Source organism: Paenibacillus sp. 01T431 (assembly GCF_056398625.1).
In genome coordinates, this window is sequence record NZ_JBFTPT010000011.1 from 1 (window position 1) to 57,671 (window position 57,671).

Genomic DNA, 57,671 nt, shown 5'->3' on the forward strand with positions numbered 1-57,671 from the left:
TATTAGGCACGCCGCCAGCGTTCGTCCTGAGCCAGGATCAAACTCTCCAAATTGGTGTTTGACTTGCTCATAACTTTTATCGCTATATTTGCTCATCCCGAAGGATTTGCAAGGCAGTTATTACTCGTTGTTCAGTTTTCAAAGAGCAATCTTTTCTTTCGTGTCAACCGCGTATTTCGTATCGGCGACTTTTATAATATATCACGTTTGCCTATCTCTTTGCAAGTACTTTTATTCGTTTTTCGACATTTTTTTTAAAATGTCGTTTTCGCGATTATGTATCCTGTAAAAGCGGCGAGTACTAATATATCATCTGATACTAATATAAGTCAAGCATGTTTTCTACTTTTTATTTTAAACAAAAGAAGCGCATGCCTGCCTCTATAAACATAGGGCATGACATGCGCTTCTACTATTATAAACGGTTGAATCATTAGCTTGTTTTCACGTTGTTCATATATCGAAGTTCAAGCGCACCTATATCTCCTGCTTCATTCATAACAGCAACCTCACGAATGTACTCCCGCTTTACAAGCTTCTGAAGAACAAGTGATAAATCACCATGCAAAATATTTAATGTGGAGTGTGATTGCAGCTCCGCAATACTCCAAGGCTCTTCGCGACTGCCAAGTATATTAAATAATAACGCGCAGCTTGTTTTCATTTTGCTCATAACGGAAAACTCGCAGCCAAGCATAACTAATTGTACTCGTTGCTCCAATGTTTCTGGGCTTACCGTTAGCTCCTCGTAGAGCTTATATATTCCTGGGTGAACTCGCTTCAGCTGTTTCCACACGGTTAGCTCAGGATGCCTTCCTTCTTCTATAAGAACGATATGAGCCCAATGATGCAAGGCTGTCAGCACATGACTGTATGCATCCAACAAATTACCATCCAATAGATCCTGCTTTGCTTGTAAATACGTTCTTAAGAAACCCGTAAATTCAGCAAACTGCTTTTGCTCCCGCATTGAAGCAGGAAACTGAAGCAGACGTTCACGAACACTGCTCAGATAGCCGTCGCGATCCACCAAGATCTCCCCCCGAACTAGCCATTCGATAATATTGCGGTTTTCGCCACCAGACAACCATTCACTCAATCCATTCGAATCAATCGTTCGAATCAATACCCGTTGATCCTCGATTTGGACATGCTCCGTATCATTCCGCTCAATCTCTTCATTCATTACAACAAGTACTAATGAATCTAATCCATCAGCTAAAGGATTATAAGGATATGGGTTTTCAATAACAGCCAAACCGATTAAATGAGGTTCATCTCGATAGCTGTCCGAGAAGTACGCTTTTATATGTTCCACTGGTTCCTCCATATAGCTAATCACATTTTATTACGCTATAATAATATTCTACAGTTTTATTCTTTTTCGACAGGTTGGAGGCACATTCCTGCTTACTAACTCAGAAACTGTTTCAAAATCATAAGTCATTGGTCATAGGAAGGGTATGAATACATGAATAAGTTCTTTTTCAAGTCAGCCAAAATCAATGAATTCCGTCTATGGGGACTCGTTTTCACCCTTGTTGGCATGGGAGTCATGATACTCGGAACAGCCGGCATTGTTTTTTGGGGACAAGCAGGCAAAATTATTGCTGCTATCTTCATGGTAATCGGCATGATCTCCTTGTTAATCAGCGTAGCCGTTTATTTCTGGGCTGGCATGATGTCAACAAGCGCCACAATGCTTCAGTGTCCAGAATGCTCGCGTCCAACCAAGATGCTTGGAAAAACAGATCGTTGTATGTATTGCAAAACGATACTTACGCTTGATCCTGCACAAGCAACAACTACTCCTTCTGAACAGCAAGTTTAACCTATAGTGAATATACGGTTGATTCTTTCTTAGGAAACAACCTTTATTCTACTAAGAAGGTAAAAAGCTAATAAAACCAACTTTTGATCGCAGCATTATAAAAATAAGAAACGCCTCCTCCATGTCTTCACATGTGAGGAGGCGTTTCTTATTTAACATTTATAAATGAATTATGGCCTAAGCTTAAGAAAATCGTCGATAGATTTCCAAATAGCTTCCGTTTGGAACGCACGCTGCCATGTTGCTACACCCGCTAAATCATATTTACGCGCAAGCGCTACTCGAGCTTTAATGGATACTTCATCCTCAATCCATATTCGCATCAAATTTCCGTCTTCCGTATATTCCACGTAATTCTGACCTGCTTTTGCATCAAACACTGGCTTAAGTTTCTTAGTCGTAATAATCTCATTAACCTTCTTCATGCCTACTGCCTTTGAGGAAACGTCTATTTTACCGTCTTCCCCTTTTTTTTCAGTCCATATCCGGGTATACAGAGGCATGCTTAAAATAATTTTACTTGCTGGTACTGCATCCTCCTGCATGATACGAACAAGAGAACTCTCTGTCCAAGGCAGCGATGCTACCGAACCCGATTTTGGACTCGCAGCCCAATGCTCATCGTAAGCCATGACCATCATATAATCTACAACATTGCCAAGCGCTGCACGATCAAGAAACAGCGACCACATCTCACTATTCGACTTGGGCGTTACATCCACGGAGACAACCAAGCCTTGCTCGTGTAAAAGCGGAGTCAGCTCCCGAACAAATTGTACAAAGTTAGCTTTATCCGACGTGTGTACATTTTCAAAATCTAAATTAATCCCTTGCAATCCATATACTTGAGCAAAGCCGATCAGCTGCTGTATCATCGAGAACCGAGTTTCCACTGACGCTAATGCCTTTGTCGTTCGATCAGGCTCGAAGCTATTGCTGAACAGCGCCCAAATCTGCATCCCTTGCTGATGTGCCCATTTTACATATGCGGGATCAGCCTTGCCTTTTATTGTTCCTTTGTCGTCGGCAAGTTCAAACCAGGTTGGACTTACGACATTTACTCCCTGCATCGGCGCTATTTTGGCAGTATCGATTTTCCGTTGATAAACAGCTTCCCATGTCATATTAATTTTATTGCCGAGCACCTTCCACGCAATAAATGGAGGTTCTGACGCCTGCTCGGGCATTTTCTCAATAGAAGTAAGCTTCACATCTTTTTTATTCATAAAACCGATGATGCCTTCGCTGTTTTGAACAAGCAGCCAACCTTCCTGCTCTTTCCAAATTCTTATTGACTGTGATTGAGGAACTTTTTGAACAAAAGGCGCTCGAATAGTCGCTTTGGTTCGAATAGCCGCCCCTTTCTCAGGTGTAGCCTCAGCGAGCTGAACCATGTCTCCTGCATTCAGCAGCGTTACTGTGCCTGTCTCTTTTACGAATTCTACTTTCAGCCCATATAACTCCTCCAAAGGTTCTGCAGGAATATAGACCGTATCATTAGACGTTTCTGCAGTAATCGTTAGATCATATGGTTTTTGGTTGATAGTCGCCGTTAAAGAATCCGTCTTGAGGTGAAGCACCTTATTGGCAGTTGTCAAAATGATTGAACCTGAATCAGGCTCATATCTTATAGGCTTGTCCGCTCCTAATACCTGCTCCAGCACCGAAAGCGGCAGCTTAACTTCATCATTTTCGATAATAGCTCCTTGCTCCGCTTCAACGCCTTGAATAAATATAGGATGCTCTGACTTATAATTTGGTTCTACCTTTTCATTGTTTGGAATAAAACGCATATATCCATACCAACAAAAGACAGCTATTACTCCTAACAAAAACAACAATATTATGCTCCGAACACCTCTGTTGCCTTTTCGGCGTGGCGCTCGGTTGTACATCGTTTCCAAGTCATCACTCTCCTGTAATGTTAACTTCAAAATACTATTCGACTATTAAAAAACGTGCAGATTAGCGTTGTATCGCTTCCCGGCACGTTCTTGTAGGCATAACGCCAATTATTTCGCTGATTTAGTATTGCAAGTCGAGCAAACACCGTAAATTTCCATCCGATGTCCTTCAACCACAAAACCTGTTACACGTGACGCTGCACGTTCTACCTCAAGCAGCGGTGGATAATTAAAATCGACGATTGAACCGCAATTTTTGCAAATGGCATGGTAATGATCGGATAAATCCGAATCAAACCGGCTTGAATCATCGCCATAAGTCAGCTCACGCACTAATCCAGCTTCTACAAATAAACGCAGATTGTTATATATGGTAGCTACGCTCATGCTCGGGTAAACTGGTGAGAGCGCTTTATAAATTTCATCTGCAGTCGGATGCGACATCGAGTCCATCAAGTAGCTTAATATGGCGTGACGTTGCGGGGTCATTCGGACGCCATTCATCTTCAGTTGCTCAAGTGCTAAGTTAACGCTGGCTCCCATTCCCCTCACGCCCTTCCTTAAAGTTATTAAAGCTATTGTACGTTCTTATTTAAGAGTTTGTCAATGAAAGCGCCTTTTTAGGATAGTCCAAATTGCTTAATTGCAATGCTGTTCGTAGCATTAATCTGAATCCTGAAAGTGCCGTCGCCAATAGTGCCTCTTATCGTTTTCTTACTTACTTCAAGCGGCAAATCGGACACAATATTACCGAAAGTTACCGATCCATACATCGTAAAATGAGCATTCGCCGGTATTGCAAGCTTTACCTCTCCGACGGAGCTATCGAGATCCCAATCTCCGCTAACTTCAGCACTGCTTAGTTCAATGTTCCCATTCAGCGTATCCGCTTTAACAGAACCGCCTGCACCGTCCATTTTGATTTTCCCGTTTTTTGTTTCTGCTTCAATGTTTCCATCAATCTGCTTGATCTCCAAACTGCCATTGAGTGTATTGGCATAAAGCTTACCTTCAATAGAATCTGCAGTAACCGTACCATTTTTTGTTTCAAGACTGGTATCACCGGTTATGCTTTTCACATTAATTCCGCCATTATTACCTTTGACGGAGATAGGACCTTTAATGTTGCTTACGGAAACAATTCCGCTATTGCTTCGGAGCTCAAGGCCGCCTGGCAGCGTCAAATTCATGACTTCAATTGAACCATTGCCTGATTCAACTTTCATCTTTAATACAGGCTTCTGTTCCTCAGCATTCTGAGGCGGTTGTTCAGATTGACCATTTAAACCTGCATCTGTATCCGTAGGCTTTTCAGTTGCGGACTGATCGTTCAAATCAACATCAGATGCTCCCGCATCAACTTCTTCGCCAATCGTATCAATACTTTCCGAACCCAAGGATAACGGTGTTTCTGTAGGCTGTTGATTAACCTCAACCTGATCAGACAAAGACATTGGTACGGTAATAATCATATTCATTCTCGGTTTTCTGCTGCCGTTAGCGCCATAGGTTTGACCCTTCGCCTCCAACGTTACTTCAGCGCCTGGATTAATTTTGACGGTTGATTGCTCTGCGATCGCATCAGCCTCCGTTTTGCCTGGCACATCAACCCATACAGCAGTCAAAAGCTCTATTTCCTGTACGTCACCCGATCGAATGGTTACTTGCCCATTGGGATTAACAACACGAATGAGAGAAATCGCTTCATCTAAAGGAACCTTAATGATGGTCTTCTCATAATGAAATCCTTTCTCTTCTCCAAATTCTGCTGCCCCGTTCAAATCAACATTAAATTGATCCAGCCAACGATAAGGAATATCCGCGTATTGGGTCACAACGTAAGCGGTCAACGAAATCGCAACAGCAATCATCGCGCCTCCAATATCAAATCGAAGCTTTTTTTCTATGTCTTTAAACTTTATGCTGTATAGAATGATTTCTAAACCTAACAATATAAAAATAACCGGCCACCATTGACCAAGCAATGAAATATCATTCCGTCCTTGAATTTGATCCCAGAGAAGCAATCCTCCCACGACCAATACCAGTGCCGCTGCTGTAAAGCGTCCCAGCTTAAACATAGTAACTCTTCCTTTCCTTGAACGTGACAGCAGCAATATTGAAGCGATTATAATAATCGGGCCAACACATAACTCCGCTAGTTCATTCATCCAGGGTAAAATCGCTTGTGGAGGCTTCACTAAAATAAGCATGACGCTTCCCGCCGCCAAAAGTAAAATACCATGTGTGCGATTCAGTGCAACGGGGTTGTTATTATCGACATCCGCGCTTTGCAAGGAATCAAACACGCTAATAAAATAAAAGATAGGAAGCATAATACCTAAATAAACGATCAACAGCAAATGTCTGCCGCCATCTGAATCGGCTAACCTTACAATCGCCGTCAAATCCAGCCAAAAGGCCGCAATTAACAGTAAGCCTTTCGGATGCTGTCCCGTATACATATGTCCTGCTCCTGGCATAGCAAATGCGAATAATACGGTGAGAAGTCTATTTTTTATTCGTTTTATTCTGAGCTGACCCAACGTACACCCTCCAAGTGCTTTATATTATCGAGGAGCACTAACAATGCTTCTGATTTAGGCAGTGTAATATACACCTGCAGCAAAATCTGCTCGCCTTCCTCTTCACCCTCGCATTCTTCCAGCAGCATTTTTCTCATGATGATTTTCCGATCAGTCAGTAGGCTATTTAATTCAAGCATAGCTTGAGATAAATTATTAGCTTTTATTTTGAGCAAGTGCTCTTTCTTTGCACTAATATACCTTTTTTCCAGCTTATTAAACGCCCATAATGTTACAAGAACCATGATCGTTGCGGTAGCTGATGCAAAATAAAAGCCTGCTCCGACTGCTAATCCAATTGCAGAAACGACCCATAGGGACGCCGCTGTCGTTAAACCCGTTATTGATTTTCCGGTAAATAAAATAGTACCTGCACCTAGAAATCCAATGCCTGTAATAACTGCGGCTGCAAGTCGCGCTGGGTCAACCCGTACGTTAGGCTCGTCGACAAATGCTGAGAAACCGTACATGGATAGCAGCATCAACAAGCAAGAACCTAAACAAACTAGAATATTCGTTCGAAGTCCAGCAGCATGATTCGACTGTTCTCGCTCGAAGCCAATAAGTCCGCCCAATAGCAAGGCAAGCAGCAGCCTTAATAAAATATGAAGTTCACTAATATACCAAGGATTATGAAGTGTACTTAGCAGCATAAACAATCCCGACCTTTCTATATTCGCTATTGTAACATAATTGTATGCAGCGTATGGAGCTTACAGGTCTTCTGTCCAGAGTGATGTTCAAAAAGAAAGACGCGGTTCATCATGTTGATGAACCGCGTCTTTTTGCGTGCAACTGCTCTTATTTCAAGCGCTCTACAAGCAGCTTATTCACGAGTGCAGGATTTGCTTTCCCTCTTGATTCCTTCATAACCTGACCAACAAGGAAACCAATTGCTTTATCTTTACCTGCTCTGTAATCTTCAACAGATTGCGGATTTGCTTCAACGATCTGGTTAACGATGGCTTGAATAGCGCCTTCGTCACTGATTTGAACGAGACCCTGTTCCTCTACAATCTGCTGTGGTAGCTTGCCTGAATCCAGCATCGCTTTAAATACCGTTTTGGCAATTTTACCGTTGATTGTGCCTTTCTCAAGCAAACCAATCATTTCACCTAGGCCTTGTCCAGTAATTTTCACATCGGTAATTTCTTGACCGTTGGCATTCAAATAACCAAGCAAATCACCCATGATCCAGTTCGATACGGATTTGGCATCCTTCGTGTAGGAAAGGCTCTCCTCGAAGAAATCAGCAAGCTTCTTAGATGAAGTAATAACTTCAGCATCATAGGAAGGTAAGCTGTAATCAGCCGTATATCTCGCTTTGCGCGCATCAGGCAATTCTGGAATTGTCGCACGAATGCTTTGCTTCCAATCTTCACTAATATGAAGCTGTACTAGATCCGGGTCCGGGAAGTAGCGATAATCATGTGCTTCTTCTTTGCCGCGCATAGAGAAGGACTTACCAAGTGCATCGTCAAAACGACGAGTCTCCTGAATGACCTCACCACCGCTGTCGAGAATTTCCGCTTGGCGGAACTGCTCATACTCAAGGCCGCGCTGAACGCCGCGGAAGGAGTTCATGTTCTTAAGCTCCGCACGTGTACCAAATTCCTTTTGTCCGTATGGACGAAGGCTTATATTTGCATCACAGCGCAAGCTGCCCTCTTCCATCTTCACATCAGAAACGTCGCAATACTGCATGATGGCTTTGATTTTCTCGAGGTATGCTTTAGCTTCCTCAGGTGTACGAATATCAGGCTCTGATACGATCTCAATTAGCGGCGTACCTACACGGTTGAAATCGACAAGTGATGCATAACCGCCATCGACGTGAGTCAATTTGCCTGCATCCTCTTCAAGGTGCAGCCTTGTGATCCCAATTCGTTTGGTTTCTCCGCCCACTTCAATATCAATCCAGCCATGTTCACCAATCGGTTGATCGAATTGCGAAATCTGATACGCTTTTGGCGAATCGGGGTAAAAATAGTTTTTACGGTCAAACTTGCTGATATCTGCAATTTGACAGTTCAAAGCCATTGCCGCTTTCATTGCATATTCAACGGCTTGGCGATTCAATACCGGCAAAACGCCGGGATGTCCAAGGCATACTGGACAGGTATGGGTATTCGGCGGCGCGCCGAAAGCCGTAGAGCAGCCGCAAAAGATTTTACTGTTCGTATGCAGCTCCACATGGACTTCCAGCCCGACAACCGTCTCGTATTTGTTCGGTTCAGACATTCGTATCGATCCCTTCGTAAACGTATATAGATCCGCTTATAGCTGCGGACGTTGTTTATGATGCTCTGTATGCTGCTCGAACGCATGAGCGGCGCGCAGCACCGTCGATTCGTCGAACGCTTTCCCGATAATTTGCAAGCCAATCGGCAAGCCATCTGCCGTTCCACAAGGAACGCTAATGGCAGGAACGCCAGCCAAGCTTACCGGTATCGTACAGATATCGTTTAAATACATCGTTAATGGATCTCCAACTTGCTCTCCGATTCGGAACGCAGGTGTCGGAGCCGTAGGTCCGATGATGAGATCATATTGGCTGAACACTTGGTCAAAGTCCTGCTTGATAAGTGTACGCACCTTCTGAGCTTTCAAATAATATGCGTCATAATAGCCAGAGCTTAGAGCATATGTTCCAAGCATAATCCGGCGTTTTACTTCAGCGCCAAATCCTTCGCTGCGGGATTTCTTATACAAATCAATGAGATTTGCAGGATCTTCCGCACGTACACCGTAACGTACGCCGTCGAAACGAGCTAGATTTGACGATGCTTCCGAGGAAGCAAGCAAATAGTAAGTAGCGATTGCATACTCCGTATGCGGAAGTGAAACCTCTTCCCAAGTCGCGCCCAGTGATTCGTATACTGCCAGCGCTTTAAGTACCGCTTCTTTCACACGCGGATCAATACCAGCTCCTAGGTATTCTTTAGGCACACCGATACGCAGACCTTTTACATCACCTGTAAGAGCTGCTGTGTAATCTGGAATATCCACATTCGCTGATGTAGAGTCGCTTGTGTCGTAACCAGCAATGGCTTGCAGCACAAATGCGGAATCTTCAACATTTTTGGTAAGCGGACCGATTTGGTCTAAAGAAGATGCAAAAGCAACAAGTCCAAAGCGTGATACTAGGCCATATGTTGGTTTGAGGCCAACGATACCGCAATAAGCAGCTGGCTGACGAATCGAGCCGCCAGTGTCGGAGCCAAGCGAGAAATAAACTTGTCCAGCAGCAACCGAAGCTGCCGATCCGCCGCTTGAGCCGCCTGGAACATAATCCGTATTCCATGGATTGCGAGTTGGATAGAAGCTGGAGTTCTCGTTGGAACCGCCCATCGCAAATTCATCCATGTTCAACTTGCCAATCGTTACCGACTGAGCTGCTTTCAGCTTGCGAACAACAGTGGCATCATAGATAGGATTGTAATTGCTTAAGAACTGACTCGCACAAGTGGTCAGTAGACCTTCAGTCACAATATTATCCTTAACACCCGCCGGCAATCCAAACAATAAACCTTGGTCGCCGCCTTCTTGCAATTGCTTGTCCAGCTCGGAAGCCTGCAAGCGTGCATTCTCTTCATTTAATGTAATAAAAGCCTTAATAGCAGGCTCAGTTTCCGCAATTCTCGCAAATGATGCGCTAACCAGCTCAGAAACAGACAGTTCCTTATTGTTAAGCTTGTTATGTACATCCTGCAGGCGCAAATCAAACAGTGCCAACAGTAGTTCCTCCCTTCAAATTAAACCCATTCGTATTATTCAAGCACCGCAGGTACTTTAAATTGTCCATCTTCTTCATCAGGCGCATTGAGCAAAACCTTCTCGATCGGCAGCGACGGGCGTTTCTCATCCGCGCGCGTTACATTCGTTATAGGGAGCACATGGCTGGTTGGCTCAACATTTTCCGTGTCCAAGCCTTCTAGCTTTTCCGCATATTTCAAAATCGCATTGAGCTGGTCCGTAAACTGATCCTTCTCCGAATCGGATAGCTCTAACCGCGCAAGTCTTGCTACATGGTCTACATCCTTAGGTGAAATGCTCATCAGGTATTCTTCCTTTCCTATTCCTGTAATCATTCTTCCTATTATATCTCACATACAGGGAGAACATCAATGTAAACGGCAAATCACTTCTTAATTTCCACATAAAAGGAACTGGATCTCCAACAGAAGAGTTGGGCGTAAAAGCAATCGTTTATCAAACAAACAAAAGCAGCCCACTCTCACAACTTAAGCTGTTGTGAGGCAGGCTGCTTTTTAGTTTTAGAGAATCAGGTTCTTACTGAAATGCTCTAGATGACCGTTAGCATTATTGCTCTTTAATCTCATGGTCGATGCTCGCAGTCTGAATATCTTCATACGCCCAGTGCTTCTGCGAAACGTCACTCCATTGTTGATCTGCTCCTGCTAGAGGAGATCTGCCCTGCTGTCTATTGAATATGACAACAGCTTCTGCTCTCGTAAGAACGCGGTTTGGCGCAAATGTACCATCCTTATATCCGTTGAAAATTCCTGCTGCAGTCCCCTGATCAATGGCTGTTTGTGCCCAGTGCCCATTAATGTCAGAGAAGCTTTTGCCGCCGGTTTCAATATGCTCCATCAATCGATTAATAATAACAGCCATTTCCGCACGAGTGATCGTCTGATTTGGTTTGAAGCTGCCATCTGGATAACCAACCATTAAACCCAATTCGGTAATAATTGCAATGTATTTTGCAGCCCAATGCTCAGCATCAACGCCCGTGCTGCTCACGGAAGATAATTCAGCTTCCTTGCCCAGTATGCGAACAAGTATCGCTGCCATTTCAGCACGTGTAATCCCTTTCTCTGGTTTAAAGCTTCCGTCCTGATGACCAATAATATAAGCTTTGACTTCTTTATGATCTGGAACTTCAACCGGATCAGGCTTATCGGGCTTTGGCGTCACGTTGCCGCCCGAGTTGTTGCCTGAATAACTGGATCTCGTTGGATCCAACGGATAATAATCATCCTTATCATTGACACCATCTCTGTCCGTGTCTGGATCTTTTGGATTCGTTCCAATTGCTTTTTCTTGCTCATCCGTCAAACCGTCGTTGTCGTCGTCTGGATCAGTCGAATCTGGAATGCCATCTCCATCTGTATCCAGCTCACCGTTTACTTTGCCCGGCTTAGAAGCATCCGTTGGGAATGGATCGTCCTTATCGTTGATTCCATCCTTGTCGGTGTCTGGATCTTTCGGATTTGTACCTAGTTTAGTTTCTTGCTCATCCGTCAATCCATCGTTATCATCGTCTGGATCAATGGAGTCTGGAATACCATCTCCGTCTGTATCCAGCTCACCGTTTACTGTACCCGGCTTAGCTGCATCCGTTGGGAATGGATCGTCTTTATCGTTGATTCCATCTTTGTCGGTGTCTGGATCTTTTGGATTCGTACCTATTCTCGCTTCTTGCTCATCCGTCAAACCGTCGTTGTCGTCGTCTGGATCAGTCGAGTCTGGAATGCCGTCTCCGTCTGTATCCAGCTCACCGTTTACTGTACCCGGCTTAGCTGCATCCGTTGGAAATGGATCGTCTTTATCGTTGATTCCATCTTTGTCGGTATCTGGATCTTTTGGATATGTACCTAGTTTAGTTTCTTGCTCATCCGTCAATCCGTCGTTGTCGTCGTCTGGATCAGTCGAATCTGGAATACCATCTCCGTCTGTATCCAGTTCCAAATCTGGCTCCGTGGTAAAGGTCCATACTAATTTATCAGAAATACCCGCATAGCTGTTTCCGTCTTTATCCTTCAAAGCTCCAGCTGCAATTAGGACGTAATATTCTGTATCTGGCTCCAAATATTCGACCTTAGGCCCATTGCCAGGTTGCGGGAGGATTGGAGGATTGATCGTTACCGTATTTCCCGATATCTCGACTCCCATTTCTCCGATACTCACTTTATGGACAACGCTATTGTCAGACTTCTTTCTAATTTCAAAGCTCTTGCCGTTTACTCCCTGAACATTTGTGCTAAACGTCAGTTTTAGAGCTGTACTCTGAGAAACACTATTTGACCCTCCGGCAGGTGAGTACGCTGTAACCTTCAGTTCGTTTTTTTCCGGAGCAGCGCCTGTAGTGAAGTTCCAAGTTGTCTTGTCTGCAATACCTGCGTATTGTGCACTGCTGGTCGTGCTTTTCAGTGCTCCCGCTTCTATTTGAACATAGTAAGCAGTATTGTATTCCAAATAATTCCCTGGAGCATCCGGTACCATTAGGTAAGGATTTATCTTTACTTTATTACCCGATACATTTACATCACTTATGCTGCTAATTTCAAAAGTATGAGCAATGCTGTCATCGGATTGCTTCTTGATAAAAATCTTTTTACCCGGAATCACTTGTACATTCTCGCTAAAAGTTAGCAACAAATCGGAGTTAGTGGCAACTGCTGAAGCATCATCAACAGGCGATAAAGACGTGACAGTTAGTGCCGAAACACTCTTTGCTGTCTTGAAGCTCCAGATCGTCTTTCCTGTAATGCCCTTATACGTATTGCCAGCTTTGTCCTTAAAGGCTCCATCATCAATTAGAACGTAATAGCTCGTATCATTGGCTAAATTAGCTGACAGTTTAATGGTCGCCTTAGTTCCTGCTAGTGTCAATTTTGTAGTATCGTTAGCCGCAATGGTTTCAACAACACTATCATCACTTGCTTTGCGGATGCTAATGTTTTTGCCCGCCATCGCTTCCACGATCTCACTGAAAGTCAGCTGCAAACTCGCATCTACCGCCACATCAAGAGCATTATTCGCTGGTGAATATCCAGTAGCTATAGGCGCCGTTGTGTCTGGTGCAGCTTCTGTTTTAAAAAACCATATCTTTCCTGGCTCGCCCATATACATTACGTTTTCGTTCATTAACTGAATGAATTGGAACATGCCATCAAAATCATTATTGTATATGTCCTGAAACGCACCTTTATCCATGAGAATATAATAATAGGTATTGTTTTTCATGTTTTTCGTTGGATTAATGGTAACTTTGTTCCCAGAAATCGTTATTTTGCTCGTATCTGTTGAAGATATTTCTTCTAGCAAAATTGGAGCCGTTGGATTTGTTCCATCCGGTGTGGCTCTGCCCGGTTCAAAAATCTTTATTTTCTTGCCTGTTCCAGCCTTCACATTTTCGTTGAACGTTAATGTCATGTCCGTACTGATGGAAACATCCACAGCTGCTTTCGCGGGTACAAATGTTGTAGCCACCGGGCCGAATGTATCTGCTGCCTTACCCGTTTTGAAATGCCATGATTCGGTAACTGTATCCTGTACTTGACCATCATGAATTTCGACATCAGCTGATAATCCAGCATAGCCGTTCCCTGCAATATCCGTAAAAGTAGATCGTTCAATCCTCACAAAATAATTCGTCTGATATTCCAGATCCGCTGCTGGATTAATCGTTGCTACATTATCCAAGACTGTTACCTTTGTCGAATCACCTGCATCAATTGTTTCTACTAACGTTGCATCGCTTATTAAGATCGGATAATCTGGTCCGTTAATCATTGATAATTCCCGAGGTTTCCAAATCGTTATCTTTTTACCCGCCAATGCCTTTACTTTCTCATCAAACGTTAATTTAAGATTAGTATCCACACCAACATTCTGTGCACCTTTAACAGGAGTTAGTGCTGTCGCAACAGGTACTTGGTTATCTGCTGGCTCGGATGGTTCAGATGGTTCAGCATCCAACGCAACAGCAACAGGAACCATAAAGGTTCCGACCATAAAAGGTCCCGCACTGAGCTCAATTGTTTTGTCGACCGTATTTGTCGTTGTATTAATAACACTCATATTGCTCGAGCCATAATTAATCGTGTACGCTTGAAGACCATCTTTGGAAAGGCCGATGACGTAAGGGTTAGCATCAACATTTATGGTAGCATCCACTTTAAGGGTTGCCGCATTGATTACTGACACAGAGTCATTATAGCCATGTGCTGCAAATATCTTACTGCCATCAGGACTAACTTCTGTTGCAGTTGTCTTGCTGCCAACCGGTATATCCGCTTCGTGAGTTTTTGAACTCGTATCAATTATGTTTACGAAATTAGTTACTAAGTTAGCCACATAAACCTTTGTGCCTGAGGGATTAACCGAGAGTCCGTAGAGTTCCCCCTCAATGGTAATTTCCTTCACAACTGTTTCGCTTATTATATCTATAATGGTAAGTTTTCCGGTTCTACTAGTAACATAAAGATCATTCCCAACCAATGCCATCGCTATAGGCGTAGCTACGGATATTCTTTTCTCCTCTACAAGTGAGGCTGTATTTATAACTGAAATCGAGCTTCCTGAGTCATTTGCCACATAAGCTTTACTTCCATCCTTATTAAAGGCAACGCCATGAGGCTGAACTCCAACTGGTATGGTCGCGATTACCTCATCCTTCGCCGGATCAATAACCGAGACCGTATTGCTTGCTCTGTTGGTTATGAACACCTGCTTCTGATTGGGGTTGATCGCAGCGCTGTTCGGTTGGTTTCCTACCGTGATTTTAGCCTTTTCTACAGTCAGATCCGATAGATTAACAACATCGACAGTACCATTGATAAAGCTTGTAATATACGCTTTTTTAAATACAGAAACTTCTCCAGCTCCAGCCGCATTTACCTTTCTCCCATCCTCCATAAACAATGACGAGCATAGGTTGACCATCAGCGCGAATAGAATCATACTGATTATCTTCTTGGACCTTACTAAACTAAGCATATTTTTGACCTCTCTCCCACCGTGTGATTGGCTATTACCATGTTTGGAAGAATCTTATCAAGTAGAACTCAACAAAATCTCACAATTCGTCACAACATGTCGAAAAAACAAAAAAAGAACAGAGGACACTCCTCTGCTCTAATGGTTTATAACTATATTTTTAATAAATCTAAAACGTAGATAACCTGCTCTTCATATCCAAAGACGGCTCTATTCCAAGCTCTTCGCGGCTGGCCCTCTCATATTTCGTATATAGTCGAAGCATCTTCTCTCTGTTCCCTTGTCTCTCATAAATATCGATCATAAGCTGATTCATCTCTTCATGGAGCGGATAAACTGCCAAATATTTGCCCAGGCGATGCTCCGCTTGATTCCAGTCATTCGATAATAAATCATCTTCGACTAGCTTTTTGGTCATCGTGGAGTATTGTTTAAAATAAGCTTCCTCCAGTGGTATTTTCCATAGATAGGTTTTCCCATCCAGCAGCGGCCCTTGATACAGCGCACATAAATACTCCATTTGCTCCCTATCCAGCTTCCCCTCGGCAAAAGAGACATTTGAGCGTTGGAACGCTAGCGCATCATACATTTGGTTTCCCGTTTCCATCATGTAGCCATCATTCATTTTGCGAATGCTCATGCCGAGTTCATTTTCTTTCAATATTTTTTTCATAAGATAAATTGTATTGTATAGATTGGAAGAGCTTCTCTCCTCCGGCATATCCGGCCACAACAAATCCATTACCTGCCATTTGCTAATATTGCGTCCCGAATGACACAGAAAATAGGCAAACAGTTCCTCAGCCCTGCGTGTCCGAAAATGTACAGGAACCCCTTCCGAATTGCGAACCTCGAACCCACCAAAACATTGGATCATAAATAAATCCTTTTGAGGGATGACCATTGTAGTTGCGCGCTGCCGATTAACTAAACGTTCTGTCACCCGTTCAATTGTTGAAGGTGTTACTGGCTTTAAAATATAATCAATCGCTTCTACTCCAAACGCGTCCAGAGCATAGTTCTTGTAAGCAGTTGTAAAAACAATTTCTGTCTGTATCGTTAACGCTCGTACTTTCCGTGCAAGCTCAAGCCCATTCATCTTAGGCATCTCCACATCTATGAAAGCTACGTCGGGCTTAATGTCTTCCATCTTCTCTAGTGCTTCAATAGGATTAGTGAAAGCTCCCACAATGGTGTAATTAGTATTCCGTCCTAAAATAACCTTCATCAATTCCAATATCGGCTTCTCATCTTCAATAATGACAGCCCGAAACATAATCTTCACCCCTTTAATCCTTCATCCAAAATATCGTCTAAGTGTTGCGTCATGATTATTCACCCTACGATACCATAAGGCAAATACATCGTTATCTTTGTTCCGCTCCCTTGCTCTGAATGAACGGTGAATGCAGCACCAGAAATGGCCTCTAGCCGCTTTCGAATATTAGCGATGGCAATGCCCCCATCCCGCTTCTCTCCGCTCGTTATTTGACTCAGCAGAATATCCGAAATTCCAACACCATCGTCCTCGACGGTTACTTGTATATAGCCATGTCCTTCATTAATCTTTAATGAAACAGTGCCCTCTCCCTCTTTATCAAACAACCCGTGACGGATCGCATTCTCAACAAAGGGCTGTATGCATAAAGAAGGAATCTCTACATCTTGAAGACCTTCATCTACATGAGAGATAAAAGTAAACCGCTCTCCAAACCTAGCCTTTTCGATCTCAACATAGGCATGAATCAATTCAAGCTCACGGTCTAGAGGAACGACTAAATTAGATCGATCCGTATCTAAAATGTAGCGTATATATTGACTTAGCATCGACAATAAATAGGCTGCTTTTTCTCCATCTGTATAACAGAAGGAAATAACGCTGCTTAACGCGTTGAACAAAAAATGAGGCTTAATTTGAGCCTGATGAAAGGCTAGCTCATTTTGAATGGCCTCCTGAATAGAGGTTTTCATTGCAATCAATGTTTGGATTCTAGCAAGCAGCGTCTCACCATCAAATGGCTTCGTTATATAATCATTAGCACCTGCCCTGAAACCTAACGCAATATCTGCAGGTGTGTCCTTAACAGTTGCGAAGAGAATGGGCAAATCTAGAATAGAATAGCGGTCTCGCAGTGTACGGCATAGCTCAATACCAGAAGTACCCGGCATCATGACATCTAAAATAACAAGGTCCACACGAGGATGCTCGTCCATCTTGAACATCGCTTCTTTAGCCGAAAATGCTGTAATCACATTGTATCGATGCTGCTTTAATATATGTAATAAGCTATATATATTGGAGGCCTCGTCATCCACTATTAAAATGGTACGATCATAATAGCCTATAACGTCGAGCGAGGCGTGATCAGCTGTCACTCGCTGCACCATTTCGTTTTCTGAGGATGCCGAAGCTTCCCGATAGCCTTGAATGTCTAAAGCCCTAGGCAGTGTAAAGAGCATACGAGTTCCTTCACCGATCTCGGACCAATCCACTCGAATTTCGCCGTCCATTCGCTCAACCAGCTTGCGGCTAATGTACAGACCAACTCCCATTCCCATATAACCATCCGTCGGAAGCGTTTCTTCCAGCTGCTCAAAATATTCGAAAACCTTCAAAAATTTATTGCTCGGAATCCCTTTTCCCGTATCCTCAACAGTGATAGCTACCCTATTGTCCAACAACCTCGAATTAACCCTTATCCAGCCGTTCTCTGTATGCCTAATTGCGTTATAAATCAGATTATAGAGTACCTGTCTAAGTCTGCTTTCATCTGCAACTACCCAAATATCCACTTCCACCTGATTGTCTAATCGCACCGACTTCCCAGCTAGCTCGAATTGCAGCACATCAAATACGATCTGAACGGCTACTCGCAAATCCACCACTGTCATATGCAGCCTTAATTCTCCATGCTTCAAGCGGCTTACATCAATTAAGTCATGAATTAACATAGACAGTTTAGTGGAAGTATCCTTGATCAACCAAAGATTTTGTTTTTGCTTTGGCTGCAAATTATGATCCTCATCCTCAAGCAAATGAGCTGTCATGTTCATAATACCGTGCAGAGGTGTTTTGATCTCATGAGAGGTACTCATCAAAAACTCATCCTTCCGTTGATTGGAAACGAGCAATTGACGGGAGAGTATTTCAGTTTTCTCATAGGCATTCGAAAATCTTACAGCGAGCAAAATATTTATAATGACAATAAATCCGATAATACCGAATGTTCCCACTAAATTAGTGTCTACGACATTCGTCGAGTAGAGACCATCGTATAGGAGAAAAACCATCAAAGAAACGCCGCTCCCAATGAACAGAAGCCATTCTTTCCCTTCAGACGAAGTACTCTCACTGCGTATGTAAAATACAGCCATTTTCAAAATGATATACGACACCAACAGCCCTAAATAATATAAAGTTAAACCTTTTACATTAATGTGAACGCTGTACGGCAGCAGCAAAACAGCAGCAATATAAAGGATGAATGGCGTTTGAAACAGCTTTAAGTTTCTCGGCGACAATAGCCTTGCATCAAATGAACAAAAAAATATAATAATGACCATAGCACTTAAAACTTGGCTCAAATCAAGCAGCTTATAAGTGATGTCGAATGGAATGCTCGGAAGCAGCTGTTGAAATATTTTCTCACCATTCAGTGAACGCTCTAAAGACAAGATTAGCAGGTACAATCCGCTAAGCAAGTAAGCTTTATTCCTCCGTCCAAGATAATAAAAGATAAGATGATACGCCCCGAACATACCCATAATCAAAACAAGTCCAATTCCTATGCCTAGCTGTCTGCCATTCATCTTGCTAATATCATAATCCAATCCGAACGAAATCGAATTAACGATCCCCCCGGTGACAAACACATAATTGGATACCTGAATGACAAGCTCAACTTCCCTCGTTTCGGTTTGAAAAAAAGCGCTAGAAGGCGTATTTCCAGGTATGTTCAATTTTTTGCTCGAGGATGGTTGTCCACTTTCGCTTTCCAATTTGCCATTAATAAATAACCGATGAGCCATTCGGATACTTCTTGTTTTCAGACCCATACCTTCCTTTTCATCTTGGAGAAGAATCTTTAGACGATATGTCCCAAAGCCTTTTCGAGCCATACCTCCTTTAGCGTTTTTCCCTGTCCAAGTAGCAGGTACAGATAAATAAGAAATTCCCGAATTGTTTTGGTGAAAATCGGCAGGCGTAAGCAGCTGTCCTTCGTAAAATTCCCATTCACCATCAAGAAAAACAGGGCCATCCTGCTCAAGGCTCCAATTAGATAAATCCAGCACTCCCCGCTTTGCTTGCGGCAAGTCTCGGTTAGATTGCGTTAATGCCTGCAGGCTGGCTGTCAATACAATTGTAATGAGTAGAAATACTGCTATTTTGATCAATCTTTTAACGCTCTCTCTGTGCAATGCAGCAGCCCCTTCCACGGTTCATAACATTTCGTCCATTTTATCACCACAAGCTCACATAAATCTCTATAATTCTAGGCACAAAAAAAAGACTGTTCCGCGGTCACCAAAGTGACTTACAGGACAGTCCAAAGCTCAAGCTATTCTTTTAAATCCAAGCCTTTAAATTAACCTGACGAATAAAGTCCGCTGGGCTAAGCGTCTCCGTAGCCGTACTCTCTGGCTCCGCTTCCGTTTCTTCTTCGCCGTTCATAATTCGTTTAAACAATTCTTCATTATGTGTAGCAAGAGCAAAATCAATTAAAGCCTCACGTTCAATGCGGTCAACCTCATCTTGAATGAGTACCTCTTCAAGTTCTACATCTTCATCAGGAATAAGGAAATTACGATTCGCAGAGGGTACTCTGAGCACGTAATCAAATACATTATCCGCATTGCGGTCGTAAGCTATAATATAACCATGTTCCCCGATGGGCAGGTTTTGTTCATATTGGTCAGCCACAATGACGACCTTTGTGCCTAGCTGTAGCATCGTCCTCAACTCCTGTTTCTTCGCCGCTGATTCTTTCACTACTATCCTACTAAAAAATGATAGCGGTGTCCAATCGAAGAGAGTTGATAGACGGAATAATTACATTATTCAACAGCTGAACTTCTGCGAAGAACCGTTGCTGATAAGCAAATAGACGCTGCAATACATATCATTGTGATCAAAATCGACCAACCGAATCGACTATTATTTTCTATACCTGATACCGCGGCTTGATAGGCAAAACCGCTTAATGCGCCTGGACTCCACCCCAGTGCCTTAGGAAACAGCCCCGTCAAAATGGATAAAATGACAGCTCCCCCCAATGCCGAGAACGCCGCAGCCGCCGGACTCCGAAGCAGCGAGCTGAAAAGGAGCGTAATCGTTGCTACAAAGGTGAGCCATAAACCGTAGATAAGCAAGCTGTTAAACACCTTATCCATTGGAGCATCGCCGATCAACAAGCCTGTATAGTACCAAGAAGCAAGATACCCCGCTATAAATGAACCCCAGGTAAGCATAACGATAGCTGTCCATTTGGAGCAGATGTAAGATAATACCGAAATCGGCTTTACAAGAATAAGTGATGCTGAGCCGTTGATACGCTCACCAGACACCGTCCCCATACAAACGAGCACGAGAACAAGAACCCCTAGTGTGCCAAATTGCTGCAGTGTTTGTGCAAGAACCTCAGTACCGAGCGGCGTAGGAATTTCGATAACCGTTCCCTCCGGCAAACTTCCTGCCTTCTCCAATATGACCGGCATGAAATAGGTTGATACCGGCTGCATAATACCGAGCAATATAAATACTAATGGCACCCATAGCAGCTTAAAGCTTCGCATAAGTTCGAGAAGCTCCTTTTGAACCATAACCATGTATCGAGTAAAGCTTGACGATCCAGCTGAAGGAACAGTAACTGTCTGTAAACGACTCATTTCTTTTGTACTCATGCAGTCACCACCCTCATAAATAAATCCTCCAATGATGAATGACCAATCTCCAATTTGCTTACCTTAACTTGTTCTCTCGTCAATTCTTCAAGCAAACTCCGTCTAGCTGCATCCACTTCGTTTACAGTAAATCGTGCAATTCCATTGTGCAATTGAACATCTTGAAAGAGACTAGTTTTGCCGCTATTCGTAAGGGCCGGCTGGATACGCTCTACATAAGAGGATAACCAGCGTTCTGAATTTGCATCACGTTCAATCTGAAGCTCAATGATCGGTTTGCGATGCTCATTGCGAATCTTCTCAATCGCTCCTTGCAGCGCAACTTTCCCATTCCGAATAATAATGACATCATCACACAGTTCCTCGGCATCATGCAGAACATGCGTCGAGAAAAGCACCGTCGTCTCCCGCTTCAGCTCACGCAGCAATTCAAGCACCTCTCTGCGTCCAATCGGATCAAGCGCTGAAACGGGCTCATCCATAACAAGCAGCTTAGGCTGATGGACAAGCGCTTGAGCCAGACCTAAGCGCTGCTTCATGCCTCCGGAATAGGAGCCTATTCTCCGCTTCGCAGCAGAGGAAATCCCGACACGCTCCAGCAACTCTTTGGCTCGTTTTTTGGCCTCTGCAGCGCTGAGACCGCATAATTTACCTGCATATATCACATATTCCATTCCAGTCATCCAATTATAGAACGACGGTGATTGCGGCAAGTATCCAATCAACTCACGATGATTGCCTGCTTGAGCAGATCCCATAAAATCCATTTGTCCTGCCGTCTGCTTAAGCAGGCCTGTAATCATTTTAATTGTTGTTGTTTTCCCTGCTCCGTTCGGTCCTAGAAGGGCAACACAGTGGCCTGTCGCAATCGAAAAATCGATTCCAGCTACTGCATCAACTGTACCGAACGTTTTTGTGAGTCCCTTCACCTGAAGCAATGCGCTCATCTTTCATTCCTCCTTCCAGCAATAAAGAAGGCGATCGGGCCAAAAATATTTACAAATATAATAATTAAAACCCACATCAGCTTAGGACCGCGTGTACTCTCCGCCTTAGCACACAATACCAATGCAATCACCATTAAGATCAATTGAATAACGATTATTGGTGCAATGATAGGTAATATATCCGATAATTCGATTTGATTATTCATTTTAAAGCCCCCTTAGTTCGATTTAAAAATGATCAGGCTATTCATTTCCTTTTCCACGGCGACGTGGAAACCATCCGCTCCGCACAAAAATAAAATAAAAGAGAAGCGGCATCGGCGCCTGAATCAAACCCCATAACCCCCAAAACCAAGGCATACTGTCCCTTTTACGAGCATCGATGAATAGCCACGTTGATTGTGCGATCAAGACAGAGATAAGCAAAATCCATCCCCAAATCGGTATGATCTTCAGCTCTTCCATGTTCGCACCTTCCTTCGACCAAACGTTATGCCAACAAAACCTATGCCTCCAACGGCAATGACCACTTGAAGCACAGCGAACCATACCAAGTTACGATCCAACATCCACATCATCATTCCAAAAATTAAACAAGCTAACAGCCAAAAAATCAAAAGATCCTTCCATAGCTTTCTTTTCATTTGCTGCTTATGCGCATCCACCATGTCCTCGAATCTTTGCAGCTCTGGAACATGCGGTGCATGAATAGCATCAAATCGATTTAATGTCTCTTGCAGTTGATCATCGAACCACTTCTGATCCTCTGTTTCCTCTTTAAGCTTCTTCATGCTCCGTTAGCTCCTTCCGCAGCTGCTTTAACCCATTATGCAGCCTTGATTTTACTGTCCCTACTGGGATATCCAGCATCGAGGAGATTTCCTCTTGTGAGTAGCCGTAATAATATTTCAACAATACCGGTATTCGAGTATCGCTATTCAGATCACCTAATGCTTGAAGCGCCTCGGGCCATTCATCTCCTCGCTGCAAAGTATTGTAGCGAATGGACCTGAGCGACTGCTCCTCTTGCACCCAATGCTTTTCAAGCTCGTTTCGCCGAATTCGATCAACAACGAGCCTCGATGCTATCGTTATAAGCCAAGTAGAAAATTTGGCTTTAATCTGAAAGGTCGGTATTTTTTCAATCGCTTTCAGCATCGTTTCCTGTGTGACATCCTCCGCACGTGTTTTGTTCATCGTTACTTTAAGTGCGTATTGATACAGAAATGAATAATTTTGTCGCAGCAGTTCCGAGAGCGCTCGCGAATCGCCGCGAACTGCTTGCTTAATTAGCTTCGTCTCGTCATGCACGAGCGCGCAACCTCCTCTTTTTCATTCACTTGTAGCTTAGACGGTTCACTAGCACATTTCGTTCATTTGCTTTTAAATTTATTTTTTTAAAATAAAACAACTGCGGAAATAGTAGCTCTTCCGCAGCTGTTGAATGGAAACCATATTCTATTGTTTGTTATGACTGCGGCTGTACCAATTCCATACAGGCTGCAAGTCCGCACGATCGAGTGATTTCACACGATATTCGTAAGGGCTGCCCAGAACCCGAACCGCTATTGCAAACAGATTTTTTTTCTGCTGCCAAATGGAGCGGCTTACTCTCATCGTTACAATTTGCGGGCGCCTAACCATATAAGTAGATCGTGATAAAAAACGATTGCGAAGCGTTAACTGGCCTTCTCCCAAATGAACCCCCGCAGCGTTATAGCAGCTTTTTCTCCACAAAATAACTAGCGGCAACAGTATTAGCGACCATAACCCATCTGCTTTAAATAATACGATCAATGCGGTACATAAAAGCAGAGTAATCAATAATTCGATTCTAACGTAATAAATGAAGGCACGTTTTGGCGCACCGATCAGCTTAGCTCTCGAAGGAATGTTCATTTGAGGAACAAATTCATCGAGTACTTTTTGAATATCGGAAAACTTCAGAAAAGGATGCAGCATAAGCTGTTCCTTTTTGTCCGATGATACGATTTGAAGCTGGATTTCCGCATAACCAATCGCCTGCCGGAGCGGTCCTTCGTTGACGATAACCGCCTGAACCTTCTTCGGGTCAAAAACAAACGATTTTTTCTCAAGTAAACCATAAGAAACTGCAATTTGCCTGCCATCTCTTTTAATGGAGAAGCCGCTATACTTCAGCACGTACAAAACAATAGACAGAAGCCATGCCAGCACAATTCCAATAACGACAACAATTACGATGAGTATGTAGCTTGGCATTAAACTAGTTGAATCCTCGACAACCGTTTCAAAAAAGTGATCCGGGAGAAGCTGATTGATAATATCATCTGCAAAAGAAAACAAACCCGCCAAAAACGCCGCTACGAGACCAAAATTAGTCGATGTCGCAGCTGCTTGAAGAAGCTGCGCAGCCGATAACGTTATCTCCGATTTTTTGGTACTGGCCTCGACAGTCGGAGCTTGCGGTGTAAGCGGCTTATTGTTTATTTTTACAACAACCTGCTCATCAGCCTGTTCATTGACCGCGATATGTTCAGCAGCCGGGTCAGTCGGTACAACGATCGACGATGCTTGTTTTCTAAGCATATATTGGATGTCATTTGCTTCTTTTATAGAGAGTGCCGGCAATATCCCATCTGCCTTCTTATTGCCGCCAGGCGTCTCGATCTTCACTTGAGCAACCCCGAGTATCCGCTGTATAAGTGGCTGCTCGACGTTAACGGAGTGGATACGTGTATAGTAGATCGTTTTCTCATCCCTGAACAACAAGCCTTTTCGAATGATAATACGATCCTCTTCCAGCCAAAATCCGAAACGCTTCCATTCAAAAAAACTAAAGACTAATAATACGACAGATAACACGGCTGCCCCGGTATACCAGTACCAATTCAAATTAGTCCAACTGGTCCCTTTCAATACGCCGATCAAAATAACAGGAATAAAACCTTTAATCGTATTCAGCAGTCCGAACAATATATAAATTGGATGAAGCGTGCGGCGATCATTCATCCTGATCATCCACCTTAGCCAAAATTCCAATTTTACGTTTCAACTGCTCTGCTTCCGTTTGCTTCAAACCACTGATTCGGTGGGTTGTAGCAGCTGTAACTATTGATACGCTAGCCAGATCATACTTCCGCATCAGAGGACCGCTCTCAAGCTCGACATGCTGTACGCGTACCATCGGAACAAGAACATTGCTCAAAAAGATAAGACCTGATTGAATTTCAAGCTCATCGTCAAATAGCTCATATGAAAATCGCGTATACTTCATTTCTGGAATAACCCAAGTGAACATAATAAAAGAGATGGCAAAAATGGATAATGCGATCCATCCTGGTATTAGCGTCCAATCCCAAATCGTTGCACAAGAAAAATAGGCGATGATTAAAGCGAGAAAAATACCGTTCGTAATTAGCTCACTAATGCGATAAACCGTAATATAATCACGATGAAGCCGATTCGTTAACTTTCGATTCATTTCTATCGTTTCCCCCTCTATTTGTTAAGGCAAAAGAATGAGCTCCGCCTTGGAACGAGTCAGCGCCCTAGCGCCTTGCTCCGTAATTAAATAGCTATTCTCAATACCGACCACGCCTTCTCCCGGAAACGTGAATTTCGGTTCAACTGCGATAACCATGCCGGGCTGCAGAGGCATTTGAAAACCTTTTGCCAACACAGGCCACTCATCAATTTCAAGTCCAATGCCATGCCCTAGAAACTTCGCTTGATCCGCACCATAACCCATAAAATGATCCGTTAGCTTAGCCGCTGCACAGCTCTCAAGCGCAGCCTCGTAAAGCCTTGCGCAAGGCGTGCCAGGAATCATAAGTTTCTCAGAATCAGCAATTACTGACTCCGACACCTTGTAGGCATGGTGAAGGGTTTCAGAAAGCTTCCCTATTACAGCTGTACGTGTCTGATCAATAACATATCCATCTACACAGCAGCCAATATCAATTAATATAGGTTCATTGCGTTTGATGATCGATCTGCTTACGCTTTGCGGCGATGCCCCGCCAAGACCAAGTCCGCCCGCAGGTCCGTCAAAATAGGATGGAACCGCTGCTGCAGCTCCCGAAATAACCATACCGGTCGTTATCTCTTGGTTATATCCGCGCATGCGCATCAAACCAATATGTCCGCGTATACGAAGCTCATATTCAACACGCGCCATCCATTCAAGCTCGCTGATTCCTTCCTTAAGATCATTCAGCGCCTCGCTTAATGCTTGTGCCACTACTTCGGCAGCTTCCTCGATACGGCTTACTTCCCATGGAGATTTAATCATTCGCAATCTCCGAATGTGAGCTGAGCCATCCATCAGCTCGCAACGTCCCGATGTGCCAAGCAGCTCCGTCAGCTTGATGTAAAGCTGCGCTGGAAGCACATCTAGATCGGCGGCTATCCGCAGCTCCTCTCCTTTGTTAAACAAATACGCATAGTTCTTTGCCAGCGTTTCTCCAAAAACACGAAAAGCACCGAGCTCCTCTACCTGAATGACCGTCTCCAGCTTAGCGCGTTGAACGCTGCGACGTACATAAAAGGTAGGTTCCCCAATGCTTGGAATAAATAAATAACCCGTTTGCATAGATCCGCAAAAATAATATAGATCTACATTTTGAGTAATAAGAAAACCAATAATTCGCTCTGCTTTCATAACGTCCTGCAATCGCTCAATTCGTTGTTTGATAAGCTCAGCAGGAACATCTGCTTTAATATCCATCACTTCGTTAATCAACTCCTATTTATTTCCCTCCTCTTATTACACCAATTTTCCAAATTTTCGTCAACCTGCTACCAGCTCTGCTGCCCCCTTAATATCCCATTCAATAGGATCCATCACTTGAAACGCTCGCGGATACACGATATGTACAATCAACACAACTCCCGGCCGATTAAGCGTCACCTCATAATCAAAGGTCTCATTTCGATAAAGGTATGGAAAAGTTTTTTCATCATTTACGATCTCAAATACGAGTACCTCAACTCGCTTTTTCAAAAATGATTCCGGCAGCGGCACGCCTTGTTCATCCAGCCTTAAATTTTCTCGCAAATATAAAGTCGCTGCCGCTGCCGCTTCACCTGGAGATAATCGAAGCACGCCATTGCCAAGCGCCGCTGGATCAAGCTGTTGTGCAGCTGCATGCGCAGCTCGATTAATCGCTCGCTTGCTTTGGAACAAGGTGCGCATCGCAAGCTCCTCTTCAACCTGAAGCAAATGAATCGATATCCAGACCGTCATCATCAACACGATAAGCAATAGCTTGTACATCGATTCATTCACCTCTTTCCGTTATGGCAAATATTCACTCATTTTCATTCCAAAAGCCCGCATTCGCTCGCTCGGCAGCGGAGGTGCCAGACCAATTAATCGATCTATTTCAAATAAATCCTCATACGGGTAGCTAAGTGTCAACGAAATGCCGGTCCCTCTTACAACAGGGGCGCTAGGGTTTGAAGCTGTGACACCACTCGTTGTAGCTAGTTTATATTCGATCTGGTCAGCCTGCATGCCATAGCGAGCCATACGCTGCCTAGATTGCTCTTGCATTTCCTCGCTAATGTAGCCGTAGGTTCCACTAGCGCCTATTTCCAGTAAATAATCTACCTCCTGCTGCAAAACAGCTTGTCTAACAATGAGAACATGCTTATAAATGGGCGAAAACATAAGCCAGCATAAAAGCCCTGCAAACAAAACGAAAATCAATATTTGCTTCATGGACTCATTTCCCTAATATGGCTGCTTATCGAGCTGCCTGCCCCATCGATTTGCTTCTTCATTCCCTTATCACCATCAGCAACTGCTTGATAGCAAATAATTACGGCAATAAGCAGCAGCATCGATACAAGTATTGAGCGCAATAATGGAACACCTCCGCTCTACTTTATAATTTTATGCAGCTGAGCTTAAGGAAGCAGAGCGCCAATTTTTGTATTGGCTGCTGTTCCTTGCGATTCGATCTGACTGCTAGTTCCAGTCTTGTCCTCAGCGATGATTGAGTTAAACAAAACGATAACAACAACAAGCATCATGACTGTCATCAAAATATTACGCATGCTACCACCTCCTTTCCAAAATAACCGATTAATGATTAGCCTAGCGATTCAAACAGCTTCTGTCCTTCTCTCACCCATGGATATATAAACACTTGAAAGGTATACAAGATGGGGATTCCCGCGATAACAAACAAAAAATAAGAGGTTGATTCCTTACGACTTTCTTTAGCCAGCTCCAGCTTCTCTTTATAATCCTCTATACGTACACGCAGCAATTCGTAATATTGCGGACTCTCATGGAGTCGAAGCGCATCAATCGTTTCTACAAAGCTCAAAGCCTCCTCCGTTCCGAGCCTTTGCTTAAACCGTTGAAGTGCGCCGCCCGCATCGTGATACCATTCAGCCAGAAGCCGTTCAAGATCATAGCGCATCGCTCTCGTAAAGGGTACACATCTTAGAAGCTTCGCATGAACATGCAGGGAGGAATCGGATAAATAAAGAAGCTGCCTGCTAATAATGAAAATTTCTTTCGTAATTTGCAGGGTGCGCACCTTGCGAATAGAACGCAGCCATATTAGGTCGACATACAAAACAAGCATCACAATGAGTAAGCCTGGACCCGCATACGACATGGGGATATAGGCGTTTATACGCTCATACCATGCAGCAGCCAAAATAATTATCCCGCTTACACCAATTAATAACGATCGCCTTGCAAAAACATACCAAGCTGTATCGATGGTTACACCACAGCCTGCGAGCAGCAGCTCCCGCTCTATAAAAGAAGGATGCTGCCTTGAAATAAGCAAAAACCGCAGCCACTTATCCGGTGCTTGCCTCGTTCGCCACCCGAATACAGCGAGGTGCTTCCAYCTCGATGGCCGCTCCGGCCACAACTGCAAAAGCATATAAATCGCAGCCGCGCCGCCTATGCACTGACTTATTAACAGCGCTAACCGTATTGATACTCCTGTCCATTCAGGCATTTACTGCCTCCTTTCACATCTTTTTGCGTGAAAGCCACAAACCCATTAGGAACGATGCAAAGATGAGCACCATTGCATTTAGCAGCATATCTCTTCCCATCGGGTCAACGATGTAGTAATAATAAGAGTTATCTTTGTTGTATCTGAGATTAATGCCTACAAATAAAGCAAGGAACAATATAGGCGTGAAGTTAGCTACACGTATCTCTAGCAATCGGTTTCTTTCCTGCTCTCCCGCTCTTCTTGCCTTGCGCATATCGGTTAGAAGCTCTTTTAAGCTATCTGTTATAGGAGCTCCCTCAACAAGCGCCACCCGCAAAATATGAACGAAATAATCCGCCCACAAATGGCCGAGTGAAACGGAGAGCAGCCTCAGGCTTGCTTCATCATCGCCTCGAACCGATAAATTACGATACAGCTGTTCAAAAACAAGCTGCATCGGTCCGAGCAGCCTTCTCTCCTCCACCGTGCGCTGCAGCGCAACCCTGACATGCCGCTCACCTGTTACGAGATAACATTGATAAAATAGCTCCACCGCAGGTAAAAAATCCATTTGCGTCTGCATTCTGCGGTGTACCAGCAGTGCTCGTAATATTGTATAAGGGAAAAACCCTAGCAACGCGCCGAACAACAAGGTTCCTTTGACGCTTTGAAAAAATATGCCACCAGAAGCAATCCCCGCAAGCAACAGCAATCCTGATACACAAGCAAAGGAAGCAGGCGTTATTTTCAATCGGAGCGTCTCGAGCAGTTCATTCAAATGATCATGCAGCCAGCTATATCGTCTGAACCCTTCAGCCAGCTTCTTGCGCCAACCGTTATTTGCCCGGTAAGCGAGCTTGCTTCTGAGCTGCTGCTCAGTCGACCACAGCTTGAACAGGTGATACAACGCGATAAACATTAAGCAAAATAATAAGGATGCCGCTGCTGCTGTGGAAAGTTTATTCATCGTTGAGTCCCCCTGTGATTAGCCTGCTAGCCGACCTCACAGTTGGCTCCATTGGAAACTGCCAATCATTTCGCGACTCATCAAATCTTACCCAGTCTCTAACGATTGTCTGCCCATTCTCCCAGCACAGCTCCCCTATCCGACTAACGACTCGCCGTCCACCCAAGTAACTCATTTCAATGCCGATTTCGGTTACATACTGTGTAATTCGTTTTGCGAGCCGTTCAGCGTTCATGCCTCTTCCATCGAGCATACACATATCGGTTATCGCCTCTGGCACATCCTCCAGCCTGTTCGCATGAACGGTCGTCATGCTTCCGGTATGTCCACGCGTGCAGGCACGGACATAAATATTCGCATCCATGTCGCGAATTTCGGCATGGATGATGCGCTGCGGCGACTGCCTGAGCGCGAGCTTAAAAGCTTGATCCGAGCGATGATAGGAATCCTCTTCATCGGTCATATATTCCACAACGTTTTTATTTGGAAAATCACGCCCCAGCATCATCTCAAATCGACTCTCAATCGTAATGATTCGTTCTTCATCAGGCAGCTCAGCAATTAAAGCTTTCATTAAATTGGTTTTTCCTGAGTTCGTTGGTCCAATAATGACCATATTGAATCGTGCAGCTAAGATGGCTTTAAGCAAGCTCTCTACTCGCGCATTAATCGTCTGGTATTCCTGTTTACTTAATGTCTCAAGGCTGAAGCTTCGTACCGTGTAGAATCGAATCGTTAAGGTCGGGTTTGCCGTGAAGCCAAAACCTGTCATCGTAACACGCGATCCATCTCGCAGCATCACCTCTGCCCACCGTTTACGCGGATTGATGCGGTCATTATTGTAGAGCACTAAATTTTGCTGGATGCGCTCCACCTCTCGAATGTCGTTAAAGCGGTAGCCTGAAGCATTTGTAACCCCATTCTTTACCGTAAAAACCCTCTCGCCAACGACTTGTATTTCCTCCAAGCCTTCCTTGTCAGCAAGCACCAGCTCCAAAACATTCAATCCTATCACTTCCGCAAATAACGCCTCTGCGAGCGATTGAAACGAATGCTGTATATTAGCGGCTCCATGTATTCGAAGCCTAATTAATCGATCCGTGATAACCGCAAGAATTTGCTCACGCTCCTGCGTATAGCCAAGCACTGCACGATTCAAGGTCTCGCTGTATTGCCTGCGCTCTTCCTCGCCAAGCCCGTGCGGGGCGCTTAAATAAGTTCGAATATCATCGGCAAGCTTGCCCATTTCCTCTTGTGCGTCCGATGGCAAATAGAAACCAACTGCATCATGCTCACGTTTTTCTTTCTCCGATTGCATTTGAGCTGCGAATTGGGAAGGCGAAAATCGATTTTGCCCCGCTGTCACGAACTCGTACCATTGCGATGCGCTAACAGTTTGCGATACCAAGGCTGTACTGCAACAGAAGTGCTCATACTGCGTATATTATGCCTCTTCATCATCGCTTTGGCGGGCTCCTGCATAACCTGCTTGCCCTCCGTATCAACCTTCAGCCACTGTGCATACGTTCCACTATCCAACTGACTAAAAACTGGCTCGCTTAATTGAAGCTGGCCAAGTGCCTTTGTTCCCAGCTCTTTGCAAATATGCTTCATCTGATAACCTCCGTTTCTCCATGGACCGTTGATAATGACCGAATCGTATTGTTCAGGCGTGACTTCAAATAAGGGCGATACTTGACCTATCCAGCGTCTTCCATCCTCTTGAAAATGCGATAATGCAGGAGTTGTAACGAGTATGCGCGAGCCCGCTCTACGGATAGAGCAAATAGTCGCTGCGTTGTCCCAATAGGCACCCACATCCAAAATGACAAATGCAAAAGTTTGTTCCGCAATCGAAAGCAAATGCTCCGCTTCTTCTGGGGTGAAATATTCAGCTTGATCTCTCATGAGATTACCGAACAGCACCTGCAAATTCGGCTGACCTGGCACAGGATATACAGCCCTGCGAAGCTTCTCCGGCGTCAACGTATAGGAACGAAGCTCTGGACGAAGCTTATCCAGCGTTACAAGTGGCTCGTCTACACCGATATACCGATGAATCTTCGCGCTTTTGAGATTAAGGCATAAGTAGCCGATTGGCTTGCCGCATGCTTCCGCCATACGATATGCGGTTGCAAACGCCGCGGTTGTCGTTCCGATATTGGGAGTCGTGCCAATAAATACTGCAAGAGGCGCTGGCGTTCCATTCACAATTACTCAGCCTCCTCTCCAGCAACCAAATCAAGCGATGTCGGACTATAAGCGACAACTAGCTTCAAAGAGCCTCCCTTGCATAAGCTGTCGAGCTTAAGCCACTGTTCCTCCGACAAATTTAAATTCAAATAATCAATCATTCCGTTAGCTTCCCGCCTAGACGCATACATTTGCTCTTTATTTCCCTCAGCCAGCGAAAATAAATTCGGGTTCTCAATATTATCTATTTCGACGTTGCCAGATGTCTTGACCGAGGCTACAGTAACTGCCTCAGAGAAAATCCTCATCGAGGGAGACGCATCACCTGAAGCGTATAGAAGCACCTTATCACCTGCTCTGATCCCATTCGAAATCGAGCGTATATACTCCTTCGGAATTTGAAATGTCGACTCGCTTCTTCTAGGCTGCAAATAATAATCGTCGACCTTCCAGATCAAGAGCGGCTCCCCTTTGCCAAGGGGGATCATCGTTTCCTTCCCAGCAGCCTGCTCCAGCTTCAATACCATGTCGGAGACATAAGCAGATTGCGGAACCAATTTGTACTCTAAATCACTTTCCTTAAGCCGCTCGCCAGCCCCAATAAATCGTTTGGGTACGAGAACAGCTACCGTCTCCTCCCCCTGGATTTGAATTCTTTGCAGCTCATACATGCCATACACGAGGCTTGCCGACAACACCGCAGCTGTTAAACTAATGATTGCATTTCGTCTCTTTTTCATCCCCATTCCTCTCTGAGCACAAAAAAAGAACGCAGCAGCAGCCAACTAAGGCGTACTACGTGCGTTCTTCGCATAATAAAGCTCATATATAGGTTTGCAATAAGTAATTGAGTTCATAATAGCAAATTGAACTTTCATTTGTCTATCATTATTTTTCCAAGTTCAACAACATTCAGTAAAAGTCGACAAAAAAAAGCCATTCAGCAGAAGGGAAATCCCCTTCCTATGCCAAATAGCCCTCTCACTCATTAAAAATCAATTAATCCAACGCTGATTAACAAAGCATCATCAACTTTACGCATCGTTTCGTCATCCAAATGCGTAATCTTATCCGTTAATCTTTGCTTGTCGATCGTCCGAATTTGTTCAAGCAATACGACAGAATCACGATCAAACCCATGGGCGGCGGCATCCATTTCAACATGGGTAGGCAGCTTTGCCTTTTGAATTTGAGCTGTGATTGCAGCCACAATTACCGTTGGACTAAAACGGTTTCCAATATCATTTTGAATGACCAAGACGGGGCGAACACCACCCTGTTCCGATCCGACGACAGGCGATAAATCCGCAAAAAAGACATCTCCACGTTTTACAATCAACCTCTACACCCCGCTAACGAGACGGCCTAACGTATGATCTGCTTCTTCCTCCGCTTGAAAAGCTTCCGAGGCCATGTTCAGGTTTATTTTCGCCATTTCCATATACCCGCGCTGCATGGATTCTCGAATTTGACGTTTTTTGCGCTCCACCAAATACAGCTTCATGGCTTGCCGAATAAATTCGCTGCGGTTGGAGTTTTCCTTGGCTACAATCCCGTCAACCTCCTCCAGCAAGTGATCTGGCAGGCTAATCATGATTCTTTTGGTATTTTGTACATTGGCCACCGAACTCGCACCCCCAAAACTTTTCCATAACCTTAATACACATTATGACAATATATTGCCGTCGCTATACTTCAACATATCTATGATAGCCGTATATCAAATATGCTGTATGTTTTCATGTATAGCCATTATAGATGATCTGCCTTACTACATTCGAGATATTTGGCGAAAATCCTCTTCATTTACGAAAAATTGTAAGATGAAACAATTACCAATTCGAATGATGTCTAAGTTAGGGGGTTTTGCACAGCTATTATTTGGTTACCTCTGACATATACGCGAGGTACTCGTGTAGCAAGCATGCAGATTAATTCATAATTTAACGTTCCTAGCTGCTCAGCTACTTCCTCCACTGTAATAGCCTCATTGCCCTGGCGTCCAATGAGCACAACCTCTTCACCTGACTCAATTGGCAACGCTCCCGCATCAGAAGCTGCATCAAGCGCTATCATACATTGATCCATACATATCGTACCTCGGATTGGTACTTTTACACCTCGTACAAGTCCGTGGGCTTTACCCGTTAGCATGCGACTAAAGCCGTCTGCATATCCAATCGGAAGTGTTCCGATGATTTCTTCGCTTTTTGAAAAATAACGAGTGCCATAGCTGATTCCCCAGCCGGCAGGTACTTTTTTGACCATAACCACTTCTGTTTTCAGCGTCAAGACCGGCTTCAGCTCCACTCGCTGCTGATTAACTTCTTCAGAAGGATAAAGACCAAACATACTAATTCCTAATCGCAGCATACCGTCCGCAAATTGCGGAGTGTCAATGCCTGCAGCGCTGTTTGCCGCATGAATAATCGGTATAGGCAATCCATTCTGCCGGACATAATCTGCCACTTCTCGAAATCGCTCGTACTGCATGATCGTATAGCTCTTATCCGCTTCATCCGCACGCGCATAATGCGTAAACAATCCTTCAACTTCAACTTGTGGTATCTGCAACGCCTTTTCAATAAAAGAAATCGCAGCGTCTTTCCCGATTATGCCGAGCCGTCCCATTCCGGAATCGATCTTGATGTGAACTTTAAGCTTTCGTCCACTTATGTCAGGCGGCAGCTTTGCAGCTGCTTCCATAATGTCATCCCTGAACAGGCTTATTGTAATATCATTGCTTCTAGCGACAGACAAGGCATCCGCAGCCACGAATCCAAGTACAAGAATCGGGGTTAGGATGCCTGCCTTGCGCAATTGCAATGCTTCATCAAGAAAAGCGACTCCTAAATAGTCCACGCCAAAGCGTTCTGCTTCCCTTGCTATTTCTACCGCGCCATGTCCGTAAGCGTTAGCCTTAACGGAGGCCATTAGCTTGCAGTCCTGTGGCATGGCATTGCGAAAAGCTTGTAAATTATGTCGTAATGCATCAAGTGATAATTCAACCCTAGTCGGGCGATAAAACGAATCCAAGTCTTTCACCTTCTCCTCATCTTTCAGCCACAACAGTCCGAGCAGCAAACATCAATAGCAATAATGTTAAACCTTGCTGCTAAGACTGTCAATGAAACGAACCTCGGAATTGGCTAGTACGTCTTGGAAATTCGCTCTTTTCCCCGCTTTATTTCCCGATTTCTCCCTGTACCGACTGTGCGACCTTAAGCATTTCGGACTCAGGCAGATTTGCACTGGTCAGCCGGAACTGATGACCCTCGTAAGTCCAGGTGAGCGTCTGTTGTTCATCACCGCTGAGCTGACCCCACGTAAAGCCTAGATCGACCATCACCCCATCTACTAAGGAGGCTGCTTGATCTTTTGGCTCCGTCTGAATCAACGTGTAGCTATAATCGCCAGTGTAACGAAGCATCAGACCAGGATTACCGCCAAATTTAATATCAACTAATTCCGGCTCGCCCACACCATCTGGAATGTACGAAGGTTCCATTGCTGTGAAATTAGTGGCTTCAGGAGTAGTACCCGTTGCAGCTCCATCGCCTTCATTTTCCGCAGCATTGCCGCTATTATTCGTTTGATTATTACCGTCTACTGCACTGTCAGTTCCTGGCTTATTCCCGTCTTTGTCCACTTTATTTCCTGGGGTTCCTGCTTCTACTTCAGTATTCGTATTTCCCTTGTTGCCGGGTTGCTCCGGCGTAGTCATCGTTGGCTCTTCCGTCGCTTGATTAGTAGGAGCAGCATTCATGTTTGCTTCTGTCTCAAATACAGCTTTATCAAATTTTGGACCAAAATCAAATTTGTCAAATTTCACTTCGACCATTACCGTTGCATTCGTATCGCTGACCTCAACCTGAACCGGCTTGTAGTCTGCTTTATTAAGCCAAATTTTTTGACGAGACAATGAACCATTGTTGTAGTTAGCCATGACATCAAACACGTAAGCATCTTGATCGATTACAAATTGCCGCGAGTTATCAACTAGGATGCTTTGAATGAGCGTTTGATATAAATATACTTGCCCTTGGTTTTGCGGCCAATCGCTTTGGAAGCGGAATACTTTATTCAGCTTCGGTGTGAGAACGAATACGCCGTCGTCATTGCGAAGCACGATTTGTGTAATGTCCTTCTCTTCATTTGTCAGCTTGATCCGATAAAATTGCGGCTTTTGATAGGAAACCTCCACCTTGTATTCGAGTGGCTGCTGTCCCGTTCGCAGCGTCATCGTCCCGCTTCCTTGATAGCTCTCCATACTGTTTACTACCTTGTCGAGCTCCTTAACCACGGACTCGGCGTCCTTCGTTCCGCAAGCCGCTAATGCTAATGAAAAAATTAATAATATTGCCGCGGTCCATGTCATGCGACGCATGTAATCATCCCCTCTGCACATTGTTTTTTACTGGCTGATAACATGTCTATGAGGGGACTTGACCAATTATGCGGACTAGTTTGACAAGCAGGGGCTTGGATCAAAATATATGGCTATATCAGCTCAATTTGACTCGCTAGTTTAGTGAGCACAACCCGCTTAGCAGCAGCATCTCGGCATCTAAGCGCATAAATACACCTAGTCCGCCAACTACTTTTCAAAACTGCTCAAATAGATGCACTTCTGCACCTATATACTTCATTTCCATCATATTTGTTGTAAACAGGTGCACATCTGCGCTTATTTACAATCCACGATCGGTTCACTCACACTCTAAGCACATTACCAACACTCTGCCTATACAATTTACATACGGTCCAATCGCACTCCTTGCACACTTCACAAATGTACGCTCTCTCACGTAACCGGCTGCCATTCACAACTAATTTCATGAATGTAAAACTGGCTAGTTTAGTGAGCACACACCTGTTAGCAGCAGCATCGTAACATCTAAGTGCATAAATACACCTAATCCGCCAACTACTTTTCAAAACTGCTCAAATAGATGCACTTGTGCACCTATTTACGTCATTTCAATCTCATTTATTAAAAACAAGTGCACTTCTGCTCTTATTTACACTCCACGATCGGTTCACGCACACTCTAATCACACTACCAACACACTCTGCCTATACAATTCACATACAGTCCAATCACACTCCTTACTCACTTCACAAAAGCACGCCCACACATCCAGTCGCCACACCCTACAAGATCCAAGGATTCAAAACTAACTAGTTTAGTGAACACACTCCGATTAGCAACAGCATCGCGGTATCTAAGCGTCTAAGTGCATAAATACACTTATTCCACCAACCACTTTTCAAAACTGCTCAAATAGATGCACTTGTGCACGTATTTACGTCATTTCCATCTCATTTATTAAAAACAAGTGCAAATCTGCTCTTATTTACACTCCACGATCGGTTCACGCACACCACAGTACCAACACTCTACCTACACTATCCATTTACAGCCCAATAGCACTTCTTACACACTTCACAAATGTACGTTCTCTCACGTAACCAGCCGTTATTCCCAACAAATTTCAAGAATGTAAAACTGGCTAGTTTAGTGAGCATACACCTGTTAGCAGCAGCATCGCGACATCTTCATTTCCAGCACATTTATTAAAAACAAGTGCACTTCTGCGCTTATTTATACTCCACGATCGGTTCACGCACACTCAAATCACACTACCAACACTCTACCTACACTATTCACATACAGTCCAATCGCACTCCTTACACACTTACAAATGCACCCCCCACACATCCAGTCGCCACTCCTTACAGATGCCAAGAATATAAAATTAGTTAGTTTAGTGAGCACACTCCGATTAGTAGCAGCATTTAAGCGCATAAATACACTTATTCCACCAGCTACTTTTCAAAACTGCTCAAATAGATGCACTTGTGCACCTATTCTCGTCATTTCCAGATCATATATTAAAAACAAGTGCACTTCTGCGCTTATTTACACTCCACAATTGGTTCACGCACACTCTAATCACACCACCTTAACAATTCGTATACAGTCCATTCGCACTCCAACACGCTTTTCGAAAGCGTATTTAGACAGCTAAAGTATAGTAGAGGGGTTCCAGGGGTTCCAGGGGTTCCAGAGGTTCCAGAGGTTCCAGAGGTTCCAGAGGTTCCAGAGGTTCCAGAGGTTCCAGAGGTTCCAAGGATTCCAGGGGTTTCGAAGGTTCCGGTTTTTTGGGGGTTTCGGGGTTTCGGGGTTTCGGGGTTTCGGGGTTTCGGGGTTTCGGGGTTTCGGGGTTTCGGGGTTTCGGGGTTTCGGGGTTTCGGGGTTTCGGGGTTTCGGGGTTTCGGGGTGCCAGAATGTCATCCAATGGGTCGAGCGGCGTTTGATTGCCCGCTACCTGCTTAAGCAAGCAGCCATGGATCAGAATAGAAAAATAGCGATACAGGAATAACTCCCTATATCGCTATTTTTAAAAATTCAAAGCGAACCGACTATTTCTAGGACAGCTCATTCAAAATGTAGAGAAATCCACAAGTCCTCTAAAAACTTTAAATCTATTGTAAATAGCCGAACAATCTGCTCAATACAATCGCCGCTTCCGCTCTAGTCAGCTCTTTGTTGGCTTTGAGCGTTTGATCCGGCATGCCTTTCAACAAGCCTGCTTGGATACAAATAGCCAGCGCATTTCTGGACCAAGCGGCTGCTTGATCTTCGTCTTTAAAGCTCGCTAAAATGGCTTCTTCAGATGTCGCAAGAGTCGGCAGCTTACCTTTCATTTGCAGCACGCGCGTGATAATGACAGCCATTTCCTCACGGGTAAGGGAACGGTCGGGCTCAAATCGATTGCCTCCAGTTCCTTGCAGCAATCCCGATTCCGATGCAGCCGATATCACATTGTTGTACCACTTGTCCCCACGCACATCTTCAAACGATTGAGAAGTGCTTGCTTGGAGATTGAATCCCCGAGTGAACATAGCCGCGATTTCAGCGCGAGTAATGGACGCATTAGGGTTAAACTTGTTCTCTGATACACCTGTTAGAATGCCTTTGGCTGCAAGAGCTTCAATTTCTTTTCTAGCCCAATGACTGGCTGTATCCTGGAAAGTCACTTTAGTTCCCGCTCCCGGATCTGTGCCTGTGCCTGGACCAGTGCCCGCTCCCGGATTTGTACCTGTTCCAGGATTCGTCCCTGTCCCTGGATCTGTCCCTGGATCTATACCCGGTCCGCTATTGTCCGCCTGCACTTGCACCGTAGCGATCGCTTTAAGCGTCGTACCCGCAACCGTGCCTTCTACCTGAAAAGTACCAGTTTGCGCATAATTGGAAGCTTTGATCGCATTCCAGACGACCAAAAGATCTTTAACCGATTTGTCACTGTAAACAACTCTCACAGTCTGAGGCAGCACTGGCGCCTTTCCAACCGTAGAGGTCACTGACACTGCCTGCAAGCTTACAATAGTGATGACATGAGTCTCCAGCTCACTCACAGCCTTCTCCAAAGCTGTCCTCGCCGATTCAATCATTTCTATTGTTGCTTCAGCATTGCTGCTTACTTCGATAGCGCTTTGCAGAGTCGCGGCAACAGTCGCCCATGTCACAGACGTATACTCTGCTTCTTTAAGCGCTTGTGCATCTTTAATTGCTTGCAGCAGGAGCTCCTTGGCATAATCAACGCCCGTATTTTTGATGTAGAAATCGTCCAATATAAAAGCATAATCGGAAGTCGCGATACCTGCGCCTTTGGCAATCATTTTAAACACGACCTGATAGTCGTCTTCGGCTCCAGTGGTGAAGGTTTGGCTATAGCGGATGTAGCCATCCTCTACCTTAATCCCCGAATTAGGCTTGTTTTGCAGCGTTTCCTTCAACACCGCAGTGCCGGTCGAACGAGACAACACGCTGACCTCGTAGGTAACCCCATTTTCCATCGTATAAACAAAGCCAAGCTCATACGTCTTATTCGCTTTTAATTTAATGTCGGACTCATTTGATTTGATCAGTCTGCCCATGTCAGTTTCATTCAGCTTTAATGAATTCTGACCATTCAATACCCAAGTCATGACAGGACCGATTTTTTGGTCAGCTGCCTGAACAATCGGATTGTTATCATGCGGGTTGCTCTGATCCGATGCTATATGAATCATTCGACTGCCGCCTCCATACTCGAAAGGCCCCCAGCCCTCATACACATTCTCAAAATCTTCCTTCACGACATAACCAGCTTGTTCAGCACCGCTTCCCGACGTCAGATGCTTCCAAATTCGGACATCATCGAATAGCACAGTGCCAGCTCCAGCATCTGCGATTAACTTGATTGTTGCCGTTGTCGTGCCTTCTGGCACCTTAAATTTCACATTCATTCTCTGCCAAGTTGTGTCCACATATTTAAATGAACTTTGATGTGAACCGTCCAAGCCTGTTACATAATTGCTGTACGTTTTGCCGTTCATGGTTACCTGTAAAGAGGATTTTCTTCCTTTAACGGTTTGAGTCCATACACCAACCGTATACTCTCCTCCCGGAATCAATCCAGTGATTTGCTGAGACAACTCACCAGCACGGCTTCCAATTTCCGCATAGCGGTTCCAGTTGGACCTTACCATTTCTTTTGTCGTGTCGTATCCAACATCGCCTTGAACGACCTTAATGGAAGCATTGGCCGTATCATTAACAGACCATGATCCTTCAACATTAAATTTCTCTGAATTGAAAGCAAAATCCTTAATCAGGCTGCCTTCTCCCCATTCACCCGCAGAAGGAATCAGGTTTAAAGCATCTGCTGTTGCAGGGTATAGAACATATTGCGTATTTTTGCTTGCCTTCGCAATCGTTAGCGATCCATCCACCGCAGCAATCGTATCTACAAGCACCTTGCCTTGCTGCGTTAATTCATACATGTTAAACGATGCAACGTCTTTAAAATCATTTGTCAGTTGCCAAGTCGTCGTATTACCGGTCGTATTCCAGTGGTACAATTTAGCTCCTTCGTTTATTCCTAGAGGCTGGTTGGTCTTCACATCCCACAGCCAAGGGATCAAGGAGTCTGCTTCGCTCGTATGACGCTCGACTGTGTCCGTCGTTGTTCCGGTATCTTTCCAAGAAGAGATGACTTTTCCGTCTTTGGAGAGCTCAATCTTGTTGCTTGCTTTGTTTCGTTTGGATACAACATTTTGTTCAAAAGTCACTTGATCCGTCTCATATTTCATGACGCCATAATGCTGCATAAATTTTGTCGGAAGCACTTCATTGAAAAACACGGTTACACCCTGTTGAATATCTGGCTTCGAATCCCCCCAAGTCGCTACGACCGGGATTTTCTGGCCTTTAAACAGCGCGTTGCCGACGAAAATATCGAGGTCATTTTTAACCAATCGGTAAAGAATGCTTTTGTTCCCTTGGTTCGGATAACCCAAATCCGTTCCCCAATGGACAAATACCGATCCTGGCTCAATCGGCCCCGCAAATTCGGTTCCTACTTTCAACCCCAAGCCATTTGCATATTGCAGCAATTTATAAGCGTTGTAATCGTTGCCTGTGTATACATCGATATAATAAAAATCCAAAGCAGGGTCATTCGGGTTTGCTGGATCTTTGGTGAGATTGTACAAGTTTGTAAATCGTGACTTCAGATCACCGCTCAAAACATCCTTTGTCTGATCTACATAATAGCTCGTATCGATCCAATCCCAACCTTTTGCTAGCCGATCCTGTTTATATCCGTTTGGCGTAGCGCCTGTCAGATTGGAATAGTTCAGCTCGTTTGCATCAAGATGGTATTCTGTGGCGTTTAAATGAACGCCGACGCGAAGGTTATATTTGGCCCCTTCGTCAATCAAGTAGTTAAAATCGGCTAATCCGCCCTGTCTCACCCCAATGTTGGAGTAAGAAGGAATATCATCGTCATGCCCTTCCGCCTGATAACCTTTTTCCAAAATCATTTGTCCAAAGCCGTCGGAATAATTGTACAGCACTTTACCAGTGTCCAAAGCGTTCAGGAACGGATCATTTGCCTGACTAGCGAAGTTGAACGCAATGTACATCATATTGTTTTTCATGTCTTCGGCGCCGAACGGCTGCACGTATATTTCTTTACGATAAGCCACAGCCGCATCCTGCCAGTCTACCTTCCCATCGGAATTGCGATCCTCGGTAAGAACAACGTTATACCACGGCAGTGCTTCCTTTTCATTGCTCTGGGTATGACGATAAGTCCACGATCCTGGTTTTACGGTAAGCTTATTTACAAGGGACTTTTTCTCGGCGTTAACGAGTATCTTATTTCCGCCGCTCATTACGTTATTTTCCATAGACGCGCCCAGTCCTTCTGCGCTCACCATCGTCATCGTTGTGCCGAATGAACCGGTTTGATTCATTTTGGACATGTCGTCAACCAGCTCTTCCGAAATCCCGTGCCACTTGCCGTCAGACTTGTTCCAAGCGTACGTCGCGCCTTTCATAGAGCTATCCACATAGAAGAGTGAACTATTCAACTCGAGAGATCTGACAACAAAATCACTTTTTTCTTGAATTTCGCTCACTTCGAATCGAACAACGTTATTTTCTTTTGCTTCTATGAAAGCCTTAATCACCACGCCAATTTCGTCAAAAGCCATCGTATAGGCATATTTGCTTTCGCCAACCTTTTCCGAAACCGTCTGAGCTGTATACTCCGTATTGTTAATTTGCAATGTATTTGTTTGCTCGTCTGCTGCTTTCATCGTCTTATTGCCGACCTGATAAGAAAAAATACTCGGAAAACCCTTATTCAGCGTCACAGTCAAATCGTCTTTGGTGATCGAATCAAGCTCCGCCGCAAGCTGAAGCCTTGGCATGGATTCCTGTTCAACCACTTTGAGATTGGCAATCGTCATTTCTTTGGCGCTATACCAGGAACGCACTCCAAATTTCCCAGCCCCTGAGGTCACCGTATTATCCGTAACCGCGCCCATATCCGTCCTGTTGCCATCAGCATCAGTAATAGCGAAAGTAACTGTGTTGCCGATCAGATTCAATTCGATTTTATACACAGTATCCGCCGCCATGGAATACGCAGTAGGGAAGTTGGAATCGTTGCCGTTTGCAGAAAGCTTCCAAGTTCCATTGATGTCATGAACGATAGATACGTAGCGGTTATCGTCATATCCTCTCAAAATAAATCCATAGCGCCCTCCGTCTGTCCCAGCGCCTACACTCGTCTTGAAATCAAAGGTTACTTTCTGATCGACAACGTCTGGACTGTTATTATCGGTAACGAGAGATACGCCGGGCAGCCTTAATTTAACGCTGCCTTCGCCGCTTTCCAGCACGGCCGGACTGCTCGAATCCATCGCGCTCCAGTTAGGCGTAGTGAAGTCAGGCTCATATATTCTAATTTCTTCTGCGGTCATCGCATCCATCTCAACTTGCATCACTTCATTTCCGGAATTATAAATTCCAAACGCTCCCGGTGTGAAGTTTTTCGTTTGGACAGTGCCCACCAAAATGCCATTCACATAAAGATTCAACTCATTTTCGATCAACCTTACCCGCAAAATAAAATCTTTGCCAGGTACAATTTCAACGCTGTCTCCGATAGCTATTTTTTCTCCACCGTTAGGTTGATACATCCATTTGCCTTGACCTTCGTAATAAATGGCTGCATTGCCGATTTTAACTCCTGCGGACGAAGCATTTGTCTTCATCTTGACCTGGTATACGCCGTTTTTCACAGGTACGATATCTTCATTTATCGCAACCGATCCCGAAGCGATACTGCCCTTCAAATAACCATCGACGACTTGACTGCCGCCGAGTCCTGTCCAGTTCATGCTTGAAGCTGTCTCATAATATTGTTCATAATACATCTTGCTTGCGACAGGGGAAGTATCCATTTGGATAAATTCCTCCGTGAACAAAATGTTGTCCACATACAAGTCGCCTTGCCCGTATACTCCGAATGAACCTTCTCCGAATTGTTGTCCGGACGGTAAATTCGCAGTCAACTTAGCTCCGTTTATACTTAGTGTGACCGAAGAGTCGCTATATTGTATTCCGACCTTATTCCAACTCATAACTAATGGACTCGATGAAATAGCGTCACTTGCTACAAAAGGAATAGTGCTGCCATCCTTCTCCAAAATCCAGTGGTCATTCGCAAATTTCACCAAAGAGCTGCTGCCTATAGCAAAACCAATCGCATCAGTCGTAGGTTTTACATCCAGCATATAGGTTGCGCTCTGTAGGAGTGGCGCATCGTTATTCAATACCGTGCCCGTGATACCGGACAACTTCAAAAAGCGATTGCTGCCTTCTTTGATGATGGATGAAGAGCCGCTGCTCCACCCTCCCGTAATGCCATCCTGAAAGTTGTTGCTGTATTGCACCAATTCCTTTGGAGTAATCATTTGATTCGTATACTGCAGGTTGTCGATATACAGCTCTACTGTGCTTCTGATTCGAAGTCCAAACAAGCCAGCCGCATCGGTAAATTCAGCAAATGTAATATCGCCAACTAGCTTTTTGTTCATATAGACCGTAATTGTTTTTCCATTAAAATTGAACAATAGATTGTTCCATTTCCCCTGAATCGGATAAGGAATATTTAAATTGCTGCCCCAACCGGAGCTGGATTCAGGCAACCAGCGATTTGGATCGACTCCGATTTCGCTAAAGATGCTTGCCGTCTCATTCATTCTGAAGCCAAATGCAAAACCTTGGCCGCTAGAAAGCTTAACAGGATTTACTAGCTTAAAGTCCAATGAAAGCGTACCCGATTGTAGCTGCGGGGAATCCAAATCTGCTCCGCGTTCTTTAGCTCCTTTTTTTAGCGATAATACCTTGTTGCCTGTAATGTCTGTTACCACTTGAGCGTTAAGTCCGGACCAACGCGGTGTGTACGCCGGGTCTTCATAATTTTGTACATAATTAATGATATCTGACGGTTTTTCGATTTGGCCAACGCCTTGAATGTTAATATCCTTCAAAACGACTTGTCCCGTCGCAAAACGTTTATACAAGGCCACCTGACCTATTCCAGCCTTCAAATTCAATAAATTCGTTTCCTTGTTGTAATAGGTAACGCCATCAACGATAACCAATAGCTTGTTTCCGTTATAACCAATCTTGATCCGGTAATCGGTATCCATTTTCAACTCGGGTCCTTCAAAAGATTCCCACGCGCCAGAACCATCTGGGCTTTGAATGACCCAAGTCGTACCCGCATCATAACGAATAGACAATCCTTGGGTAGAATTATAGGCACCGATTACAAACCCGATATTACCTTGCGTCCCGCTGGTGTAACGCAGTGTTGCATCGATTGTGCCGGCGGACAGCCATGGTCCTTTATCCCAAGCAGCAATAGCGATATTTTTTTCTAACGAATTCATTTCTACCGTCAGCCCATTGTTAACCGATGTAGTCCCGTTTCCTTTCATAAAAGTCATTAATTCGGGCTGCATGGACTGATAATTGTTGCTGTAGGAAACGACGCTTTGTCCATCTGGCACATTGCTCGTAATCTCATTCAGAAATACTGTAAAATCGTTTTCCCTCACTGTAACTTCTGCGGAAGCTTTGAGGGGAGTGCCTTGAACGCTGCCTTCTACTTTAAAAGCTCCAGCCTCAGCATATTGCGAGGGATCAATTTCGTCCCAGCTTACCTGAACTTGTCCAACGGATTCATCGCTAAATACAGCTTGTACCTCCAGCGGAAGAATCGGCGAGTTCCCTATTGTTGTGTTCATCTCGATAGAGGGAATGCTCGCGATCGTTTTTACCTCAACGACTTCCTCTGCAAAGGATACCGCACTTGGCCATACAGCCAGCTGACTCAAAATAGCAAAACAAATCATCCAAACATACAATTTGAAAACCGTGCTTTTTTTCCTCTTAATCATCTTTCACCCATCCTCCATGGTAATCTGATCCTAATTGGATTTTATTAGCATAGAACAGATGAAAGCGCTTAAGAATGATCATTTTTGTTAGAAGTCTGATCTTTTTTGAAAAAAGTCTGTATGGGGTGGGGCGGGTGCTATGGTGTTACCCGCTCAGTTGCATCTAGGTGCAAAGTTAATCGTAATGGCTTTATTTAGGTACATAGTTAACCTCAATAGCTTGATCTAGGTGCCAGCTAACCGTAATAGCTTCATTTAGATGCATAGTTAACCTCAATTGCTTGATCTAGGTGCACAGCTAACCGTAATGACTTAAATTAGGTGCAGAGCTAACTGTAATAGCTTCATTTAGGTACATAGTTAACCTCAATTGCTTGATCTAGGTGTATTTCTGCACCTATTCCGCCAGCTACCTCTCAAATCCGCTCAACTAGATGCACTTGTGCACCTATTTGTGTTATTTCCATCAAATTTGATAATAATAAGTGCACTTCTGCGCTTATTTGCACTTTACGATCGGTCACGCACACTACAATCACACTACATGCACAAACCATATAAACACTCTAATTACACTACCTACACAACTCACATATAAATCCTTGCACATATCACAAACGCATACTCTCACTCCAAATACACTTAAAATATGCACACTGCTGCGCACCCATTTATCACTATCTACAAAAGCGAAGAACAAAAATCAGGATAACTAAGTGAGAACCCCAGTTAGCAGCAGTAACTTTATCTAAGTGCATAAATGCACCTATTCCGCCAGCTACCTTACAAATCCGCTCAACTAGATGCACTTTTGCACCTCTTTGCATCATTTCCATCAAATTTGATAGAAACTAGTGCACTTTTGCGCTTATTTACACTTCACATCCGGTCACGCACACTACAATCACACAACATGCGTAAACCACTTATACTCTCAATGCACATAACCTACACAAATCACATACTGTTAGTTTAATAGCACTCCTTGTACACTTAACAATCATCCAATCGGACACCTTGCACGCTCTACAAACGCATAACCCAACACCCAATACACTAAACAAACGCACATTCCCTCATAGTCCAGTATCTACTCTCAACAAAAACAGTCGAGAGTACATGCTGATTAGTTAAGTGAGCACCCCGGTTCATATCAGCAGGCTCATCTAAGAGCATAAATACACCTATTCCGACAACTACTTTTCCAAATCACTCAAATAGATGCACTTGTGCACCTATTTGAGTAAATTCCACCTTATCTATTGAAAATAGATGCACTCCTGCGCTTATTCAAACTTTACGCGCGGTACATGCATACTTCACTCACATTACGTGCACAATCCAAATTCACACCCCACACACACTACATTCACAATCCATCTACACCATTTCAATCCCGCTTTACCTACACAAATCGCATGCAATTAAACCACACTCCACTTACATACAATTTGCATGCAATCCAGTAACACTCCAGATACTTACAAGTCACACACTCCACAAATGAACACATTCACACATATTCAGCCGTCATTTCTAATTCCTCTCTTACTCTTACTCTTACTCTTACTCTTACTCCTAGTCCTAGTCCTACTTCTACGTCCACTTCCGTTCCCTAAAAAAAAGGATTAAAAGCCGAGCGTATTAGCTCATAGCTGACAATACGAATGCCTTTTCCAGATACAACTGGACGCAGTTTGCCAACGTCACACAGTCTTTTCAAATATTTGACTGCCGTGCGGCGATTAATATGAAACTCCTTCATCACATCGGCTGGGCGAATGTTCTTGTTCGACCTAAACGCATAATGCAATAACTCACGCTCCAGGCGTGTCATGTTTTGCTCTTGCGTGTGAGTCACCAAATAAGGAGCCAGCAGCGACTGCAGCAAAGACACAATAAGCTGCGGCTTTTCCTCCAACTCGTCATAAGGTATGGACACGACGCGGTATCCAAGCACTTGCAGAAATGTCTCCCGATTTAATTCCCGTCGGTATCGAATTCGATCGGTATTCTGAACATGAGGTCCATAACCCTTTATTTCGAAAGCGAACCTCGTCGCTCCCCGCTGCCAAACTAAATCAATATAAAAAGGGTTCCCACGCCAATCCACGACTTCATACTCCGGATGTAAATGATCAAAACTACCCATCATCGGCCACCAAACTTGCTTCAAAAACAAACGTTCACCATGCCCATGTCCACGCTGAAGCCTGCTCTTGTGCTCTCCCTTACTTGCACGCAAATGTTTTTTCAACCATTTCTCATGTTCTTCAGCAAATTCCATCTCTCATCCTCCTCAAAATGAAAAAACGTCCTTGGCTCCTCTTGAACAGAGGAAAACCAGGGACGTTCTACGTCACACTTTTTTATTCAACTTTTTATAAGATGTCATACTATGACGTTCGACGTCACACTTTTTTTATTTACCTTTTTATAAGATGTCAGCCTATGACGTTCTACGTCACAACTATCTTATTCAACTTTTCAAATACGTCAGCCTATGACGTTCTACGTCACACTTTTTTTATTTAACTTTTTATAAGATGTCATACTATGACGTTCTACGTCAAAACTATTTTATTCATCTTTTTATAATATGTCATACTATGACGTTCTACGTCACAACTATCTTATTCAACTTTTAAAAGACATCAGCCTATGACGCTAATGCTACATCTTAAGCTGTTTCCTTTTTTCACACTCTCTCTCTAACTTGTTACATTCGTGCCAATAAAGCAGCTGCCTCTGCACGAGTCAATGTCGCGAGCGGCTTGAAGCTCCCGTCCTTATAGCCAGTAATAATACCGGAATCTATTATTGCGCCCACCAGCCCAAGGTTTGATGCTTGTATGGATGATTTGTCAGAAATCTTAGCTAAGCCATCCGTTTTTTCGATCAACTTTAGAGCTTTTGCTGTCCATACCGCTACCTCTTCTCTTGTAATCGGCTGTTCAGGCTTGAAGCGATTTCCATATTTTGAAGCATCAATCCAGCCTCGTGTTACAGCCGATTCAATAAAAGGCCTAGACCAGCGCGTGCTCGGGACGTCAAGAAATGACAGGTTTTCTGCTTTAACAGAAACTTTCAATTTCTTCGCAAGCATAGCTAGAAACTGCTCCCTCGTTACCTGAGCTGCAGGACGGTATGTTCCATCTGGAAAACCGTCAACAACGCCAGCTGCTGCAAGTTCCTCAACAGCTCCTTTTGCCCAGTGCAGCTTCAAATCAGAAAATAAAAGTCCAGAAGTATGTTTAACCTTAATATCAGAGAAGGTTAATTCAGCTGCTGAATCGATAACCGCGACTTGAAAGTTGTTGCTAATTCTACTTACTGCCGTCTTCTCTCCAGCGATAGGGAGCTCCCACTTCAACTTGCCTGCTAAATTATACGATGCAAGAGAATGACGTCCTCTACTAGCGTAAGTATTATCAGATAAAGTAAGAAGCCATTCATTCTGCTGCTGATTGATGCTATTGGTGGATTCGGGATAATTTTTCACATTAATAAAACGGATAAGCTMTTCTCCCTCGGTCACGCCAATATTCTCGCCAGGTTTAAATATAACGAGCTTATTTTCGCTTAAAAATGGTCCTGTATAGGCATATACTTTCAAATTTTTCTTCCATTTCGATTTGCCTTCTTTATCTATTGCTTCTACAGTACCTTGTGAGCTGCCCGTAACAATGGTCCCATCCTGAAGAAGCAACGGTTTATAAAATGTATTATCTGACACACCGAGCTCATACTTCCAACGAATGCTGCCAGATGAAGCATTAATAGCGTAAAGTGTGCCATGTCTACGAATTTGTACAATACCTGAAGGAATAGCCGAACTCTCACCAACCGCTTCTTCTGCCGTAGTAATAATATATAACGTGTCTCCTATATCGTTTAAAGTTGGCTCAAAATGTGTGATTTCTCCACTCAACGATATCAGCCACAGCCGACTATCCGATACATTTGATGCTTCAAGATGACTGGTGACGCTGCGTTTGTTGCCATCCCTTACAATACTATTATTTGTGAATCCTGTATATCTATTACCGGAACGATCCCAGCCAATCATAGTATTGCGCTGATTAGCTGCCACCATATTATGAAGAACCTGCTTGCCGCTGCTTGGATCAAATGCTGTAAGCAAACCGCTATTCGTTCCTATAAATAGCCGTCCATCCGGTCCAATTGCAGGCCTCGCCCATACCTGCTCCTTCAAATCGTATTGCCACTGTAGCTTTCCTTCCAAGCTGACAGCTGCTACCTTCCCTTGACTGCTAAGTGCATAAACCGTACCATCATCCGAGATGAGGGGAGCCTGGTATACCTCATTAATACTGCTATTCAGTGTAGGCAGTGACACCCCCCAATTTTTCACAAGCTGAGCGCTATAGGTAACCCCAGGCTCATTCATATAAGCTCGCTCGTTTACCTTAATTTTCATTGTCGTCTTTAAATGCAAATATTCAGCGCTCACCTCGACTTCACCAGCTCCGACCGTATGAAGGCCCTGTTTATCAAAATAAGCAATTTTTTCATTGCTGCTGCGATAAACGATGCCTTGCGGATTGGTTTGCTCCTTGCCATCTGCCCACTTCACAGTTACAAATAGCGAGTATGTACTTTTTGATTCAATGTACGGAAAGAGGTTCCCAAACGTGATGGAAACCGCATCGTCCTTGTTTGAGGCTTGTTTAATTTCAAACGCGATTACCCGGCCGCTCTCTGTTCCAACATAGATCGTATTGGTATCCCTATACGTTAAATAAATGGGGGAATTTGTGTTGTACTCTGTTAGCTTCGTTGATTTCAAATCCGACAAAACAACTTTGTTATATCCATTTATTACATTCATTCCATTGTCTAACCAAACAACCGAACTAGCATAAAGGCCGCTCTTTATAGAGGATTGCAATTCCCCTCTTTGATTTATCCGAAGCAAGCGATTTTTAAAATATTCACTTTGCTCGGTTTTCTCAACCTTCGTCTTGTCATAACCAATCAATGAGCTGTAGAAAAGAAGGGAACCATCCTTATCCAGCTGCATTGCCGTTCCGTTTTCCAATACATTAGTATCTTGGTCGATTTGCAGCTTCCATATCAATTTTCCTTGCGTATCAAATTTAGTAATGACAGCATCTCTCGTAACAATATAAGCGTTTTGTTGATCATCAAAAACAACAGGAGCGTATGACCTTGCGCTTAGCGAGTAACTTTTTTTCACAGCTCCCTCGCTGATCACTTTAATCTCACCTGGACTTCTGTCCTGACTAAGCTGTGAACTACCCGATTGATCTCCTTTTTTCGAAGCCTCTAAATATACGATTAAATTGCCTTGCTTGTCCGTCATTGGGGTATTATAAGATGATCCATACATATTGACTTTCCAGCGCGATGAGCCGCTAGCATTTAATTCCTCAGCATAAGATATCCATTCGGAGCTTAGCTTGCCCTCAACAAATTTGGTATCTATTTTATAAGATGTAATAAAAACCTTATCCTCTAAAGTGTCTGCGTACTTTACCAAACTTGTTATATTGGTCCGTTCCAATGCTTTCGTACCATCCATACGCATGGCAAGCAGCAGGTCCCTTGATCTCACTTGAATATAGATTAAGCCGTTACGTTGAACGACAACCTTTTGAAAGCTTGAATAGGTTGTTTCATACTCCCATTTTTTCACACCATCTTTATTGAATGCATATAAATTCCCTCTTGAGCCGACATAAAGGGTCCCGTCTGCTCCTATTTCGAGCTGACCTTCTCTTTCTGAAGAAGTCACATCCATAGGACTAACATCAGCAGTCCACAGTTGCTTGCCAGCAGGACTAAAGGCATAAACCTTCCCTTGCTGAGATAGGATGTACACCGTACCGTCCTCACCGATGACCGGATTCGCAGCTACGCCTCCCTTGATGCTTTCGCTCCATCGCTCTGCTAAATAGGAAGCAGCAGGTTTAGCCTCATTCGCTTGGACAGAGGACGAAGCGCCTATGCTTGGAAGGAGCAGTGTAAAAACGATTAGCAAGCAAGTTCCGATTTTATAATAAAACCATCTGTTCATGTTGGTCCCAACTCCCATTTATACTAATTATTATCTCTCAAATCTAAATTTATAATAGTAGATTGGTTGAATAGAGTAAAGGAATTTAGCAGCCTCTCTCGCTCGAGTAGGCGGGAAAGTGGTAAACAATAACCGACTAAGTCCTTATTCAAGATTCCCAGCCAGCAATTACGGTTCCGACTGATTACACAGTAGAAGGTTTGCCAGCAGAAATAGAATTTCTAAGCCGCTCCTTCAAAGAAGCAACGCTTCTATAGCCTAGCTACGCAATGATCATATAACCCACAACCCTAATTCTCTGGTTCTACAACGTGATCATCCCGATAAGTCTGCCCAAAGTTCTAATGATTTTCGGGTAGCTTTTTTCAAGGAGTTACAATTTCAACTAAGACCACCGCCAATCCCAATTGCAATTTCTAATAAAGCACAGCCTATAACTGCTATAAGAATAGCGGCAGCCCCGTCGCCCGTCGCAGACAGTCCCCGCCTAAAGCCTAGCACCGAAATGGCCCGAGGACCGTTACGAAAGAATCTTCAAGAGGCTACAATAAGGACATAGATGAGCTACACGAAAGGATGACTGTATATGAAAAAATTATTTCGATCAACGACAGACAGCAAGCTGACAGGTCTATGCGGAGGCATCGGACAATGGCTCGGCATTGATTCCACTATTGTTAGATTGTTAGTTGTCATTGCGGCGTTCTTCAGCTTCGGAACGGTTATACTCGCATATTTTATAGCTACCCTCTTTATCCCAAAAGCAATTAACAACGACTTTCGATTTGCCGATCACTACTAAATCAAATAAACGAATGCAAATGAAAATAAAACCAAATACAAACTTTTAAGGAGAGATTATCAATGGGAATTTTACAACGAGTAGTTAGTATGACAAAGGCAGCAGCAAATGAAATGTTGGACAAGATGGAAAATCCGGTCATGATGCTTAATCATTATTTGAGAGATTTGGATGAGGAAATTGCCAAAACTGAACATACGCTGGCGCAGCAGCAAGCACAGGATCGTATGCTGCAATCTAAACTAAGTGAATTCAGCGGACAAGTGAGCTATTACGAGGGTAAAGCAGAGCAAGCGGCAGTTGAGGAACGTGAAGCAGAAGCACGTACGGCGCTTGAAGCGAAGCTGCTGTATCTAGAACAAGCTGAAGAAACGGCTAGACTGCAGCAGCTAGCAAAGCAAGCGGTACTTGACCTCGGTTATCGCATTGAGGCATTAAAAGAAGAGAAAACACGGCTGCAAGGAAAACGCGCTGAGCTCATTACCCGCGTGCAGCAGACAACTGCAACTTCTACTGGCTATTCCAACTCCCTTCATGGAAGCTCCGCTTCACAAGGGTTCGATCGGATTGAACAAAAGGTGATGGAATTAGAAGCACAACGTGAGCTTACAAAAGGTTCATACAACAGCTTACATGCTGGCGCATATGGTTCCGATCAGCAGCTCGAGCAGCGCAAAGCTCGAGTGGATGAAGAACTTAAACGGCTTCAAACTAAAAAAGCCTAAATACAACTAAAAGCGGCGGGCAAGACGTATAGTAACGTCATTGACCGCCGCTTTATTCGTTAGAATATTATTTTAAATTAGGATGAAGAAGCGCTAATAAATTGAAATACGCCAATTGCGATCAGTAGAACGACGAATATAAGGATGAACCACAGTACAAACTTTAGAGCGTTAGAAGAATTCGATTTACGTTGAAGTTTTTCCTCGACGTTAACTAATCGTTCTTTAAGCTCCTGTATTTCTTTTTCCTGTTGCTGCATTCTTACCCCTCCCTGGCAAATAATTTCGATTGACAAGAATATGTTATCTTTACATTTTTCATTCTTTTGAAGATTAAAAAAAACGCTAGATCATCAATATATCATGATCTAGCTTTTTTTTCATTTATTTACTAATTTTGCAGCGATTCTTTAACTGTTGTTTGTTCGATGAAAGTCGACGTTGTCAGCCCCATATTAACAAAATCGTCGTCCCTTCACCCGGTGTTGTTTTAACCGTAATCCTGCCACCCATAGCTTCAATCAGTCCCTTCGATATAGCCATGCCAAGTCCAGAACCGTTGGTGGTGGATGCGGTATCCGTGCCGCGATAATAACGCTCAAAAAGCCGATTCAATGTAACTTCATCCATACCATCGCCATCATCAGTGAATTTTATCGTTATTCCGCCACCTTCTTCATCCGCCAGAAGCGATACCGTCAAAACGGTATCAGGCGGGTTATGAAGCAGCGAATTAGCAGTTAAATTATTAACTACCCTCTCCAGCCAAGGTGTATACAATTGGAACCAAACATCATCTTGCGCAGCATGAAATACAATGCGCTGTTTTCCATAAGCAGGATCAGCGGCAGCCTGTTCAAGCGCTTCATAAAGCCAGGCGTTCAGTTCAACCTTCATCGTCTCAGGAGGAAGAATTCCCGACCTCAATCGGTACGTCATAGCAAGATCGCTGATCAACATATCCATATGAGCCGATTTTTCCAGCATCGTCGCAGAAAATTTACGCACCTCCTCCTGAGACCAATCATATGCCGGCTCCGCTAATAAATGGGCATAACCAGTTATTGAGGATAACGGCGTCTTCAAATCATGAGTAACGCCAGCAATCCATTCTTCTCTCAGGCTTTCCGTTTGCTCCCGCATCGCTTGCTCTCTCTTCAAGGCATTGGATAACTTTTCAATAGAAACCATCACATCAGCAAAAACACGATACCTTCGCCGCCATTTCCCTGCTGACGTTCGGCTTCGATGGAGACCTCTACGATCAACAGGTTCTTCATACACCGTTTTCCCTATTGAATCGAGCCACACAAGCATGTGCAGCATCGGTGCGCCAAAGCGATGGGCCTGCCATAGTGAGAGGAGTACGAACAAGACCAGTAAGGAGATAAACAAGAAAATGGACCCGATAATGACTACCTGTGCTTCCTCCGGTATCCATTTCTTTTTGCCCGAATCTCCCGCTACAGTATTCGGCTCTCCGACAAGCCAGGTGTTTCCTGTTTCCGCATCATGCGAGGTTGCTATCCGGTAACCGTATCTTTCACCATACAATGTGCGAAGCGCAAGTTCCGGAACGGAGTATAACGAAGGTACCGCATCGGGTTTGTTATAGGAGACCAGTTCCACGCCTGCCGAATCGATCAGTTGAACAAAAGCATGAGCCGATCTTATTTTTCCTGATAAGGCATCTGGAAGGACTAATTTCTTTTCAGAATCAATGAATTCCCCTTCACTTAATTGTTCCAATATAGGCTCTATTACTTTTGGAGCCCCATAGACCATTGTAAATTTCTTCCCATCCTTCTGCTGTATCCATAACGCAATCTGGTAAGGAAATGCGCTCTTCCCCATCCAGTGTTCAACTAATTCACCTGGTCCGTATTGGTTGGGAACATCTTTGGGCGTATTATAAGCACTAGCAACTTTTCCATTCTCATCTAAGCTTTGCAGCCAACCATTGTTTTTCTTCACCTGCCTCAGCAAGCTTGGTGCAAACGTAATGCCACTCTTGCCAAGCTTAGAGGATTCTACCATCTGCTCTAACCCTACACTGGCAAAATCACGTGTTATGTTAATCTCGCTAAACCGCTGCAGCATCCAATAAAAAGTCAGCGCAGCTATGAGAAGAACGATCATTCCTGCTATTGCGAGTTGAAGAACGAACTTCAGTGTTAGTTGTCGCTTAATATTCATGGCATAGTAAGCTCCCGCTGATCCGCTTTAACTAGTTTGTAGCCCATACCTCTGACGTTAACGATAAATTTTGGGTTAGACGGATCAGCTTCAATTCTTTCTCTTATCCGATGAATATGAACCATGACCGTATTGTCATCACTGAAGGCTTCTTCACCCCAAACCTTCTCATACAGCTCGCTTTTACTGAATATTCGATTAGGGTTTTTGCAAAGAAAAAGCAGCAGTTGAAACACAAGCGCAGGACATGAAACAGCCTGTCCTTCAATAATCAGCTCACCTGCTGTCTCATCTAATTTAAATCGGCCGTAATCAAAAACGTTGGATTTTCGATTGTGAGAATCTTCTGAGGTATTTTTTAAGGCATCCGTTTCCGTTGACGAACTAAAGTACCGCCGCAGCTGCGCCCTTATGCGGGCTACCACTTCCAGCGGATTAAATGGTTTGGTAATGTAGTCATCTCCGCCTATTGCAAACCCTGTCAGCTTGTCAAAATCCGATGTTCTCGCGGTTAGAAATAAAATTGGCGCGTTCGTCGTTTGACGGATAAAAGGACATATTTCAATTCCGCTGCGCCCTGGCAGCATCACATCCAGTACAATTAAATCGTATTTTTTAGCTTCACAAGCTTCAATGGCTTCTTCACCCGATTGCACGGTATCAATATTCATGTAACCTTCCTTGCGCAATACCGTCTGCAAAAGCTCCAGTAGCGCTTGCTCATCATCAACGAGCAAAATCGATGCATGGTTCATTCGTGCCAGCTCCTTCCGCCAACTGATGTTTATATCATCATAGCATGATTTTTTTCACTTTAAATCATTCTAATCTTAAGGGAAGCTTAATTCGTTTCCATTCACTCTTCTTAAAGTTAAGAGTGCGTTAATGATGGGTTTCATAAGAGCTAAGACTCTGCTGCTACAATGTTATTATCGGGAGGCGATGAAAATGAAAAAAGGAGCAACGAATTATATATATGGTACAGCAATGACTGCAAAAACGGCATTAGCTGCTGGTTCACTAGCTTTACTTCTAGCCGCTTGCAGCGGAGAAAACTCAGCAGTGACCACCAAGCCAGGAGCTGTACAAACAATGAGCCCCACGGAGACGACGAACCAATTACTTATGCCAGACGACTTGCCAAAGGCGCTGCTGGACGGCAAGTATAAGGAAATTTATGCCCGTTTTAATCAGCCTTTAAAAGATGCGGTAAGCGAAGCAGATTTTGAAAAGACGGGAGAGGAGTTTACGAATGGGATCCATAGCTTCGAAAAATCCTCTACTATACAGCTTAATGGTTACGACCGGCGCATATGGGTGAGTGAGGAGGGGAATAAGGGGCTTCTCGGAATGTTTGATTCAGACGGAGTCATTACATCAATTCAAGTTCAGGAACTAACCTCCTCACCTGAAACCGATTCGAAGCTGAGCAAAAATAAATATGCTTTACCTTTTGAAGGCGACTGGTTTGTATTTTGGGGCGGCGAGAATGTTCTGGTGAATTATCATTATGAACTAGAGATTCAGCGATACGCGTACGATTTTATCCAAACAAAGGATCATTTTTCCTATAAAGGTGACCCGCTCAAAAATGAAAGCTATTATGCCTTCGGGAAAGAAATCATTGCTCCAGCGGATGGTATAATCATATCGGTAGTGAATGATATTTTAGATAATGCGCCTGTTGGGGTAATGAATCCGAATGAACCTGCTGGGAATAATGTCGTCATTGATCACGGTGGAGAATACAGCCATCTGGCGCATCTCAAGAAAGGCTCTGCAACAGTTAAGCCAGGAGACAAGGTCAAAAAAGGCGACGTCATCGGTCTGACCGGCAATTCAGGCAACAGCAGTGAGCCCCATTTGCATTTTCAGCTATCAGACGGACCCGAACTATTCACTGCCCGATCCATCAATGTGAAGTGGGAAAATGCGATGAAGCCGACTCAAGGCGAAACCATTTCCTCAGCTAATTAGATAAATAATAACTGGAGGAACATTATGATTGAATGGATTCAGCAAACGGATGGGATATGGCCATATATTGTT

At 44.0% G+C, this 57,671-nt stretch carries 45 protein-coding genes (1 of these 45 running past the window's edge); 5 read left to right on the top strand and 40 right to left on the bottom strand.

Annotation, left to right across the window (positions count from 1 at the left end; all coding sequences use genetic code 11):
• Positions 1–433: 433 nt before the first annotated feature.
• Complete coding sequence (locus AC1DM9_RS20005; protein WP_441876898.1) at positions 434–1,318, bottom strand: nucleotidyltransferase-like protein; 885 nt, start codon at positions 1,316–1,318, stop codon at positions 434–436.
• A 153-nt stretch (positions 1,319–1,471) separates the two neighbouring features.
• Between AC1DM9_RS20005 and AC1DM9_RS20010 the strand changes: the two genes are divergently transcribed.
• Positions 1,472–1,831, top strand: coding sequence for a YgzB family protein (locus tag AC1DM9_RS20010; protein ID WP_076271895.1), 360 nt, complete (start codon positions 1,472–1,474; stop codon positions 1,829–1,831).
• A 170-nt stretch (positions 1,832–2,001) separates the two neighbouring features.
• On the opposite strand, the gene AC1DM9_RS20015 is transcribed toward AC1DM9_RS20010, so the two are convergent.
• The 36 genes from AC1DM9_RS20015 to AC1DM9_RS20190 all read right to left on the bottom strand — a co-directional run bounded on the left by AC1DM9_RS20015 (position 2,002) and on the right by AC1DM9_RS20190 (position 51,899).
• Positions 2,002–3,624, bottom strand: coding sequence for a glycosyl hydrolase family 18 protein (locus AC1DM9_RS20015; RefSeq protein WP_477581810.1), 1,623 nt, complete (start codon positions 3,622–3,624; stop codon positions 2,002–2,004).
• A gap of 219 nt (positions 3,625–3,843) precedes the next feature.
• Positions 3,844–4,278: a peroxide-responsive transcriptional repressor PerR gene (gene perR, locus AC1DM9_RS20020; RefSeq protein WP_076271893.1), complete on the bottom strand. Its 435-nt coding sequence runs from the start codon at positions 4,276–4,278 to the stop codon at positions 3,844–3,846.
• A 77-nt stretch (positions 4,279–4,355) separates the two neighbouring features.
• Positions 4,356–6,281 carry a DUF4097 family beta strand repeat-containing protein gene (locus AC1DM9_RS20025; protein WP_477512796.1) on the bottom strand — a complete coding sequence of 642 codons (1,926 nt, stop codon included), beginning with the start codon at positions 6,279–6,281 and terminating at the stop codon, positions 4,356–4,358.
• Positions 6,263–6,973 carry an MgtC/SapB family protein gene (locus AC1DM9_RS20030; RefSeq protein ID WP_076271891.1) on the bottom strand — a complete coding sequence of 237 codons (711 nt, stop codon included), beginning with the start codon at positions 6,971–6,973 and terminating at the stop codon, positions 6,263–6,265. Before AC1DM9_RS20030 ends, AC1DM9_RS20025 begins: the two co-directional genes overlap by 19 nt.
• A gap of 148 nt (positions 6,974–7,121) precedes the next feature.
• Positions 7,122–8,561 (bottom strand): Asp-tRNA(Asn)/Glu-tRNA(Gln) amidotransferase subunit GatB, encoded by a 1,440-nt coding sequence (gene gatB, locus AC1DM9_RS20035; RefSeq protein WP_339207443.1) that lies wholly within the window; start codon positions 8,559–8,561, stop codon positions 7,122–7,124.
• Positions 8,562–8,597: 36 nt separating this feature from the next.
• Entirely contained in the window at positions 8,598–10,055 is a 1,458-nt protein-coding gene (gene gatA, locus AC1DM9_RS20040; RefSeq protein WP_076271889.1) for an Asp-tRNA(Asn)/Glu-tRNA(Gln) amidotransferase subunit GatA, read from the bottom strand.
• Between the two features lie 35 nt (positions 10,056–10,090).
• Positions 10,091–10,378, bottom strand: a complete 288-nt coding sequence (gene gatC / locus AC1DM9_RS20045; protein WP_477581813.1) for an Asp-tRNA(Asn)/Glu-tRNA(Gln) amidotransferase subunit GatC — start codon at positions 10,376–10,378, stop codon at positions 10,091–10,093.
• Positions 10,379–10,643: 265 nt separating this feature from the next.
• Positions 10,644–15,068: an Ig-like domain-containing protein gene (locus tag AC1DM9_RS20050; protein ID WP_477581815.1), complete on the bottom strand. Its 4,425-nt coding sequence runs from the start codon at positions 15,066–15,068 to the stop codon at positions 10,644–10,646.
• A gap of 169 nt (positions 15,069–15,237) precedes the next feature.
• Entirely contained in the window at positions 15,238–16,344 is a 1,107-nt protein-coding gene (locus AC1DM9_RS20055) for a response regulator (RefSeq protein ID WP_477582057.1), read from the bottom strand.
• Positions 16,345–16,403: 59 nt separating this feature from the next.
• Positions 16,404–19,487: an ATP-binding protein gene (locus AC1DM9_RS20060; protein WP_477581817.1), complete on the bottom strand. Its 3,084-nt coding sequence runs from the start codon at positions 19,485–19,487 to the stop codon at positions 16,404–16,406.
• Between the two features lie 148 nt (positions 19,488–19,635).
• Positions 19,636–20,019, bottom strand: coding sequence for an ATPase (locus tag AC1DM9_RS20065; protein WP_339207439.1), 384 nt, complete (start codon positions 20,017–20,019; stop codon positions 19,636–19,638).
• A gap of 104 nt (positions 20,020–20,123) precedes the next feature.
• Positions 20,124–20,969, bottom strand: a complete 846-nt coding sequence (locus AC1DM9_RS20070) for an ABC transporter permease (RefSeq protein ID WP_441876922.1) — start codon at positions 20,967–20,969, stop codon at positions 20,124–20,126.
• Positions 20,966–21,916: an ABC transporter ATP-binding protein gene (locus AC1DM9_RS20075; RefSeq protein ID WP_477512801.1), complete on the bottom strand. Its 951-nt coding sequence runs from the start codon at positions 21,914–21,916 to the stop codon at positions 20,966–20,968. The genes AC1DM9_RS20070 and AC1DM9_RS20075 overlap by 4 nt, the downstream gene beginning before the upstream one ends.
• Positions 21,913–22,122, bottom strand: coding sequence for a PLD nuclease N-terminal domain-containing protein (locus AC1DM9_RS20080; RefSeq protein WP_339207436.1), 210 nt, complete (start codon positions 22,120–22,122; stop codon positions 21,913–21,915). The genes AC1DM9_RS20075 and AC1DM9_RS20080 overlap by 4 nt, the downstream gene beginning before the upstream one ends.
• Before the next feature lie 37 nt (positions 22,123–22,159).
• Entirely contained in the window at positions 22,160–22,381 is a 222-nt protein-coding gene (locus tag AC1DM9_RS20085; protein ID WP_441876928.1) for a sigmaY antisigma factor component, read from the bottom strand.
• Positions 22,369–22,707 (bottom strand): YxlC family protein, encoded by a 339-nt coding sequence (locus AC1DM9_RS20090; RefSeq protein ID WP_441876931.1) that lies wholly within the window; start codon positions 22,705–22,707, stop codon positions 22,369–22,371. The genes AC1DM9_RS20085 and AC1DM9_RS20090 overlap by 13 nt, the downstream gene beginning before the upstream one ends.
• Entirely contained in the window at positions 22,694–23,227 is a 534-nt protein-coding gene (gene sigY, locus AC1DM9_RS20095; RefSeq protein WP_477581820.1) for an RNA polymerase sigma factor SigY, read from the bottom strand. The genes AC1DM9_RS20090 and sigY overlap by 14 nt, the downstream gene beginning before the upstream one ends.
• 147 nt (positions 23,228–23,374) lie before the next feature.
• On the bottom strand, positions 23,375–24,907 hold the full coding sequence (locus AC1DM9_RS20100; RefSeq protein ID WP_477581822.1) for a PH domain-containing protein: 1,533 nt from the start codon (positions 24,905–24,907) through the stop codon (positions 23,375–23,377).
• The gene (locus AC1DM9_RS20105) at positions 24,900–25,379 is read right to left on the bottom strand and encodes a PH domain-containing protein (protein ID WP_441876940.1); all 480 of its coding nucleotides are present in this window, start codon (positions 25,377–25,379) and stop codon (positions 24,900–24,902) included. Before AC1DM9_RS20105 ends, AC1DM9_RS20100 begins: the two co-directional genes overlap by 8 nt.
• 24 nt (positions 25,380–25,403) lie before the next feature.
• Positions 25,404–26,624 (bottom strand): M24 family metallopeptidase, encoded by a 1,221-nt coding sequence (locus AC1DM9_RS20110; RefSeq protein WP_441877568.1) that lies wholly within the window; start codon positions 26,622–26,624, stop codon positions 25,404–25,406.
• 63 nt (positions 26,625–26,687) lie between these two features.
• Complete coding sequence (locus AC1DM9_RS20115; protein WP_441876943.1) at positions 26,688–27,173, bottom strand: hypothetical protein; 486 nt, start codon at positions 27,171–27,173, stop codon at positions 26,688–26,690.
• Between the two features lie 21 nt (positions 27,174–27,194).
• Positions 27,195–27,620 carry a hypothetical protein gene (locus tag AC1DM9_RS20120; RefSeq protein WP_441876945.1) on the bottom strand — a complete coding sequence of 142 codons (426 nt, stop codon included), beginning with the start codon at positions 27,618–27,620 and terminating at the stop codon, positions 27,195–27,197.
• Positions 27,617–27,763: a hypothetical protein gene (locus AC1DM9_RS20125; protein ID WP_441913223.1), complete on the bottom strand. Its 147-nt coding sequence runs from the start codon at positions 27,761–27,763 to the stop codon at positions 27,617–27,619. Before AC1DM9_RS20125 ends, AC1DM9_RS20120 begins: the two co-directional genes overlap by 4 nt.
• A gap of 45 nt (positions 27,764–27,808) precedes the next feature.
• A complete protein-coding gene (locus AC1DM9_RS20130) occupies positions 27,809–27,958 on the bottom strand; it encodes a hypothetical protein (RefSeq protein ID WP_179089950.1) in 150 nt (49 codons plus the stop codon).
• A 35-nt stretch (positions 27,959–27,993) separates the two neighbouring features.
• A complete protein-coding gene (locus tag AC1DM9_RS20135; RefSeq protein WP_441876951.1) occupies positions 27,994–28,884 on the bottom strand; it encodes a hypothetical protein in 891 nt (296 codons plus the stop codon).
• 13 nt (positions 28,885–28,897) lie between these two features.
• On the bottom strand, positions 28,898–29,833 hold the full coding sequence (locus AC1DM9_RS20140) for a type II secretion system F family protein (protein ID WP_477551195.1): 936 nt from the start codon (positions 29,831–29,833) through the stop codon (positions 28,898–28,900).
• Positions 29,826–31,241, bottom strand: coding sequence for an ATPase, T2SS/T4P/T4SS family (locus tag AC1DM9_RS20145; RefSeq protein WP_477581826.1), 1,416 nt, complete (start codon positions 31,239–31,241; stop codon positions 29,826–29,828). Before AC1DM9_RS20145 ends, AC1DM9_RS20140 begins: the two co-directional genes overlap by 8 nt.
• Positions 31,196–32,044 (bottom strand): CpaE/TadZ family protein, encoded by an 849-nt coding sequence (locus AC1DM9_RS20150; RefSeq protein WP_441876960.1) that lies wholly within the window; start codon positions 32,042–32,044, stop codon positions 31,196–31,198. The genes AC1DM9_RS20145 and AC1DM9_RS20150 overlap by 46 nt, the downstream gene beginning before the upstream one ends.
• Positions 32,045–32,046: 2 nt before the next feature.
• The gene (locus AC1DM9_RS20155) at positions 32,047–32,766 is read right to left on the bottom strand and encodes a CpaB family protein (RefSeq protein ID WP_441876963.1); all 720 of its coding nucleotides are present in this window, start codon (positions 32,764–32,766) and stop codon (positions 32,047–32,049) included.
• A 248-nt stretch (positions 32,767–33,014) separates the two neighbouring features.
• The gene (locus AC1DM9_RS20160; RefSeq protein WP_028609438.1) at positions 33,015–33,365 is read right to left on the bottom strand and encodes a type II toxin-antitoxin system PemK/MazF family toxin; all 351 of its coding nucleotides are present in this window, start codon (positions 33,363–33,365) and stop codon (positions 33,015–33,017) included.
• A 3-nt stretch (positions 33,366–33,368) separates the two neighbouring features.
• Positions 33,369–33,650, bottom strand: coding sequence for a CopG family ribbon-helix-helix protein (locus tag AC1DM9_RS20165; protein WP_028609437.1), 282 nt, complete (start codon positions 33,648–33,650; stop codon positions 33,369–33,371).
• Positions 33,651–33,877: 227 nt separating this feature from the next.
• A complete protein-coding gene (gene alr / locus AC1DM9_RS20170) occupies positions 33,878–35,062 on the bottom strand; it encodes an alanine racemase (RefSeq protein ID WP_441877571.1) in 1,185 nt (394 codons plus the stop codon).
• Between the two features lie 148 nt (positions 35,063–35,210).
• Complete coding sequence (locus AC1DM9_RS20175) at positions 35,211–36,413, bottom strand: outer membrane lipoprotein-sorting protein (protein WP_477581829.1); 1,203 nt, start codon at positions 36,411–36,413, stop codon at positions 35,211–35,213.
• Between the two features lie 2,102 nt (positions 36,414–38,515).
• Positions 38,516–45,838, bottom strand: coding sequence for an endo-alpha-N-acetylgalactosaminidase family protein (locus tag AC1DM9_RS20180; protein ID WP_477581831.1), 7,323 nt, complete (start codon positions 45,836–45,838; stop codon positions 38,516–38,518).
• Between the two features lie 1,615 nt (positions 45,839–47,453).
• Positions 47,454–48,125, bottom strand: coding sequence for a hypothetical protein (locus AC1DM9_RS20185; protein WP_477581833.1), 672 nt, complete (start codon positions 48,123–48,125; stop codon positions 47,454–47,456).
• Between the two features lie 432 nt (positions 48,126–48,557).
• Positions 48,558–51,899, bottom strand: coding sequence for an outer membrane protein assembly factor BamB family protein (locus tag AC1DM9_RS20190; RefSeq protein WP_477581835.1), 3,342 nt, complete (start codon positions 51,897–51,899; stop codon positions 48,558–48,560).
• Between the two features lie 586 nt (positions 51,900–52,485).
• On the opposite strand from AC1DM9_RS20190, the gene AC1DM9_RS20195 reads away from it, so the two are divergent.
• Both AC1DM9_RS20195 and AC1DM9_RS20200 read left to right on the top strand, forming a co-directional pair.
• Complete coding sequence (locus AC1DM9_RS20195; protein WP_076271803.1) at positions 52,486–52,701, top strand: PspC domain-containing protein; 216 nt, start codon at positions 52,486–52,488, stop codon at positions 52,699–52,701.
• A 62-nt stretch (positions 52,702–52,763) separates the two neighbouring features.
• The gene (locus AC1DM9_RS20200) at positions 52,764–53,426 is read left to right on the top strand and encodes a PspA/IM30 family protein (protein WP_477581837.1); all 663 of its coding nucleotides are present in this window, start codon (positions 52,764–52,766) and stop codon (positions 53,424–53,426) included.
• 77 nt (positions 53,427–53,503) lie between these two features.
• Here the strand turns inward: AC1DM9_RS20200 and AC1DM9_RS20205 are convergent, their stop codons facing one another.
• From AC1DM9_RS20205 to AC1DM9_RS20215, 3 genes are all read right to left on the bottom strand, one after another.
• The gene (locus tag AC1DM9_RS20205) at positions 53,504–53,686 is read right to left on the bottom strand and encodes a hypothetical protein (protein ID WP_430057365.1); all 183 of its coding nucleotides are present in this window, start codon (positions 53,684–53,686) and stop codon (positions 53,504–53,506) included.
• A 184-nt stretch (positions 53,687–53,870) separates the two neighbouring features.
• Positions 53,871–55,622, bottom strand: coding sequence for a sensor histidine kinase (locus AC1DM9_RS20210; RefSeq protein WP_477581840.1), 1,752 nt, complete (start codon positions 55,620–55,622; stop codon positions 53,871–53,873).
• Positions 55,619–56,377 carry a response regulator gene (locus AC1DM9_RS20215; protein WP_477581842.1) on the bottom strand — a complete coding sequence of 253 codons (759 nt, stop codon included), beginning with the start codon at positions 56,375–56,377 and terminating at the stop codon, positions 55,619–55,621. The genes AC1DM9_RS20210 and AC1DM9_RS20215 overlap by 4 nt, the downstream gene beginning before the upstream one ends.
• Positions 56,378–56,570: 193 nt before the next feature.
• Here AC1DM9_RS20215 and AC1DM9_RS20220 point away from each other — a divergent pair, with 193 nt between their 5' ends.
• Positions 56,571–57,599 carry a peptidoglycan DD-metalloendopeptidase family protein gene (locus AC1DM9_RS20220; RefSeq protein WP_477581844.1) on the top strand — a complete coding sequence of 343 codons (1,029 nt, stop codon included), beginning with the start codon at positions 56,571–56,573 and terminating at the stop codon, positions 57,597–57,599.
• A gap of 24 nt (positions 57,600–57,623) precedes the next feature.
• Positions 57,624–57,671 carry the 5' end (the start) of a small multi-drug export protein gene (locus AC1DM9_RS20225; protein ID WP_339207415.1) on the top strand. It continues 429 nt past the right edge of the window, so the window shows 48 of its 477 coding nt (coding positions 1–48); it begins with the start codon at positions 57,624–57,626; its stop codon lies beyond the right edge, outside the window.

Bases quoted from the DNA above. Each gene is read 5' to 3' on its own strand.
- AC1DM9_RS20130 (WP_179089950.1), bottom strand. From the start codon at position 27,958: ATGCGTAATATTTTGATGACAGTCATGATGCTTGTTGTTGTTATCGTT.
- AC1DM9_RS20120 (WP_441876945.1), bottom strand. From the start codon at position 27,620: ATGAAGCAAATATTGATTTTCGTTTTGTTTGCAGGGCTTTTATGCTGG.
- AC1DM9_RS20105 (WP_441876940.1), bottom strand. From the start codon at position 25,379: ATGAATCGAAAGTTAACGAATCGGCTTCATCGTGATTATATTACGGTT.
- AC1DM9_RS20070 (WP_441876922.1), bottom strand. From the start codon at position 20,969: ATGAGTACAAAAGAAATGAGTCGTTTACAGACAGTTACTGTTCCTTCA.
- AC1DM9_RS20050 (WP_477581815.1), bottom strand. From the start codon at position 15,068: ATGCTTAGTTTAGTAAGGTCCAAGAAGATAATCAGTATGATTCTATTC.
- AC1DM9_RS20075 (WP_477512801.1), bottom strand. From the start codon at position 21,916: ATGAGCGCATTGCTTCAGGTGAAGGGACTCACAAAAACGTTCGGTACA.
- AC1DM9_RS20210 (WP_477581840.1), bottom strand. From the start codon at position 55,622: ATGAATATTAAGCGACAACTAACACTGAAGTTCGTTCTTCAACTCGCA.
- AC1DM9_RS20090 (WP_441876931.1), bottom strand. From the start codon at position 22,707: ATGAAGAAGCTTAAAGAGGAAACAGAGGATCAGAAGTGGTTCGATGAT.
- AC1DM9_RS20195 (WP_076271803.1), top strand. From the start codon at position 52,486: ATGAAAAAATTATTTCGATCAACGACAGACAGCAAGCTGACAGGTCTA.
- AC1DM9_RS20010 (WP_076271895.1), top strand. From the start codon at position 1,472: ATGAATAAGTTCTTTTTCAAGTCAGCCAAAATCAATGAATTCCGTCTA.
- AC1DM9_RS20175 (WP_477581829.1), bottom strand. From the start codon at position 36,413: ATGCGTCGCATGACATGGACCGCGGCAATATTATTAATTTTTTCATTA.
- AC1DM9_RS20085 (WP_441876928.1), bottom strand. From the start codon at position 22,381: ATGGAAGAGCTGAAGATCATACCGATTTGGGGATGGATTTTGCTTATC.
- AC1DM9_RS20155 (WP_441876963.1), bottom strand. From the start codon at position 32,766: ATGAAAAAGAGACGAAATGCAATCATTAGTTTAACAGCTGCGGTGTTG.
- AC1DM9_RS20115 (WP_441876943.1), bottom strand. From the start codon at position 27,173: ATGTACAAGCTATTGCTTATCGTGTTGATGATGACGGTCTGGATATCG.
- gatC (WP_477581813.1), bottom strand. From the start codon at position 10,378: ATGAGCATTTCACCTAAGGATGTAGACCATGTAGCAAGACTTGCGCGG.
- AC1DM9_RS20110 (WP_441877568.1), bottom strand. From the start codon at position 26,624: ATGGATATTAAAGCAGATGTTCCTGCTGAGCTTATCAAACAACGAATT.
- AC1DM9_RS20065 (WP_339207439.1), bottom strand. From the start codon at position 20,019: ATGCTACAGCTAGGCACAAAGGTCGTCATTGTGGCTGACCAATATGAA.
- AC1DM9_RS20080 (WP_339207436.1), bottom strand. From the start codon at position 22,122: ATGAATAATCAAATCGAATTATCGGATATATTACCTATCATTGCACCA.
- AC1DM9_RS20100 (WP_477581822.1), bottom strand. From the start codon at position 24,907: ATGAATGATCGCCGCACGCTTCATCCAATTTATATATTGTTCGGACTG.
- AC1DM9_RS20015 (WP_477581810.1), bottom strand. From the start codon at position 3,624: ATGCGTTTTATTCCAAACAATGAAAAGGTAGAACCAAATTATAAGTCA.
- AC1DM9_RS20220 (WP_477581844.1), top strand. From the start codon at position 56,571: ATGAAAAAAGGAGCAACGAATTATATATATGGTACAGCAATGACTGCA.
- AC1DM9_RS20030 (WP_076271891.1), bottom strand. From the start codon at position 6,973: ATGCTGCTAAGTACACTTCATAATCCTTGGTATATTAGTGAACTTCAT.
- perR (WP_076271893.1), bottom strand. From the start codon at position 4,278: ATGGGAGCCAGCGTTAACTTAGCACTTGAGCAACTGAAGATGAATGGC.
- gatB (WP_339207443.1), bottom strand. From the start codon at position 8,561: ATGTCTGAACCGAACAAATACGAGACGGTTGTCGGGCTGGAAGTCCAT.
- AC1DM9_RS20180 (WP_477581831.1), bottom strand. From the start codon at position 45,838: ATGATTAAGAGGAAAAAAAGCACGGTTTTCAAATTGTATGTTTGGATG.
- AC1DM9_RS20185 (WP_477581833.1), bottom strand. From the start codon at position 48,125: ATGGAATTTGCTGAAGAACATGAGAAATGGTTGAAAAAACATTTGCGT.
- AC1DM9_RS20140 (WP_477551195.1), bottom strand. From the start codon at position 29,833: ATGAATAAACTTTCCACAGCAGCAGCGGCATCCTTATTATTTTGCTTA.
- AC1DM9_RS20055 (WP_477582057.1), bottom strand. From the start codon at position 16,344: ATGTTTCGGGCTGTCATTATTGAAGATGAGAAGCCGATATTGGAATTG.
- AC1DM9_RS20205 (WP_430057365.1), bottom strand. From the start codon at position 53,686: ATGCAGCAACAGGAAAAAGAAATACAGGAGCTTAAAGAACGATTAGTT.
- AC1DM9_RS20215 (WP_477581842.1), bottom strand. From the start codon at position 56,377: ATGAACCATGCATCGATTTTGCTCGTTGATGATGAGCAAGCGCTACTG.
- AC1DM9_RS20200 (WP_477581837.1), top strand. From the start codon at position 52,764: ATGGGAATTTTACAACGAGTAGTTAGTATGACAAAGGCAGCAGCAAAT.